The 57671-nt window shown below is 48.6% G+C and carries 44 protein-coding genes, 34 tRNA genes and 5 rRNA genes (2 of these 83 only partly in view); 14 read left to right on the top strand and 69 right to left on the bottom strand.

Annotated features, from left to right (window positions below; translation table 11 throughout):
• A protein-coding gene (locus MKY97_RS01950; RefSeq protein WP_342553855.1) for a sugar ABC transporter permease crosses the window boundary here: on the bottom strand, window positions 1-153 show its 5' end (the start). Its footprint begins 768 nt before the window's first position; only the first 153 of its 921 coding nucleotides appear in the window; its start codon is at window positions 151-153; its stop codon lies beyond the left edge, outside the window.
• 43 nt (window positions 154-196) lie between these two features.
• Window positions 197-1549, bottom strand: coding sequence for an extracellular solute-binding protein (locus tag MKY97_RS01945; protein ID WP_342553854.1), 1353 nt, complete (start codon window positions 1547-1549; stop codon window positions 197-199).
• A gap of 346 nt (window positions 1550-1895) precedes the next feature.
• On the opposite strand from MKY97_RS01945, the gene MKY97_RS01940 reads away from it, so the two are divergent.
• Entirely contained in the window at window positions 1896-2867 is a 972-nt protein-coding gene (locus MKY97_RS01940) for a BadF/BadG/BcrA/BcrD ATPase family protein (protein WP_342553853.1), read from the top strand.
• Window positions 2868-2890: 23 nt separating this feature from the next.
• Window positions 2891-3796, top strand: a complete 906-nt coding sequence (murQ, locus tag MKY97_RS01935; RefSeq protein ID WP_342553852.1) for an N-acetylmuramic acid 6-phosphate etherase — start codon at window positions 2891-2893, stop codon at window positions 3794-3796.
• A gap of 361 nt (window positions 3797-4157) precedes the next feature.
• Here the strand turns inward: murQ and MKY97_RS01930 are convergent, their stop codons facing one another.
• The 5 genes from MKY97_RS01930 to MKY97_RS01910 all read right to left on the bottom strand — a co-directional run bounded on the left by MKY97_RS01930 (window position 4158) and on the right by MKY97_RS01910 (window position 8142).
• A complete protein-coding gene (locus MKY97_RS01930; protein WP_342556199.1) occupies window positions 4158-4997 on the bottom strand; it encodes a MurR/RpiR family transcriptional regulator in 840 nt (279 codons plus the stop codon).
• A 111-nt stretch (window positions 4998-5108) separates the two neighbouring features.
• Window positions 5109-6353: an anhydro-N-acetylmuramic acid kinase gene (locus MKY97_RS01925; RefSeq protein ID WP_342553851.1), complete on the bottom strand. Its 1245-nt coding sequence runs from the start codon at window positions 6351-6353 to the stop codon at window positions 5109-5111.
• Window positions 6354-6528: 175 nt separating this feature from the next.
• Window positions 6529-7191, bottom strand: coding sequence for a GAP family protein (locus MKY97_RS01920; RefSeq protein WP_342553850.1), 663 nt, complete (start codon window positions 7189-7191; stop codon window positions 6529-6531).
• Window positions 7181-7957 (bottom strand): MerR family transcriptional regulator, encoded by a 777-nt coding sequence (locus MKY97_RS01915; RefSeq protein ID WP_342553849.1) that lies wholly within the window; start codon window positions 7955-7957, stop codon window positions 7181-7183. Before MKY97_RS01915 ends, MKY97_RS01920 begins: the two co-directional genes overlap by 11 nt.
• A gap of 26 nt (window positions 7958-7983) precedes the next feature.
• Entirely contained in the window at window positions 7984-8142 is a 159-nt protein-coding gene (locus MKY97_RS01910; protein WP_342553848.1) for a hypothetical protein, read from the bottom strand.
• A gap of 182 nt (window positions 8143-8324) precedes the next feature.
• Between MKY97_RS01910 and MKY97_RS01905 the strand changes: the two genes are divergently transcribed.
• Entirely contained in the window at window positions 8325-8990 is a 666-nt protein-coding gene (locus MKY97_RS01905; protein WP_342553847.1) for a DUF4097 family beta strand repeat-containing protein, read from the top strand.
• 78 nt (window positions 8991-9068) lie between these two features.
• Here the strand turns inward: MKY97_RS01905 and MKY97_RS01900 are convergent, their stop codons facing one another.
• The 4 genes from MKY97_RS01900 to MKY97_RS01885 all read right to left on the bottom strand — a co-directional run bounded on the left by MKY97_RS01900 (window position 9069) and on the right by MKY97_RS01885 (window position 14518).
• Window positions 9069-10502, bottom strand: coding sequence for an MBL fold metallo-hydrolase (locus MKY97_RS01900; protein WP_342553846.1), 1434 nt, complete (start codon window positions 10500-10502; stop codon window positions 9069-9071).
• Window positions 10499-12097 carry an iron ABC transporter permease gene (locus MKY97_RS01895; protein ID WP_342556198.1) on the bottom strand — a complete coding sequence of 533 codons (1599 nt, stop codon included), beginning with the start codon at window positions 12095-12097 and terminating at the stop codon, window positions 10499-10501. Before MKY97_RS01895 ends, MKY97_RS01900 begins: the two co-directional genes overlap by 4 nt.
• 164 nt (window positions 12098-12261) lie before the next feature.
• Window positions 12262-13338 carry an ABC transporter substrate-binding protein gene (locus MKY97_RS01890; protein WP_342553845.1) on the bottom strand — a complete coding sequence of 359 codons (1077 nt, stop codon included), beginning with the start codon at window positions 13336-13338 and terminating at the stop codon, window positions 12262-12264.
• A gap of 118 nt (window positions 13339-13456) precedes the next feature.
• Window positions 13457-14518, bottom strand: coding sequence for an ABC transporter ATP-binding protein (locus tag MKY97_RS01885; protein WP_342553844.1), 1062 nt, complete (start codon window positions 14516-14518; stop codon window positions 13457-13459).
• A 419-nt stretch (window positions 14519-14937) separates the two neighbouring features.
• On the opposite strand from MKY97_RS01885, the gene MKY97_RS01880 reads away from it, so the two are divergent.
• Window positions 14938-15861, top strand: coding sequence for a LysR family transcriptional regulator (locus MKY97_RS01880; RefSeq protein ID WP_342553843.1), 924 nt, complete (start codon window positions 14938-14940; stop codon window positions 15859-15861).
• A gap of 138 nt (window positions 15862-15999) precedes the next feature.
• Window positions 16000-16860: a hypothetical protein gene (locus MKY97_RS01875; protein WP_342553842.1), complete on the top strand. Its 861-nt coding sequence runs from the start codon at window positions 16000-16002 to the stop codon at window positions 16858-16860.
• Window positions 16861-17091: 231 nt separating this feature from the next.
• Here the strand turns inward: MKY97_RS01875 and MKY97_RS01870 are convergent.
• The 22 genes from MKY97_RS01870 to MKY97_RS01765 all read right to left on the bottom strand — a co-directional run bounded on the left by MKY97_RS01870 (window position 17092) and on the right by MKY97_RS01765 (window position 26835).
• Window positions 17092-17162: transfer RNA gene (locus MKY97_RS01870), tRNA-Gly, on the bottom strand.
• A gap of 11 nt (window positions 17163-17173) precedes the next feature.
• A tRNA-Pro gene (locus MKY97_RS01865) sits at window positions 17174-17247 on the bottom strand.
• A 16-nt stretch (window positions 17248-17263) separates the two neighbouring features.
• Window positions 17264-17340: transfer RNA gene (locus MKY97_RS01860), tRNA-Arg, on the bottom strand.
• Between the two features lie 6 nt (window positions 17341-17346).
• A tRNA-Gly gene (locus tag MKY97_RS01855) sits at window positions 17347-17421 on the bottom strand.
• Between the two features lie 8 nt (window positions 17422-17429).
• Window positions 17430-17517: transfer RNA gene (locus MKY97_RS01850), tRNA-Leu, on the bottom strand.
• Between the two features lie 12 nt (window positions 17518-17529).
• Window positions 17530-17602, bottom strand: a tRNA-Lys gene (locus MKY97_RS01845).
• 8 nt (window positions 17603-17610) lie between these two features.
• Window positions 17611-17685, bottom strand: a tRNA-Gln gene (locus MKY97_RS01840).
• 13 nt (window positions 17686-17698) lie between these two features.
• A tRNA-His gene (locus MKY97_RS01835) sits at window positions 17699-17774 on the bottom strand.
• Window positions 17775-17867: 93 nt separating this feature from the next.
• Window positions 17868-17943 (bottom strand) — tRNA-Thr (locus tag MKY97_RS01830).
• 20 nt (window positions 17944-17963) lie between these two features.
• Window positions 17964-18041: transfer RNA gene (locus MKY97_RS01825), tRNA-Asp, on the bottom strand.
• Window positions 18042-18069: 28 nt separating this feature from the next.
• Window positions 18070-18143: transfer RNA gene (locus MKY97_RS01820), tRNA-Met, on the bottom strand.
• 17 nt (window positions 18144-18160) lie between these two features.
• A tRNA-Val gene (locus tag MKY97_RS01815) sits at window positions 18161-18236 on the bottom strand.
• A gap of 7 nt (window positions 18237-18243) precedes the next feature.
• Window positions 18244-18315: transfer RNA gene (locus MKY97_RS01810), tRNA-Glu, on the bottom strand.
• A gap of 15 nt (window positions 18316-18330) precedes the next feature.
• Window positions 18331-18422, bottom strand: a tRNA-Ser gene (locus MKY97_RS01805).
• Window position 18423: 1 nt separating this feature from the next.
• Window positions 18424-18499, bottom strand: a tRNA-Asn gene (locus MKY97_RS01800).
• A 1-nt stretch (window position 18500) separates the two neighbouring features.
• Window positions 18501-18576: transfer RNA gene (locus tag MKY97_RS01795), tRNA-Ala, on the bottom strand.
• A 27-nt stretch (window positions 18577-18603) separates the two neighbouring features.
• Window positions 18604-18677 (bottom strand) — tRNA-Ile (locus tag MKY97_RS01790).
• A 57-nt stretch (window positions 18678-18734) separates the two neighbouring features.
• Window positions 18735-18851 (bottom strand): 5S ribosomal RNA (gene rrf, locus MKY97_RS01785).
• A 150-nt stretch (window positions 18852-19001) separates the two neighbouring features.
• Window positions 19002-21945: ribosomal RNA gene (locus tag MKY97_RS01780) — 23S ribosomal RNA — on the bottom strand.
• A 392-nt stretch (window positions 21946-22337) separates the two neighbouring features.
• Window positions 22338-23892 (bottom strand): 16S ribosomal RNA (locus MKY97_RS01775).
• Together the 16S, 23S and 5S rRNA genes with 17 tRNA genes alongside form the textbook arrangement of a ribosomal RNA operon.
• 687 nt (window positions 23893-24579) lie before the next feature.
• A complete protein-coding gene (gene rocF / locus MKY97_RS01770; RefSeq protein ID WP_342553841.1) occupies window positions 24580-25560 on the bottom strand; it encodes an arginase in 981 nt (326 codons plus the stop codon).
• A 72-nt stretch (window positions 25561-25632) separates the two neighbouring features.
• Window positions 25633-26835, bottom strand: a complete 1203-nt coding sequence (locus tag MKY97_RS01765; protein ID WP_342553840.1) for an ornithine--oxo-acid transaminase — start codon at window positions 26833-26835, stop codon at window positions 25633-25635.
• A 497-nt stretch (window positions 26836-27332) separates the two neighbouring features.
• On the opposite strand from MKY97_RS01765, the gene MKY97_RS01760 reads away from it, so the two are divergent.
• The gene (locus MKY97_RS01760; RefSeq protein ID WP_342553839.1) at window positions 27333-27977 is read left to right on the top strand and encodes a GntR family transcriptional regulator; all 645 of its coding nucleotides are present in this window, start codon (window positions 27333-27335) and stop codon (window positions 27975-27977) included.
• Window positions 27978-28085: 108 nt separating this feature from the next.
• On the opposite strand, the gene MKY97_RS01755 is transcribed toward MKY97_RS01760, so the two are convergent.
• Window positions 28086-28817, bottom strand: coding sequence for a class I SAM-dependent methyltransferase (locus MKY97_RS01755; protein WP_342553838.1), 732 nt, complete (start codon window positions 28815-28817; stop codon window positions 28086-28088).
• Between the two features lie 163 nt (window positions 28818-28980).
• On the opposite strand from MKY97_RS01755, the gene MKY97_RS01750 reads away from it, so the two are divergent.
• Window positions 28981-29328, top strand: coding sequence for a hypothetical protein (locus tag MKY97_RS01750; protein ID WP_342553837.1), 348 nt, complete (start codon window positions 28981-28983; stop codon window positions 29326-29328).
• Between the two features lie 216 nt (window positions 29329-29544).
• Here MKY97_RS01750 and MKY97_RS01745 read toward each other — a convergent pair whose 3' ends face one another.
• The 4 genes from MKY97_RS01745 to MKY97_RS01730 all read right to left on the bottom strand — a co-directional run bounded on the left by MKY97_RS01745 (window position 29545) and on the right by MKY97_RS01730 (window position 31747).
• Window positions 29545-29772 carry a cold-shock protein gene (locus MKY97_RS01745; protein ID WP_111269572.1) on the bottom strand — a complete coding sequence of 76 codons (228 nt, stop codon included), beginning with the start codon at window positions 29770-29772 and terminating at the stop codon, window positions 29545-29547.
• Window positions 29773-29961: 189 nt separating this feature from the next.
• Window positions 29962-30162: a cold-shock protein gene (locus MKY97_RS01740; protein ID WP_024633772.1), complete on the bottom strand. Its 201-nt coding sequence runs from the start codon at window positions 30160-30162 to the stop codon at window positions 29962-29964.
• Window positions 30163-30601: 439 nt separating this feature from the next.
• On the bottom strand, window positions 30602-30838 hold the full coding sequence (locus MKY97_RS01735; RefSeq protein WP_342553836.1) for a hypothetical protein: 237 nt from the start codon (window positions 30836-30838) through the stop codon (window positions 30602-30604).
• Between the two features lie 117 nt (window positions 30839-30955).
• On the bottom strand, window positions 30956-31747 hold the full coding sequence (locus MKY97_RS01730; protein ID WP_342553835.1) for a CPBP family intramembrane glutamic endopeptidase: 792 nt from the start codon (window positions 31745-31747) through the stop codon (window positions 30956-30958).
• A gap of 310 nt (window positions 31748-32057) precedes the next feature.
• On the opposite strand from MKY97_RS01730, the gene MKY97_RS01725 reads away from it, so the two are divergent.
• Window positions 32058-32729, top strand: coding sequence for a phosphatase PAP2 family protein (locus MKY97_RS01725; RefSeq protein WP_342553834.1), 672 nt, complete (start codon window positions 32058-32060; stop codon window positions 32727-32729).
• Between the two features lie 61 nt (window positions 32730-32790).
• Here MKY97_RS01725 and MKY97_RS01720 read toward each other — a convergent pair whose 3' ends face one another.
• A complete protein-coding gene (locus tag MKY97_RS01720; RefSeq protein ID WP_342553833.1) occupies window positions 32791-33195 on the bottom strand; it encodes a hypothetical protein in 405 nt (134 codons plus the stop codon).
• A gap of 270 nt (window positions 33196-33465) precedes the next feature.
• Window positions 33466-34245 (bottom strand): AraC family transcriptional regulator, encoded by a 780-nt coding sequence (locus MKY97_RS01715; RefSeq protein WP_342553832.1) that lies wholly within the window; start codon window positions 34243-34245, stop codon window positions 33466-33468.
• 113 nt (window positions 34246-34358) lie between these two features.
• Between MKY97_RS01715 and pyk the strand changes: the two genes are divergently transcribed.
• Window positions 34359-35774, top strand: a complete 1416-nt coding sequence (gene pyk, locus MKY97_RS01710; RefSeq protein ID WP_342553831.1) for a pyruvate kinase — start codon at window positions 34359-34361, stop codon at window positions 35772-35774.
• Window positions 35775-35888: 114 nt separating this feature from the next.
• Here the strand turns inward: pyk and MKY97_RS01705 are convergent, their stop codons facing one another.
• Window positions 35889-37412 (bottom strand): PAS domain-containing protein, encoded by a 1524-nt coding sequence (locus MKY97_RS01705; RefSeq protein WP_342553830.1) that lies wholly within the window; start codon window positions 37410-37412, stop codon window positions 35889-35891.
• A 187-nt stretch (window positions 37413-37599) separates the two neighbouring features.
• On the bottom strand, window positions 37600-38049 hold the full coding sequence (locus MKY97_RS01700) for an SRPBCC family protein (protein ID WP_342553829.1): 450 nt from the start codon (window positions 38047-38049) through the stop codon (window positions 37600-37602).
• A 174-nt stretch (window positions 38050-38223) separates the two neighbouring features.
• On the opposite strand from MKY97_RS01700, the gene MKY97_RS01695 reads away from it, so the two are divergent.
• Window positions 38224-39069, top strand: a complete 846-nt coding sequence (locus MKY97_RS01695) for a helix-turn-helix transcriptional regulator (protein WP_342553828.1) — start codon at window positions 38224-38226, stop codon at window positions 39067-39069.
• 27 nt (window positions 39070-39096) lie between these two features.
• On the opposite strand, the gene MKY97_RS01690 is transcribed toward MKY97_RS01695, so the two are convergent.
• Window positions 39097-39630, bottom strand: coding sequence for an MOSC domain-containing protein (locus MKY97_RS01690; protein ID WP_342553827.1), 534 nt, complete (start codon window positions 39628-39630; stop codon window positions 39097-39099).
• A gap of 265 nt (window positions 39631-39895) precedes the next feature.
• On the opposite strand from MKY97_RS01690, the gene MKY97_RS01685 reads away from it, so the two are divergent.
• The 4 genes from MKY97_RS01685 to MKY97_RS01670 all read left to right on the top strand — a co-directional run bounded on the left by MKY97_RS01685 (window position 39896) and on the right by MKY97_RS01670 (window position 44213).
• A complete protein-coding gene (locus MKY97_RS01685; RefSeq protein ID WP_342553826.1) occupies window positions 39896-40252 on the top strand; it encodes a DUF1304 domain-containing protein in 357 nt (118 codons plus the stop codon).
• 61 nt (window positions 40253-40313) lie between these two features.
• Window positions 40314-41165 (top strand): DUF4261 domain-containing protein, encoded by an 852-nt coding sequence (locus tag MKY97_RS01680; RefSeq protein WP_342553825.1) that lies wholly within the window; start codon window positions 40314-40316, stop codon window positions 41163-41165.
• Window positions 41166-41427: 262 nt separating this feature from the next.
• Window positions 41428-41787, top strand: coding sequence for a hypothetical protein (locus tag MKY97_RS01675; RefSeq protein ID WP_342553824.1), 360 nt, complete (start codon window positions 41428-41430; stop codon window positions 41785-41787).
• A gap of 446 nt (window positions 41788-42233) precedes the next feature.
• Window positions 42234-44213, top strand: a complete 1980-nt coding sequence (locus tag MKY97_RS01670; RefSeq protein ID WP_342553823.1) for a methyl-accepting chemotaxis protein — start codon at window positions 42234-42236, stop codon at window positions 44211-44213.
• Between the two features lie 159 nt (window positions 44214-44372).
• Here the strand turns inward: MKY97_RS01670 and MKY97_RS01665 are convergent, their stop codons facing one another.
• From MKY97_RS01665 to MKY97_RS01540, 26 genes are all read right to left on the bottom strand, one after another.
• The gene (locus MKY97_RS01665) at window positions 44373-45401 is read right to left on the bottom strand and encodes a LacI family DNA-binding transcriptional regulator (protein WP_342553822.1); all 1029 of its coding nucleotides are present in this window, start codon (window positions 45399-45401) and stop codon (window positions 44373-44375) included.
• 115 nt (window positions 45402-45516) lie between these two features.
• Window positions 45517-46323: a 5-deoxy-glucuronate isomerase gene (gene iolB / locus MKY97_RS01660; RefSeq protein WP_342553821.1), complete on the bottom strand. Its 807-nt coding sequence runs from the start codon at window positions 46321-46323 to the stop codon at window positions 45517-45519.
• A gap of 115 nt (window positions 46324-46438) precedes the next feature.
• On the bottom strand, window positions 46439-47491 hold the full coding sequence (gene iolG / locus MKY97_RS01655; protein WP_342553820.1) for an inositol 2-dehydrogenase: 1053 nt from the start codon (window positions 47489-47491) through the stop codon (window positions 46439-46441).
• A 92-nt stretch (window positions 47492-47583) separates the two neighbouring features.
• Complete coding sequence (locus MKY97_RS01650) at window positions 47584-49059, bottom strand: CoA-acylating methylmalonate-semialdehyde dehydrogenase (RefSeq protein WP_342553819.1); 1476 nt, start codon at window positions 49057-49059, stop codon at window positions 47584-47586.
• 75 nt (window positions 49060-49134) lie between these two features.
• Window positions 49135-50145 carry a 5-dehydro-2-deoxygluconokinase gene (gene iolC, locus MKY97_RS01645; protein WP_342553818.1) on the bottom strand — a complete coding sequence of 337 codons (1011 nt, stop codon included), beginning with the start codon at window positions 50143-50145 and terminating at the stop codon, window positions 49135-49137.
• A gap of 147 nt (window positions 50146-50292) precedes the next feature.
• Window positions 50293-51192 (bottom strand): myo-inosose-2 dehydratase, encoded by a 900-nt coding sequence (iolE, locus tag MKY97_RS01640; protein WP_342553817.1) that lies wholly within the window; start codon window positions 51190-51192, stop codon window positions 50293-50295.
• A gap of 94 nt (window positions 51193-51286) precedes the next feature.
• A complete protein-coding gene (gene iolD / locus MKY97_RS01635; RefSeq protein WP_342553816.1) occupies window positions 51287-53152 on the bottom strand; it encodes a 3D-(3,5/4)-trihydroxycyclohexane-1,2-dione acylhydrolase (decyclizing) in 1866 nt (621 codons plus the stop codon).
• A 510-nt stretch (window positions 53153-53662) separates the two neighbouring features.
• Window positions 53663-53733 (bottom strand) — tRNA-Gly (locus MKY97_RS01630).
• Window positions 53734-53746: 13 nt separating this feature from the next.
• Window positions 53747-53820: transfer RNA gene (locus MKY97_RS01625), tRNA-Pro, on the bottom strand.
• A gap of 7 nt (window positions 53821-53827) precedes the next feature.
• A tRNA-Leu gene (locus MKY97_RS01620) sits at window positions 53828-53906 on the bottom strand.
• A gap of 21 nt (window positions 53907-53927) precedes the next feature.
• A tRNA-Arg gene (locus MKY97_RS01615) sits at window positions 53928-54004 on the bottom strand.
• Window positions 54005-54010: 6 nt separating this feature from the next.
• A tRNA-Gly gene (locus MKY97_RS01610) sits at window positions 54011-54085 on the bottom strand.
• Window positions 54086-54096: 11 nt separating this feature from the next.
• A tRNA-Leu gene (locus tag MKY97_RS01605) sits at window positions 54097-54177 on the bottom strand.
• 12 nt (window positions 54178-54189) lie between these two features.
• A tRNA-Lys gene (locus MKY97_RS01600) sits at window positions 54190-54262 on the bottom strand.
• A gap of 12 nt (window positions 54263-54274) precedes the next feature.
• Window positions 54275-54360, bottom strand: a tRNA-Tyr gene (locus MKY97_RS01595).
• Between the two features lie 6 nt (window positions 54361-54366).
• Window positions 54367-54442 (bottom strand) — tRNA-Thr (locus tag MKY97_RS01590).
• Between the two features lie 20 nt (window positions 54443-54462).
• Window positions 54463-54538, bottom strand: a tRNA-Phe gene (locus MKY97_RS01585).
• A 49-nt stretch (window positions 54539-54587) separates the two neighbouring features.
• Window positions 54588-54665, bottom strand: a tRNA-Asp gene (locus tag MKY97_RS01580).
• Window positions 54666-54693: 28 nt separating this feature from the next.
• Window positions 54694-54767: transfer RNA gene (locus MKY97_RS01575), tRNA-Met, on the bottom strand.
• 17 nt (window positions 54768-54784) lie between these two features.
• Window positions 54785-54860, bottom strand: a tRNA-Val gene (locus tag MKY97_RS01570).
• A gap of 6 nt (window positions 54861-54866) precedes the next feature.
• Window positions 54867-54938: transfer RNA gene (locus tag MKY97_RS01565), tRNA-Glu, on the bottom strand.
• Window positions 54939-54942: 4 nt separating this feature from the next.
• Window positions 54943-55018: transfer RNA gene (locus tag MKY97_RS01560), tRNA-Asn, on the bottom strand.
• Window position 55019: 1 nt separating this feature from the next.
• Window positions 55020-55095: transfer RNA gene (locus MKY97_RS01555), tRNA-Ala, on the bottom strand.
• 16 nt (window positions 55096-55111) lie between these two features.
• A tRNA-Ile gene (locus MKY97_RS01550) sits at window positions 55112-55185 on the bottom strand.
• 35 nt (window positions 55186-55220) lie between these two features.
• A 5S ribosomal RNA gene (rrf, locus tag MKY97_RS01545) occupies window positions 55221-55337 on the bottom strand.
• 150 nt (window positions 55338-55487) lie between these two features.
• Window positions 55488-57671: ribosomal RNA gene (locus MKY97_RS01540) — 23S ribosomal RNA — on the bottom strand; it runs 741 nt beyond the window's last position.

Raw genomic sequence — 57671 nt, 5'->3', positions numbered from 1 at the left:
CATCACAAGAGCCGTCAATACGGGATACAGTGTGAAAATGAGAAACAGCAGGACAGGCGCCAAAATAAACAAATACGCCCACCCGTAATCTCGCCAGAACCGGACAACCCGGGAATGCCGGGGCGCAGGCTCCGGCGCAAGGGCGGTCTGCATGGCGAATCCTCCTCTCCGAATCAATGTGTCACTGCGTAGTTGGTTATTGTCCGAACATCTGCTGACCTTTGCCTTTAAAATCTTCCGCAATCTGCTCCGGTGTCTTCTCACCCGAGAACAGAGCCTGAATGTTAGGTTTCACGACCTGTTCCTTGAACTGTTTCTGCTGTGAAGCCTTGTCGATATCCAGCTTGAGCACGACTGGCATTGCAATGTGCTTGGCCATCTCTTTGGCTGCATCCAGATTGACCTGCTGTCCCAGTTCCTTGCCTTTGAACAGATCGGCTTGAGATTGTCTTACAAAAGGAAGCGCCAGCTCATTAGCCGAGTTACCCGCTTTGGCACCACTCAGTGCCTCCATCACGAGGAAGGTATTTTTGGCATGCTGCTCACCTTTGTCCTTCTTCTGTTTGAAAGCCACATAACCCTCGCCGCCCATAGTCGTGGCCGCAGGTTGATTGTCATTGTGCGGTACAGGCAGCAGTACAAAATCAATTTTCTCCCCCTGCACCTTACCGTCGTCAATATCTTTGTTGCGGTTTCGGATCATGACATCATAATAAGGAATCGCCTTCGAGATCATTGCCGTTTCACCTGCATAGAACATGTCTGTACGCTTGGCCGGAGCAAGTGCAGCCGTTTCCTTCGGCATATATCCCTGATCCATCAGATTTTTAATAAAAGAGAGCGTGTCCAGAATGCGCCCATCGTTCCACTGGAACTTTCCGGTTTCGTCCAGCACATCAATCATGCCGTTGTTACGGGACAGCATTTCGATAAAATCAAGTGAAGTACCGTCTGTCACCAAGGCATATTGTTTACTTCCGTTATCCAGCGTTTTCGTCAACTTGGCAGCGGCTTCGTTAAACTCGGACCAGGTCCAGCCATTCTTCTGGATGGTCTTCCAATCAATGCCCGCTTCATCGAGAATACGTTTGTTACCGCCCCATGCCCACTGGAATTGATAGAGAGGAAGTCCGTATTGTTTCCCTTGAATCTGCCCCAGTTCCAATGTGCCAGGCAGATAGTCATCTTTGATCTCAGGAGTCAGATAACTGTCCAGTTCCAGTGCCAGTCCGGTATTCACATACGTACCGTCCACGCTATGGAAGTACAGATCCGGCGGATTACCTGCGTTCAAAGCCACATCGAACTTTTTGGGGCCCTCGGCCCAGGAGAGCATTTCCGTTTTCACGGTAATATTCGGGTGTTCCTTATTGAAATCGGCAATCAAGTCCTTCAGTTCATCCTCATACGTGCCATGCACCGGATATGTCCACACCGTTACTGTGTCATTCGCATTGGGATCATTCGATGCCGCTCCGCCGCTATTGCCGCAGGCTGTGATCCAGACCATCATTAACACCACTGCCAAAACTAGACCCTTCCTCTTCATACCCTTCATCTCCTTTGCGTGTCGTCTTCTCTCATTCCATGACCCCTGCCTTAAAAGTGGAACCAAAGGTTATACAAAGTCCAATCTGATGACACGAATCCGAAATCCGCCCCCTTTAAAGATCGACCTGCTTGGCAAGGCCTAATCTTATTGAATGCAACGTTGACGTTAGCTTAAATAACATCAATCGTATCGAATCCTTCCAAAATTGTTGATTGAATTCATTATATGAGGTGTAAAATAAAAATTCAACAATAATTTTTGTTATAAAATTTAATTTTACTTTTTCATTTTCAGCCTCTATACTATGAAAAAAAGAAAATAAGTCCTAACGAGGTGAGCACGCTTGCGAGTATACGCAGGAATAGATGGAGGCGGTACCAAAACTGATGCAGCAATCATTTCTGAATTCGGGGACGTTCTCGGAACAGCCCGCGGCGGTGCAACGAACCCACATAGCGTGCCGCCTCAAGAAGCTGTAACGGAGTTAACACGCATCTTGGATCTTCTATTTTCATCCAACATGAATTTTTTGTCGTATTGTGAAGGTATATGTCTTGGTATGTCAGGTATTGCCGATGATCAAGAGCGGCAGTGGATTGCTTCTCACGTTCACGACTATATGAGAAATAAGAAAAATAAGTTGGACTCCAGCAGTAATGCTTGTGCAGTCTGGGTTGTTACGGAGGGCGAGATTGCGCTGATGGCTTCAATCGGGCAGCCGCACGGTCTGCTCGCCATTTCAGGAACCGGCTCCATCATATATGGCATCACACCGGAAGGTGAAGTGTACAGAGCAGGCGGGTGGGGACATCTGCTCGGAGACGAGGGGAGCGGCTATCGGATCGGTCAGCGAACACTGCAGGCAATCATGCAGAGTTATGATGGCGTACTGCCTCCGACGATGCTGACCTCGCTCGTGCAGCAGGAGCTTCATGTAAAGCATGCACCTGACTTGAAACAGCTTGTCTATAAGCCTGACTGGACCAAATCCAGCACCGCTGCAATTGCCCGCCTGACTATAGAAGCCGCTTCCGCAGGGGATGAAGCGGCCCGTGTACTTCTTATGGATGAAGCTCGGCTGCTGGCAGATGCAGCCAAAGCACTCATTCGGCGGCATGTTTCTTTTACCAATGCACCTATGGCACTCTCGGGGTCCATCTTCCGCTTCTCTTCCCTGTTTCGGGATACGTATGTGCGCCACCTTACCGAAATATACAAATCACAGCGAATCATTTTCCAGGAAAACACTCCTGCTCCGGCAGTGGGTGCGGCACAGCTGGCAGCACAAAAATGCCGTCTGGCGGAATCATGCTAAACAAGAAAAAGGAGGGATTACGGATGAATCATACGCTTAACTCATTAGTAACGGAACAGCCTAACCCCCAGACAGACCATATCGATCAGCTGCCTTCAGCAGAGATTATGGAACTCATTAACCGCGAGGACCGGCGGATTGGCGAACTTATTCAGCCGCTGATTCCAGTCATTGCCCAAGCGGCCGATCTCATTGTAGCCCGTTTTCAATCCGGTGGAAGATTGTTTTATGTAGGTGCAGGCACAAGCGGGCGTCTGGGCATTCTCGATGCTTCGGAGTGCCCGCCTACCTATGGCACCCCGCCTTCTATGGTGCAGGGTATTATCGCTGGAGGATTTCGGGCAGTCAAAGATCCGGTAGAAGGAGCGGAAGACAGTGAGCAGGCCGGAGGAACCGATCTGGAGAATCATGGACTGAATGCTAACGACGTTGTGGTTGGCATTGCAGCCAGCGGGCGTACCCCTTATGTCATCGGAGCCATGAAGTATGCTCGTCAGATTGGGGCTGTAGTGATTGGGCTGAGCAACAATTCAGATACGCCTATGAGCTCACTGTCGAATGTGAGCATTGAAGCGGTCATGGGACCGGAAGTGGTGATGGGGTCTACCCGCATGAAAGCGGGCACCGCACAGAAAATGATTCTGAACATGCTGACAACCACGGCAATGATTCGTCTGGGCAAAGTCTACCGTAATTTCATGGTAGACTTGAATCCATCCAATGAAAAGCTTGTGCACCGTGCAAAACGCATGATCCAACTGGCAACCGGAGCGAAGGAAAACGAGATTGAACAAGCCTTCACCGAAGCCGATGGCCATGTCAAAACAGCCATCGTCATGCTGATGGCTGATGTCGATGCAGCAGAAGCAGCGCGACGCCTGGAGCAGGCAGACGGTTTTGTCCGCCATGCAATCACCGGCTCAGGCTGATAAATCGCCAGCACGTGTATATGTAGGTTAGGTATGCATGTGGGTGTGGGTTAAGAATTGCACATAATAAGCCTGTAAGACGATCCTGCTGCAGACAGCGGTAAGCATGGATAACGAATGCGACTGTCCAGCAGGATGAATAGATAAAAATGGCTTGGACGGACGTAACGATTATCGAGCGCCGACAAGCTGCATTCAGTATAGAATGAGAGGGGCCACGCCAGAAGGCAGGGCTTCTCTTTGTTTTATTTTCCTATATTAATCCTGTGATTCTCATCAAAAAAATCCCTATGCTTGTAACCGCAAGGGATTCTCATCATTTTATGTTTATGCATAGCACAAGTAACAAGTAACCCGGTACTCATTTGTGCTCCAGAATAGCCTGTCTGCTCTTCTCCAGATACTGCACCGAATGTTTATAATCCCGGCTCGCAATCGCCAGATACAGAATATCAATAACATTGAGCTGCGCAATCCGTGAAGAGGTGGCTCCGCTGCGAATATCACTCTCGGTGGACGTAATCATCAAAGGAACATCCGCGAGACTGCTGAGCGTATTGCTGCCCCACTTGGTAATACTGATGGTCGCTGCGCCGCCTTCACGAGCATGCTTCAGGCAGGAAATCACATTCGAGGTCTCACCCGAATACGAGATGCAGACGACTGCATCATCCTCCCGAAGAGTCGTTGCAGAAGAGATCTGCATATGAGGATCGGCGAATGAAAAGCTGGTACGGTTAATCCGCATGAACTTGTAGTGTGCATCGAGTGCAATCAGATTAGACGCCCCCACGCCGTAAAAAAAGATCCGTTTGGCCTCATGCAGCAGGTTAACTGCCTGTTCCACAAGCCTCGTGTCCAAAATATAAACCGTGTCCTTAATCGATTGTATATTGTTAGTGGACACATGCTGGATAATACTCTCTACCGAGTCCTGAGGGCGAATCTCCGTATATTGATACTGGTCATTCGTCTGTAAATCTCCGGCAATCTTAAGCTTCAGCTCCTGAAACCCTGCTACGCCAAGTGATTTGCACAGACGAATGATAGCCGCCGGACTGCCTCCGCTTCGCTCGGACAGCTGGGCAACGGACGACTGCACCGTTTCTTGGGGATGTTCAAGAATGTAAGCTCCGATCTTTCGTTCCGACGGAGTCAGATCATCCAGTAATGCGCGTAAACGTACAAGTCCACCTTTCATGCCTTCCATCCGCTCCTCCTTTCCGTACTATTATCTTGTACAAGCATTTTATCACTATATTTCCTGCCGCGTCTAATCTGAAATACGGCTGAAATGGCAATTCAATAGCCACTACAGGGTCAGATTGCCCGAGATCACCGCGTGCTTCGCCCCGGTTACCCCAGAAAGTGTGTTCGTTCTTCCCATCAATGCCTCATGTCCAAGCAGGGCAAATCCCATCGCTTCTCTCGCATCATCCGGAACACCGTAGTCTGCTGTACGCTCCAGGCGAATGGATTCAGGCAGTCTCTGCCGGATCATCCTCATTAGCGTGTCATTAGACGTACCGCCACCACAGGTAAGCATTGCCGAAATTGACGTTCGGGGCAGTATAAAATCCTCCACAGCACGCACAATCGTCTCGGCTGTGAGCCAGGTTGCGGAAGCCAGCATATCTTCCAGCGGAAGAGAACGAGCTGCTGCAAATTCCATAAGCCGCTTGGCATAATCCGCACCATAGACTTCACGTCCGGTGCTCTTGGGAGGCTGCCGCCGGAAGTATTCATCATTCAGACCGTATTCTGCCAGCTCCGGGTGCACGGTTCCCTTGGCAGCCATGCTTCCCTCTGGATCATAGTGCTGTCTTCCTTCAGTGGCATGCCGAACCAGCGCATCGATCACCATGTTCCCCGGTCCTGTGTCAAAAGCCGACACCCCGGCCTCCGATGATCCTGCCGGGAGCACGGTTACATTGCCAATACCGCCGATATTCTGCACCAGACGTCCTTCTGTATCACTGCGGAACATCAATGCATCTGCGAAAGGAGTCAGCGGGGCGCCTTCCCCGCCTGCTGCCATATCCCGTGCACGCAGATTACCAATTACCGGAAGACCGGTGCGTTCTCTCACCACAGCGCTTTCGCCAATCTGCAGGGTAGAGCTTACATTCCAATTTCTGCTACCAGACGGGCTTGGAAAAGCAGAAGGTACAGGAGCATGCCAGATCGTCTGTCCGTGCATGCTGATCACATCCACCTGCTGAGGGGATATACCAGCCGAATCCAGCAGCTGCCTTACACTGTGTGCGTACCATTCCGATACACCGAAATGGGCTGTTGTCAGCTCATCTACACGTGCTGTTTCAGGGGAGCACAGACGAATCAGCACCTCTTTAAGCTCATTCGTATATGGAGTACAGATAAAATCAATCAGTTCCATCCGCTGCATCGCTCCGTGCGCATCTGTCTGTATATGTACCAGCGCAGCATCCGTTCCATCCAGCGATGTGCCGGACATTAATCCGACCACCAGATGCTCCCGTTTCGAACGGTACCTCTCCCACATCGGAAAACTGCCAATATCCCTGCGTATATCCATACGGTTACTCCCCCTAGAACGGATGCTTCTCCAGCCCATCCTGTCCATATTTCAATCAGTATATGACATAAAATTTCACAAGTCAATTATATTATAAAACTTAATTACACTCTCGCAAACAGTAACACCCCCCGTATCACCTGGGCAATGTATAACTTCCCACCCGTCCTTCCTCTTACAAGTAATCCAGCACGTTGAAAATGAGGATTAGTCCGGCAATACACATGACCCATGAAAGCACAGAACCGGAATGCTCAGTTAGCTTTCGATGCAACTTCTCCACGCTGGACTGAACCGATGCTCCGATCCAGATGAACAGCACATAGATCAGCACGGGCAGCATAATCATCACTACATTATATGCGATGAGCAAAGGGAGCCACTGTGTCCATGGAAGTCCTCTGCTTGTCATGAGACTCGCTGCAGCAAAATACGGCAGCGCTGTGCCTGCTTCCAGCAAAAACGTAGTTACCCCCATCATCACTAGACCAGCAGTACCCGCCGAGCGGGGAGAGCGGACGAGACTATTTTTCCGGGGACTCGGTTTAATCCAGAAGCTCACTGTAAACAGCAGCGCACCCGCAATGAAGATTGACCAGCTCACGAACTTGTTATGGAAGATAGAAACCACTATCTCCTGCATAAGCTCCAGTGCCAGCATCAAGGCACAGCCCAAGAAAAGGTACAGGATCAAGACGGTCAGCAGATATACAGATAGACGCAAACCAAACTGCTTCCCTCCCAATGCCATCAGATAGATAGTAACACCGAGCAGCGTCGGACTTATCATGTCCAGAAGTGCAAGTCCTCCAACATACAGCAGTAACTCAGCGTTCATCGTTGTGTCCACCTTGGTTCATGATGTAAACATCATAAGCCAGTTCCATATAGTCTATAAGCTCAGGCTCCAAGGGGTACAATCCCAGCTCTTCGGAAGTTTCAGCCGATTTCCTCGCATCCCACAGTTTGTTCAGAAAATCATCCTGTCCCCCAAAGTCCTCCTGCTGTTTTTCCATCATGCGCCGGATAATATTTTGAACTTTATCACATGCAGGGGGCTCATGCATATGGCTCTTGAGCTGCCCGAGCAGCGCAATCCACTCCAGCGAATGCGGGTCGCTGCCCTGCATCCGCGGCAGCTTTTCCCACAGTTCCTGTTCATCACGGCTGAATAGATCCTCTCTTAGAGACTTCAGCTTGGCTGCCTTAGGTCTTGAGAGCTGAATCAGCTTCTCAATTGCTTCATGCTGATTTCCCTGCTCCAGCACAAGACTATGCAGCATTTCCCTGACGGATACCTCCATCGACTTTAGCCGCTGCTGCTCCTCAACAATATAATCCAGCTGATTGCGAAGAGAGTGTTCCCAATTCCAGGATGCATCTGATAACATCTCCTGAATATCTTTGAGGGCATATCCCATATTTTTGAGAAACTGAATCTGCTGCAGCTTTTTCAGATCCTCCTCTACATATAAGCGATGGCCACCCTCCGTTTTGGAAGATGGCTTTAACAGATCAATCGAATCATAGTAGCGCAGTGTTCTGACAGTGATCTCCGTCTTGTGTGCCAGCTCATTGATATGAATGTACAGCGGATTATCCACCTCTCAATCACCTCCGTATGCTCGGCTCAGGTATCCTTGTTTTTCTGTTCGCCGGACCATGTATATTTCAGTAGATATCCTGCACCTAACCCAATTAATACACCTGGAAACACATGGTCCATCGTTAGTCCAATGCCTGCCCCGATGATAACACAACTGTATATAAGGATGTCTCCGGTTTTCACGCTTTCCCCTCCTTCTTCCTGCAATTCTATACCGATGATGCATGACCATTATATAAAATGACGCTGCGTCAGTTTCAACCCCATGAATGGCGAAAAACAATACTTGATCCTGACGCAGCGTCATCTTGTACGATTTACTTAAGCATAATACTTCAATCCATTTCTACAATCGAGGTGATCCGATGAAAAAGGTTCTGCCATTATGGCTGTGCATGCTTGTTATTCTAACGTCCTGTAATCAAACAAACGCTCTCGTTACAGACACCCGGAAGGTGCCGCTGGAGGCTGTTCAAGTGATCTCCATTGATAACGGCAGTACTCCCGTAACCGTAGAAGCTGTATCCGGCATTGAGTCAGTAGAAGTGTCCAGCACTGCACCCGATCGCAAGCCCGTTTTTACAATAGAACAAAGTCAAAAGGATATCCGAATCGCCAGCCGTAATCACTTGTTTCGTGTTTTCAATCTGGCGAACAAACCTGTCATTACTGTGAAAATCCCCCTCCATTACGAAGGCAGTCTGCAGATCAGCAGTTCTTCGGGAAAAGTGAAAATCAACCAGCCTCAGAGCGATCTGTCCATCAATACAACAAGCGGTCACATTGAGCTGACGGCAGATCGTATCAATTCAGATATTCACCTTGCTGCAGCCAGCGGTAATATAACGTTACGTGTCGCTGAAGATACACCAGATGCAGATTGGACATTGGAATCCCGCAGCGGCAGACGTTCTCATTTGCTCGACTGGGCGCAGATCAATGAAGATAAACACACGACTCAAGGGGTAACAGGCCGCGGGACACATCAAGTCAACGTGATGACGAGATCAGGTAATATCCGAATTGAATAAGCCGATGAAAAATAGAAAATATAGACGTATAACAAAAAAGGCGCATCAAGCGCCTTTTTTCTCTTTGAAATGGATTCTTCAAAATATCAACTCGTCTCCTGGGGACAGCAGATCAATACTTGTTCCGGATCGAAATTGTCCTCCAAGCAAACCCACTCTCAGCCGTTCTGTCTCTGCAAGATTCGTATGGACGAGCACATTGTGCCGGGCAGACACACGGTTGATCATATACTCAACATCTCTCCAGCCTTGATGTACCTTGTAACGAACCTTCTTCACCCCGCATACTCCGTACTGCTCCGGGGATTCAAGCAGTTGGTGTGCCAATGTGCCTGCAGCCGTATGCCCCGTAAGTAGAACTAAATTGTTGGCGTCAGATGCCCATACTTCGTAATACCAGCGTGCCAGCGAAGACTGCATCATGCCATCAGGGATGAACCAAAGTGACGCACCATGTTTCTCAAGCAGCTCCTTACGCTTTTCCGCAGAGCCGGCCCTCTCCCAGCTCTCTCCACTGAGAAACGCTGCGATCCTGCCGGCAGGTGAACAGCGGGTGAACTGTTCCCTACTTTCTCTGAGCCAGCTGTGTGAAAGGTGCAGCTGCTTCATTCCTTCTACAAGCTTCTGCTCCACGATCATCGGTACATTTGAAAAGCGCTGTTGGGCCCACAGAATCAGTTCCTGTCCGCGTCCGACCGCAGGCATTGGCAAAAGAATTTTGCCTCCCCGGCTGATGGTCTCACACACAGCACTCTCGAGCTGCTGCAGTTTGTCTGCCTGTGTGTCCCGGTCTGTTCCGTAAGCTGCATCAATTATGGCCAGATCCACTTTGACGAGTGGATTCTTACTTTTATCTTTACATTTGTCGGACAAAGACAATCTTGGCAATCCGCCAGTGACAGACGCAGCGAGCATGGGCTCAATTTGTCTACGACGCCTCAGATCTGCTTGCTGGAGTCCTTCAGCGATGTCGTCCGCCTGCAGCAGTATAGACTCTGATGTGTAATCACCAGAGTATAGAATTCGCTTCCCTTCCATCTCAATCCCGAGCCAGACAGATCCAGCCAGATGTCCGCTTCGGCCCCAGATCACTGACACACCTGGCAGCAGTTCAAACCAGCATTCACGCTCGGCTTCATCCTCCAAAAACCGATAGCGAATAAGCTGCTCATCCGCTTCACCATAGGGCAGGGGTTGACCTGCATGTTCCATGTTACGACGCCAAGCTTTAAAATACGTTGTTAACTGCTCTTTTGTCTCGCGTGTTGTCCACACTTCCCCTGTATACCCCAGCCTGTAGAGCAGCGGAATGGCGGCAGAGTGATCCTCATGCGCATGGGACAACAGCACAGCATCCAGCTGCGGCACGACCTCCGGTTCGATGAGCGGATACTCGCCGCTGCCCTCTTTTTTCACACCACAATCCAGCAGTAAACGCTGACGGCTCCCTCTAAGTAAATAGGCGGAACGTCCGTGCTCGCCCGCACCGCCCCATACATTCAGTTTGATCATGAAGCATTCCACTTTCTCTTTGAATTCAGCATCTCTATCCCCAGCAGCATCAGCACTGTCATCCCGACGGTTACCACAGCCATTGCCATTCCAAGCGATACCTGGCCCTGTTCGAATTGGGCAAAAATATACGTCGCCGACGTCTGCATCGACGGCGGAAGAATAAGCAGCGAGCCGACCAATTCCCTAGTCGCAATCGTAAATGTCATCATCCAGCTGGCCAGCATGCCGGGCAGGATCAGCGGCACAAGGATACGCCGCAAAATGTACAGCGGCCTGCCGCCAAACACCTGACCCGCCTGAAACAGCGTGCCGTCGATCTGGGTAAAGCTTGATTTAACATACTGCACGGTGTAGGGCAGGAACAGTACAACATAGGTGAGCACCACCATACCGTAGGTGTTGTACAGCGTCATAGGCATCCACGGGGAGTTCCAGAACAGAATCAGACCAACCACCATAACGATACCTGGCACGGTGTTTGGCAGTAGACTGAACAGGTCGATAACCCGCTGCATGAACGAAGATGATTTGCCAATTGCCAGCGCAAACCCGGTGCCTATGACGACTGCCACCGTAGAAGCCGCCAGCGACAATCCCAGACTGTTCCCGACCGCCTTCATACTCACAGAACCCCAGGATAACAATTCCCGGTAGTGCTCCAATGTCAGATTATCCAGAGCCAGTCCGGTTCCCCGCAGCTTCATTGTGGAAGCCGCGATGATCGAAAAGTATGGAATGCCGATCGATAGAATCAACAGGATGGCCAGATATGTACCGCACAACCATCCTGCCCAGCCTCGCAGGGAGTAACGCTTCGAGCGCTGTCCTCTGCCACCTACGAGACGATACGTGAACTTCCGGCTGATCGCGGACTGCATATACCACATCACCAGGCAGACGGACAGCAGCACAGATGCCAGCGAAGTCGCCTTCCCGAAATCAATGGGCCAGCTGGAGATGTATTTATGGATTTCAGAGGTCATGACATAATATCCGATCTTGCGTCCAAAGGTCGCGGGTGTGCCGAATTCTGCAATCGTCTTGACAAAAACAAGCATAATCCCCATCCCGTAAGACGACAGCAGCAGGGGTAAAATAATACGTCTGAACCGATATCCTGCACGTGCACCGTGCACGGCTCCCGCTTCTTCCAGATTGCCCCCGATGCGAATCAATGCATCCCGCAGCAACAAATACAGGAAAGGGAACAGGTGCAGACTCATGATCATCACCATGCCCCAGAAGCTGAAGAACAGCTCACTCCAGTTTGCAGATGAGGGCGCCCACTGCTGGAGGTATCCCCCTTTTTGCATAAATAGAATCCAGCCCATCGAGCCGATATACGGCGGGGTCATGAATGGAATCATCAGAATGACATCGACCCAGCGATGCTCACCCATTCCGGTTTTGGCCATCATCCAGGCGAGCGGCAGTGCGAGCAGCGTTGTTAACGCCACCACGCAGATGCCCAGCCATACTGAATTCAGCAGCACACCGGACAGATGATGACCGGTAATTGTTCGAATCGGAGCCATCCAGTCCCACTGCCCGTTCGGGTATACACTTTGCCAGAAGATCAGCAAGAGCGGCATCCCAATACTGATTGTCAGCAGAAAGAGGGCCAGCACCACGCCCACTCTCCGAAAAATACGGTTGTTATCCGTTACAACAGGTTTCACTACGCTCACCTCACATGAATTTCCACGTCAAGACAGCAGCATCTCCTGTTGTCCACCGTTTCTGTATTTGTGTTCACTTATTTAAAAGTTTCGGAGAAACGGGCTGCGGTCTCATCCCCATGCTCGCTCATCCATGTCCAATCCACTTTCAACTGCGGGATATCCTTTACGTTGGCGCGGTTCGCTGCTTCAATGTCTTCGCGGCCTGGAATCAGATATGCATCTGCAACCAGCTTTTGTGCCTCATCCGATAACAGGTAATCGATAAATGCTTTGGCATTCTCTACATTAGGACTGGATTTCAGAATGGCTGCCGGTCTTGGGCTAATCACTGTACCTTCTTCAGGGTAGACGATATCCAGTGGTTCGCCTTTGGCTTTGGCGGAATAGGCCATGTAGTCTACACCTGCTGCTACAATGCTTTTTGCGCCCGTAATCACTGGATCAAGGGCTTCCTGATTGGCTCCTGCCATAGCGACACCGTTTGCTTTATAGGCATTCAGCAGATCCCATCCTTTTTCACCATTGGCACTCAGGTAACCTGTGATGAAATCAAGTGCGGAGCCTGACAATGTCGGATCAGGAATATTCACCGCATCTTTCCATGCTGGTGCTGCCAGGTCAGCCCAGCTCTTTGGCGGTGCAGTCACCAGTTTGCTGTTATACACAATGCCCAGTGCAGACGCACTGCTGCTGAAATAGTTACCCTCTGCATCCGACCAATCTTTGTTCAGCATGTCCGCATGAGCCGCTTCAGGATACGGCAGGGTGAGTCCATCTGCTTTCAGTGCTTGTGCCGAAGGCAAGGATGCCAGAATAACAACGTCTGCGACTGGATTCGCTTTCTCTGCTTCCATACGAGCGAGAATTTTACCTGTCGTGCCTTGGAACATCTCCACTTCAATACCTGTCTTGGCTGTAAATCCATTCACGATATTGTCTGCCAGCTTCTGCGGCCCTGCACTGTACAAAACCAGTTTGCCACCTGCTGCCTTGCTCGCCGTGTCCGCTGCGGCTGCTGCATTTCCTTCTCCCGCGGGCTTCGCTGCATTTCCAGTTGTTGTGTTCCCGGTGCTGCATCCGAACAGACTCAGACTCATCACTGCTGTTAATAGAAGTGCTGCACTCTTTTTACGTGTTTTCATACCGAACATATCATGACATCTCCCTTAGATTAGTATAAGAACAACTGCTAATGTTGTTTCTATATAAGTTGAACTATAGTTTGTATACATTCCATTCCGATGACAAAGTTCGTTTCGACGATACCGTCTAGTTGGCGGCGGCGATCACTTCCCGCTGCTTTCTACCCGGCTTTTGATCCAAATGCTGCCCATTCAGTCCAGAATGGCTATCGCTCTCCTGCTGATCAAACATCCGGCAGATTCGGTCCGGCGATACATAGAGCTGTACCCTCTCGCCAACGCTTACTCTTTGGTTCGCATATGCCGTCCACACGTCCAGCCCTTCCATCTGCACACGCACCTCGTAGCGTTCTCCTACATAACTGACGCTGCGGATGATTCCGGGATAGCCCAAATCGTCATGCACTGTTTTGCTCCAGGTCACATGTTCCGGACGAATCATGGATTCATTCGGCGTAAGCCAGTTAGACTTTCCGATAAACGACGCGACATAAGGACCACTTGGTGCGGAGTAGATCGTTTCCGGGGTACCTTTTTGCAAAATCCGCCCCTTCTGCATCACCACAATCTCATCCGACATTGACATTGCCTCGATCTGATCATGCGTCACATACAGGGCAGTTAGCCCCATATCACGCACCAGTGACATCATCTCAATCCGCATCTCTTCCCGAAGCACCGCATCCAGTGCGCTCAGCGGCTCATCAAACAAGATAACACCCGGCTTCACGGCTACCGCTCTGGCAAAAGCAACCCGCTGCTGCTGTCCACCCGACAGCTGATGTGGGTACCGATCCTCCATGCCTTGCAGGCGAACCATGCCGAGGGCTTCATTCACCTTTTGCCGCAGATCTGACTTCTGTTTGCCGGCTTTCAGACCAAAAGCCACGTTCTCATATACCGTCATATGCGGCCATAGTGCAAAATCCTGAAACACCATCCCCAGATTGCGCTTGTGTGTCGGTGTATCGATCCGCTTGGCTGCAGAGTAGATATATTCACCATCTGCACGAATCTCCCCCGCATCCGGCTGTTCCAGCCCGGCAATCATGCGGAGCAGCGTCGTTTTACCGCAGCCCGAAGGGCCGAGCAGCGTTGTGAATTTTCCATGTTCAAGCGTCAGATCAGTGGGCAGTAGTGCAGGCGTTTGATGAAATGATTTTTGAACTCCCGTTAACTCCAGTTTCATGAACATCCCTGCCTGTCTTTTGTACTTATCTTCTGTGTTAAATCTTTGTACTTATTTCTTGGATTGATCTCTTGTGCTTATTTCAGATGGTTTCTTGATATATTGACCTCTCGCGTTCCTCTTTTGCACTGGTCTCGTTAGGCTGCCTGACCTATTTAGGCTTATTCCCTGTGTACTTCTCTGGTACTGAACAGCTTTCTTTCTGCTTCTTTCCTGCATTCTTTGCTGTACTGTTCTCAGTCTAACGCTCGCCTTCGAGAGTTGTTTGTTATGTTTGTAAAATGGAAATTAACTTTTTGGATGAATTCTGTTGATCTTCATAGATTAAATCTATAGATATGACATCATTTTTTCTCATCGAAAGCATCGTATTGTCTTGAACATCAAAGAGGTATGGAAACGAGAGGAGTGCGGAGAGGTTGAATCTGATTAAATTGCAAATTGTCGAGCTGATCGACAAGCATCATCATATGACAAGTGTGGCAGAATTACTGGGGATTAAACAGCCGACCGTCACCTTTCATATGAAGTCGCTGGAGGAAGAGATGGGAGTACGTTTATTCGAATCACGTAGTGGAAAGACATTTCTAACCGAGGCTGGACAAGCTTTGCTTCATTATTCTGTTAAAATCAATGCACTGACCCAGGAGGCACGCCGTGTAGTCAAAGAATACGGCAGTCTGTACCGGGGTACGCTCCATATTGGAGCAAGTTATGTACCCGCTACGTATCTGCTTCCTGCGATGCTGCATTCCTTCTCTCAGGAGTTTCCCGGCATTGGATTGGTGTTGTCGATTAAACCGGCCCCGGTCATCCGCGAGATGGTCATCCGACATCAGCTTGATCTCGGTATCATCTCGTCAGAGCCGTTTGTTGGACCCACATTACACTCAGAGACGCTGTGTGAGGATGATCTCGTGCTTATCTGCTCTCCCAAGCATGGGTTAGCGCATAAAGAATTGCTGCATCCTGAAGATATCGTACAAGTCCCCTTTGCGTTACATGGTGATGAGTCAAGTACACGAAAGCTGACCAACCAATGGCTTGAACAGCATGATATCCGGCTGCGGAGTACGGTTGAGATGGATTCTCTGGAGGCGATCAAACAGCTCGTATTAATCGGAGGTCATATCTCGTTCATGTCACGGATGGCAGTACAGTGGGAAGAACGACAAGGGATCATTCACGTGCTCCCTATTCCGGGAGAGCAGGCACCGCGTCATATCTATATGATACATAACAAGGACCGCCATCCTTCTGTTCAAGTCGATCGATTCCAAACCGTGCTGCGCGAGGTTATCGGTATGAGGACCGCTGCTATGCCGTCTGAGCCTGTCAGTTGAACCGTTATAAACTATGGCTGACCATTCATGAAATCTATGCAGGGTTAACGTAATGTGCGCTTCCCTTTAATCGCCCTCACATTCTCTGACGTTAAAGTGAGGACTGTACGTTAATTCCGATTAGGAGAGTGATTGGTCTTGAAAAAATGGAAAAAGGCAGCCGTCTCTTTGATGCTGAGCATTGTCACTATGGGAAGTGGACTGACATTTCTGGAAACGCCGCAGGCTTCCGCCGCTACCAACGCCGTTCCCGCATATGAAGTGAAGTTTCTGGCGAAGCCGGAGCTTGTATTAAATAACGACGGGACACCCCGAAGTGAAACCATTCAGACCCTTGGGCTGAATGCTGCACCACGACATATCAATGTGGAATACTTTGATACCCATGCTCTCGGATTGGATGCAGAAGGCTGGAATGTCCGTTTTCGCAAAAAGGATGATAAAAACAACTACGAGTTAACCTATAAAAAGCGTTATCCTGTCATTAACGGGGACATCGATGCAGCGTTGACACTTGCAAACCAGGAAGGTTTTGATTCATCAGATGATAACTATGAGGCAGAGATTGACTGGGGATATGGCAAACAGACCTTGAGCTTCTCCAATACAAAGAAAGTAGATAGCAGAACAACTGGCACACAGCTGCCTTCCGAGAAAGATGCCCTGAACCTGCTGCTGGACAAACTCCCCGGTAAATTGAAAAACTGGTCTGCCTCTAACTGGGGCAAACAACAGCTGACAAAGGCCCGTGCTTTTGGCCCCATCACCTTCCAGCGGTATGAAGGCACATGGAACGGTCAGGAGCTTACCCTGGAGGTATGGCCAATTCGCAGCGTCACAGGCACAGGTACGGAGAATATCGTCGAGGTTTCATTCAAAACAGACGACCCGGCAGCCGTCACTGGTCTACGCAGCCAGCTGCTGCAATTGCTTCAAAACAAGAATTGGTTAATGCCTGCCGATGGGCTGAAGACGCAGACCATTCTGGAAAGATATTAAAGTTGTAGGAAACAGGATTGAATCGTAAACAGATTTCAGGATCTAATCCATAATGAGAGCTCCTTTCCTGTGCGTACTGATGCAGGAAAAGGAGCTCTTTTTTTATAATCTCATTATGAATTTAATTTGAGACATTTGATGCCAAGCGGGAGGTAAGCTGTGACCATATGCATATCCAACTACAACAAAAAAAACACCTGCAATCTGCAGGTGTTCCTTATTAAAGAAGAAAGCGGGTGATGGGAATCGAACCCACGCTATTAGCTTGGAAGGCTAAAGTTCTACCATTGAACTACACCCGCATAAACAAAAATCGGGATGACACGATTTGAACATGCGACCCCCTGGTCCCAAACCAGGTGCTCTACCAAGCTGAGCTACATCCCGATATGAAAGGAAATAATGGCGCGCCCTGAGAGATTCGAACTCCCGGCCTTTTGATTCGTAGTCAAACGCTCTATCCAGCTGAGCTAAGGGCGCAAATATTGGAGCGGAAGACGGGAATCGAACCCGCGACCCTCGCCTTGGCAAGGCGATGCTCTACCGCTGAGCCACTTCCGCAAAACAATTGGTGCGGTCGAGAGGACTCGAACCTCCACGGGGGGTTAGCCCACACGGACCTGAACCGTGCGCGTCTGCCAATTCCGCCACGACCGCATAATATGAAAGTGAGTCATGAAGGATTCGAACCTTCGACACCCTGATTAAAAGTCAGGTGCTCTACCAGCTGAGCTAATGACTCATAGTAAATGGCTGGGGATATAGGATTTGAACCTATGCATGACGGAGTCAAAGTCCGTTGCCTTACCGCTTGGCTAATCCCCATTAAGAAAATTGATGGGGCGATCGAGGGGAATTGAACCCCCGAATGCCGGATCCACAAACCGGTGCGTTAACCACTTCGCCACGATCGCCATAACAGTTAAACATCATTGCATGAGTTTTTAGTATTACCCTCAGAATATATATTATACTCTTTATAACCTTCTGAATGCAAAATACTAAAATGGTGCCGGCGAGAGGACTTGAACCCCCAACCTACTGATTACAAGTCAGTTGCTCTACCAGTTGAGCTACACCGGCACGGTGTAAAAAATTAAAGATGGCGGAACCGACGGGATTCGAACCCGCGATCTCCTGCGTGACAGGCAGGCATGTTAGGCCAACTACACCACGGTTCCAGATCACTTTCGGTTAGGAAAGCTGCAATTGCGGGGGCAGGATTTGAACCTGCGGCCTTCGGGTTATGAGCCCGACGAGCTACCGGGCTGCTCCACCCCGCGTCATTAATAAAAATATATGGTGGAGGCTGAGGGGATCGAACCCCCGACCCTCTGCTTGTAAGGCAGATGCTCTCCCAGCTGAGCTAAGCCTCCATATATATGACCCGTAGGGGATTCGAACCCCTGTTACCTCCGTGAAAGGGAGGTGTCTTAACCCCTTGACCAACGGGCCCTGCTAAAATAATTGTGGCGGAGAGAGAGGGATTCGAACCCTCGAGACGCTTGTGACGCCTACACGATTTCCAATCGTGCTCCTTCGGCCAGCTCGGACACCTCTCCATGGCTCCCCGAACAGGACTCGAACCTGTGACAACTCGATTAACAGTCGAGTGCTCTACCAACTGAGCTATCAGGGAATGGTGGAGCCAAGCGGGATCGAACCGCTGACCTCCTGCTTGCAAGGCAGGCGCTCTCCCAGCTGAGCTATGGCCCCATTCATGTACTTCTTATTTAGTTACTATGGGCCTTGGTGGACTCGAACCACCGGCCTCACCCTTATCAGAGGTGCGCTCTAACCAACTGAGCTAAAGGCCCGCATGTTTATCCCATTTCCCTAACAAGGGAGGCAAAAAAAATATCCCAAAGGGAATCGCTTGGCGGCGTCCTACTCTCCCAGGACCCTGCGGTCCAAGTACCATCGGCGCTAGAGGGCTTAACGGTCGTGTTCGGGATGGGTACGTGTGGAACCCCTCCGCCATCGCCACCAAACGCGATTGGATCGAAGTTGTACTTCTTTCCATTCAGTTGAAACTGAAAACCAACCACACCTTAAGGGATGTACCGATTTTCATGTCATTCAGAGTGTTGTTCTCTGAAAACTAGATTCGAAACGAAACTCACGCGACTTAAAACCTGCTATTGGATAAGCCCTCGACCGATTAGTACTGGTCAGCTCCATGCATTGCTGCACTTCCACCCCCAGCCTATCTACCTCGTCGTCTTCAAGGGGTCTTACATACTGGGAAATCTCATCTTGAGGGGGGCTTCACGCTTAGATGCTTTCAGCGCTTATCCCGTCCGTACATAGCTACCCAGCGGTGCTCCTGGCGGAACAACTGGTACACCAGCGGTACGTCCATCCCGGTCCTCTCGTACTAAGGACAGCTCCTCTCAAATTTCCTACGCCCACGACAGATAGGGACCGAACTGTCTCACGACGTTCTGAACCCAGCTCGCGTACCGCTTTAATGGGCGAACAGCCCAACCCTTGGGACCTACTTCAGCCCCAGGATGCGATGAGCCGACATCGAGGTGCCAAACCTCCCCGTCGATGTGGACTCTTGGGGGAGATAAGCCTGTTATCCCCAGGGTAGCTTTTATCCGTTGAGCGATGGCCCTTCCATGCGGTACCACCGGATCACTAAGCCCGACTTTCGTCCCTGCTCGACTTGTAGGTCTCGCAGTCAAGCTCCCTTATGCCTTTGCACTCTTCGAATGATTTCCAACCATTCTGAGGGAACCTTTGGGCGCCTCCGTTACTCTTTAGGAGGCGACCGCCCCAGTCAAACTGCCCACCTGACACTGTCCCCGTACCCGCTAAGGGCACCAGGTTAGAACCTAGATACGATCAGGGTGGTATCCCAACGGTGCCTCCACACAAGCTGGCGCTCATGCTTCAAAGGCTCCCACCTATCCTGTACAGATCGTACCCAAATTCAATATCAAGCTGCAGTAAAGCTCCATGGGGTCTTTCCGTCTTGTCGCGGGTAACCTGCATCTTCACAGGTATTAAAATTTCACCGGATCTCTCGTTGAGACAGCGCCCAAGTCGTTACGCCATTCGTGCGGGTCAGAATTTACCTGACAAGGAATTTCGCTACCTTAGGACCGTTATAGTTACGGCCGCCGTTTACTGGGGCTTCGGTTCACAGCTTCGGATTGCTCCTAACCACTCCCCTTAACCTTCCAGCACCGGGCAGGCGTCAGCCCGTATACTTCGCCTTACGGCTTCGCACAGACCTGTGTTTTTGCTAAACAGTCGCTTGGGCCTTTTCACTGCGGCCCCCTCGTGCTATTCACACTACCGGGGCACCCCTTCTCCCGAAGTTACGGGGTCATTTTGCCGAGTTCCTTAACGAGAGTTCTTCCGCGCGCCTTAGAATTCTCTTCTCGCCTACCTGTGTCGGTTTGCGGTACGGGCACCTTCATCTGGCTAGAGGCTTTTCTTGGCAGTGTGAGATCATGACCTTCGCTACTGTAATTTTCACTCCCCATCACAGCTCAGCCTTATGATGTGCGGATTTGCCTACACATCAGCCTTACTGCTTGGACAGGCATCCATCAGCCTGCGTCACTACCCTACTGCGTCCCCCCATCGCTCGTAACGATTTACGGTGGTACAGGAATTTCGACCTGTTGTCCTTCGACTACGCCTTTCGGCCTCGCCTTAGGTCCCGACTTACCCTGAGCGGACGAGCCTTCCTCAGGAACCCTTAGGCTTTCGGCGGATCAGATTCTCACTGATCTTTTCGTTACTCATACCGGCATTCTCACTTGTATAATGTCCAGCGCTCCTTACGGTACACCTTCAACCCTTATACAACGCTCCCCTACCCCTGATGCAAAGCATCAAGCCATAGCTTCGGTGGTGTGTTTAGCCCCGTTACATTTTCGGCGCAGAGTCACTCGACCAGTGAGCTATTACGCACTCTTTCAATGATGGCTGCTTCTAAGCCAACATCCTGGTTGTCTGTGCAACTCCACATCCTTTCCCACTTAACACACACTTGGGGACCTTAGCTGATGGTCTGGGCTGTTTCCCTTTTGACAATGGATCTTAGCACTCACTGTCTGACTCCCGGAAGTAAGTCTATGGCATTCGGAGTTTGACTGAGCTTGGTAACCCTTGCGGGCCCCGCACCCAATCAGTGCTCTACCTCCACGACTCTGTTTTCCGAGGCTAGCCCTAAAGCTATTTCGGGGAGAACCAGCTATCTCCGAGTTCGATTGGAATTTCTCCGCTACCCCCACCTCATCCCCGCACTTTTCAACGTGCGTGGGTTCGGGCCTCCAGTGCGTGTTACCGCACCTTCACCCTGGACAGGGGTAGATCACCCGGTTTCGGGTCTACGTCCACGTACTCATTCGCCCTATTCAGACTCGCTTTCGCTGCGGCTCCGGCTCTTCACCTTAACCTTGCACGGGAACGTAACTCGCCGGTTCATTCTACAAAAGGCACGCCATCACCCTGTTGACGAACAAGTTCGCAACATAGGGCTCTGACTTTTTGTAAGCACACGGTTTCAGGTTCTATTTCACTCCCCTTCCGGGGTGCTTTTCACCTTTCCCTCACGGTACTGCTTCACTATCGGTCGCTAGGAAGTATTTAGCCTTGGCAGATGGTCCTGCCGGATTCATACGGGGTTTCACGTGCCCCGCACTACTCGGGATCCGTCTCGGAGGGAACAGACTTTCAATTACAGGGCTTTTACCTTCTTTGGCGGGCCTTTCCAGACCTCTTCGCTTAACCGGTTCCTTTGTAACTCCATGTGAGACGTCCCACAACCCCAAAGAGCAAGCTCTTTGGTTTGGGCTTCTCCGCGTTCGCTCGCCGCTACTGACGGAATCACTATTGTTTTCTCTTCCTCAGGGTACTTAGATGTTTCAGTTCCCCTGGTATGCCTCTGCACAACCTATGTATTCAGTTGTGAGTAACTGGATATTACCCCAGCTGGGTTTCCCCATTCGGACATCCCCGGATCAAAGCTTGCTTACAGCTCCCCGAGGCAGTATCGTTGTTCGCCACGTCCTTCATCGGCTCCTAGCGCCTAGGCATCCTCCGTGTGCTCTTAGCAGCTTAACCAGTTCGCTCGTGTTCGAGCTGTCGCTTCCCTTGTTTTGAACTTCGTTCAAAGCCAAAAGTCGCTCCATTTCGATCACTCGCTCCAGCAATCTACCTTATAAAACACTTTCACTTGTTGACACAAGTTCAGCTTGGATGATTGTTGTTCGGTTACTTGAACCGAGCCAGCATTCATCCTTAAAAGGAATGTTCTAATTCGCGTTTGTTTCGTTTCGATATCTAGTTTTCAAAGAACAAATCGGTTTCTTCGGTCCGTTCACCATAAGTGTCGGTCGAAAAAATGAGATGATTGAGAGTTTGAGCTCTCAAAACTGAGCAACGAGTGAGCAACTAGCCGACCTGGCTAGATTTTAGTTTTGAATGTCTTCATTGCAGAAGACGATTCTCCATAGAAAGGAGGTGATCCAGCCGCACCTTCCGATACGGCTACCTTGTTACGACTTCACCCCAATCATCTATCCCACCTTCGGCGGCTGGCTCCTTGCGGTTACCCCACCGACTTCGGGTGTTATAAACTCTCGTGGTGTGACGGGCGGTGTGTACAAGACCCGGGAACGTATTCACCGCGGCATGCTGATCCGCGATTACTAGCAATTCCGACTTCATGCAGGCGAGTTGCAGCCTGCAATCCGAACTGAGACCGGCTTTTTAGGATTGGTTCCACCTCGCGGCTTCACTGCCCGTTGTACCGGCCATTGTAGTACGTGTGTAGCCCAGGTCATAAGGGGCATGATGATTTGACGTCATCCCCACCTTCCTCCGGTTTGTCACCGGCAGTCACCTTAGAGTGCCCACCCGAAGTGCTGGCAACTAAGATCAAGGGTTGCGCTCGTTGCGGGACTTAACCCAACATCTCACGACACGAGCTGACGACAACCATGCACCACCTGTCTCAACTTTCCCCGAAGGGCACCTAACGCATCTCTGCCTCGTTAGTTGGATGTCAAGACCTGGTAAGGTTCTTCGCGTTGCTTCGAATTAAACCACATACTCCACTGCTTGTGCGGGTCCCCGTCAATTCCTTTGAGTTTCAGTCTTGCGACCGTACTCCCCAGGCGGAATGCTTAATGTGTTAACTTCGGCACCAAGGGTATCGAAACCCCTAACACCTAGCATTCATCGTTTACGGCGTGGACTACCAGGGTATCTAATCCTGTTTGCTCCCCACGCTTTCGCGCCTCAGCGTCAGTTACAGCCCAGAGAGTCGCCTTCGCCACTGGTGTTCCTCCACATCTCTACGCATTTCACCGCTACACGTGGAATTCCACTCTCCTCTTCTGCACTCAAGTCACGCAGTTTCCAGTGCGATCCGGGGTTGAGCCCCGGGATTAAACACCAGACTTACATGACCGCCTGCGCGCGCTTTACGCCCAATAATTCCGGACAACGCTTGCCCCCTACGTATTACCGCGGCTGCTGGCACGTAGTTAGCCGGGGCTTTCTTCTCAGGTACCGTCACCTTGAGAGCAGTTACTCTCCCAAGCGTTCTTCCCTGGCAACAGAGCTTTACGATCCGAAAACCTTCATCACTCACGCGGCATTGCTCCGTCAGGCTTTCGCCCATTGCGGAAGATTCCCTACTGCTGCCTCCCGTAGGAGTCTGGGCCGTGTCTCAGTCCCAGTGTGGCCGATCACCCTCTCAGGTCGGCTACGCATCGTCGCCTTGGTGAGCCGTTACCCCACCAACTAGCTAATGCGCCGCAGGCCCATCCCCAAGTGACAGATTGCTCCGTCTTTCCAGTTTCCTTCAGGCGAAGAAAACAAGTATTCGGTATTAGCTACCGTTTCCGGTAGTTGTCCCAAGCTTGAGGGCAGGTTGCCTACGTGTTACTCACCCGTCCGCCGCTAACCATCCGAGAAGCAAGCTTCTCTTCAAGTCCGCTCGACTTGCATGTATTAGGCATGCCGCCAGCGTTCGTCCTGAGCCAGGATCAAACTCTCCAATAAAGATGAATTTCGTCAGCATGGTTAAACGCTGTGAAACCCATCGGGGTATTGAAAAGAGCGAATAGCTCATTTTGAATCTGACGAGATTAAAAATCTCATTTTAGCTTCGAAATCATACAGTCCGAAGACATGTACCGATTCCTCAGCGTTGATCTTGCAAGCAAGATCGTTACTCACTCGTTGTTCAGTTTTCAAAGATCAAACTTGTTTCTCTGCTGAGTTTCTTTCGCTTCAGCAACTCTTATATCTTATCACGTCCGAACCAACTTTGCAAGCTCTTTTTTTCAAGTTTCTTTCGAAGCTTGTTTTTCATTTGCTTGCCGCACCGTATAAACTGTGTTTTCTTGGCCGGAATTAGAATATACCATGTACGAATTTATGATGCAAGCCTTTTTTTTTCAAAACATTAATATTTATTTGTATGGCGACTTTTTCTATAAAGTTAAGTATTTGAGAGTACATAAACAACGCATCTAATACTCATTAGGAAGGATAACCCACGCTTGTGCGCATCTCGAGGACCAGCAGGTAACATAATATCATCCACCCCCATATACAATGATTCTCCCTCCTACTCTCTTCTGTATAAAATAAAACAACAAGAGAGCTGCGTATACACTATCCGAAGTATTCGATAGTTAGCCGCGCTCCCCTGGACTTCATCTCGTCAAAAAATGTCTCTTTCTTCTATAGAATAGACTTACCTAACAAAGATGCAATCAATCCAACGCCCAGTCTTGCCGTATGGCGGTTTTGGTCAAGCAGCGGGTTGACCTCTACCAGCTCCATGGATACTACTTGATTGCTTGAAGCCAAACACTCCATCGCATAATGTGCCTCCCGATAACTCAAACCTCCAGGCACAGGTGTTCCAACCCCTGGTGCTTCACGCGGGTCAAGGCAATCCATATCGAAACTGACATGAATACCATCTGTCCCCCCTCCCGCAACAGCCATGGCCTGCTCCATGACCTGCTTCATTCCCATCCGATCAATATCATGCATCGTAAAAGCCCGAATACCTAAGGCTCTGATCTGCTCCTTCTCATACTCATCCAGATCCCGCAGTCCGATATATACCAGATTGGATGGATGAACAAACGAACCTGCACCCTTGATCTGCGACAAATTAAAAACCGAATGACCCAGAAAAGCAGCCACACTCATACCGTGCATGTTGCCTGTCAAACTGTGTTCTTCCGTATTCAAGTCTGCGTGAGCATCGAACCAGATAACACCCAGATTAGCGTAATGTGCAGTTAACCCAGCCAAAGTACCAATAGCTACACTGTGGTCTCCCCCAAGCACGAGTGGAAGGGCCCTCTCTTCCAAAGCAGCTGAAACTTCTTGACACACCTGTTCACTTACCTGCCGAACCTCATTCAGATACTTTACTGTTTTGCGCTGGGCTGGGACAGCGGACTGCGAAGGACAATCTACACGTACCTCCCTGGACAGAAGAAAACCCAAACTCGTAATTTCTCGCTTTAACCCGGCAGTCATAAGCTCATCCGGGCCTAATTCTGCTCCATTTCTTGCACCAGCTAACCCAAAAGGAACTTTAATAAGAGCTACTTCATTGTAACGAGTGGGTGCAGGCTGAGTGTGCTGCCTAGAGACATGCTGCATACCCTTCTGCCCCAAAGCCAAAACTTCCTCATTCTTCATGAGTATCCGCTCCTTCGTCATCTTTATCAAAAGATCGTTCAGTGAAGTCCTTGTGCCTTATCGTCAAAGGGCTTAAGAATCGCCATCACCCAATACCTCTGTGATCATCTTCACAGCCCAATCAATCTCGGATTCCTTAATCGTAAGCGGAGGCGCAAAGCGGATCGTTGTCTCATGGGTTTCCTTGCAAAGCAAACCTGCGGCCATCAGACGTTCACAATAGGGGCGTGCAGCAGTGTGCAGCTCAACACCAATAAACAGGCCTTTACCTCGAATATCTCGAATGGCAGAACTGCAGATCCCTCGAAGCTGTTTCATAAAATAATTCCCCAGCCGTTCTGAACGCTCCGCAAGCTTCTCATCTTCGAGAACATCGAGTGCGGCAACCGCCACCGCGCACGCGAGTGGATTGCCTCCAAACGTAGAACCGTGTGAACCCGGCTCGAATAAATCCAAGATGTCGGATTCAGCAGCAACTGCCGAGATTGGCATTACACCACCTCCAAGCGCTTTGCCCATGATCCAAATATCCGGTTCAGCTTGTTCCCAATCGGAAGCAAATCGGCGCCCTGTTCTTCCAAAGCCGGTCTGAATCTCATCTGCCATAGTCAAGACCCCCTGCTGCCTGCATATCGCAAATGCTTCTGCCAAGTATCCATCCGGTGGAATAATAATTCCCGCTTCACCTTGAATCGGTTCAACTAGAAAAGCAGCTGTATTTGGTGTAATGGCCTGTCTTAACGCCTTCAGGTCACCATAAGGAATGATTCGAAATCCAGGTGTGAACGGACCAAAATCTTTCTTATACTCCTCAGATGAAGAAAATGAAGTGACTGTCAGTGTTCTGCCATGAAAATTACCGGAACATACAATAATTTCAGCTTGATTATCGGGTACTCCCTTGCAGCGGTATGCCCATCTCCGAGCGGCTTTTACCGCTGTTTCAACCACTTCTGCTCCCGTATTCATCGCCAATACTTTTGACTTCCCTGTAAAATCAGCTAATCTGCGATAGAAAATCGCAGCGGATTGGCTGTGGAATGCCCGGGATGTCAATGTGACCTTGTCTGCTTGATCTTTCAACGCTTGCACAATAACAGGATGCCTGTGCCCGTGATTCAGTGCAGAATATGCACTTAACATATCCATATAACGGCGGCCTTCAGGGTCCTCTACCCATACCCCTTCTGCCTGTTCAATGACAATGGGAAGTGGATGATAATTAGGCGCAGCATACGTGTCCGACCATTGAATAAACATCTCGGAATCCGGCATTCCTTCACAACCTTCCGCATAATATTGTATACAAAATACATTAACAGTGTATGCAAGCTGATCTTCATTTAAGACTTTATTCCACTTTTTCCGCTAGCGCCCTGTTAACCGTCCGGATAACTACGAACCCTGCACAATTCATAATAAATTACATATTAAACTCTTTGTAAAAGAACCGACATACGCCATATGAAAAGCAAACCAGTTTGTATACAATATACATAATATTATATATGTCATTTATACCAATAATAGTAACAAACTTGTATATCTCTGACAACGATTTTCTAAACATTTATACACTTTAATTTCATAATTTCCTCCATCTATGGGTACATAACATCCACAGGTGAGGCAGCAGGCCGAGAACGAACTTCGCTTGCCCAACTTCCCCCTCAATGGTAAGATGATAAAAACTTGCGACACCTCGAACGGCGCGTCCTGTCTAGCTTTATAACCATTCATCAACACAATACATATAGAAGGGAGAACTTGGTATGGAAGTACCTAAATACCGTTCCTTGAAAGATCACGTCTATGATTACATTGCTCAGAAGATTCAGAACGGGACGCTTCTTCCCAACCAGAAGATTAACGAGGCTGAGATTTGCAAAAAGCTGGATATCAGCCGCACGCCAACACGCGAGGCTTTATTTCAGCTGACCTCTGATAATCTGCTGCAGTATATCCCACGCAGGGGATTTATTGTTGCTCCTTTTGATACAAGCAAGAAACTCGAATTCTCGCAAGCCATTGGTGCGCTGGAGGCACTGGCGGCCACGCTTGCAGTGGATCACCTCAAACCATCAGAACTGGCAGAAATGGAAACCCTCGTCACCCGCATGGATGAGGATATTAACCAGCTTGATCTTGCCGCTTACAGCAAAAATCAGTATTTGTTCCACCACCTCTACATCCAGCGCTGCGGCAATGCCACAGTTATCGAAATGTTGAACACGCTCAAAAACAGCTTCATTCGTCAGTCCTATGTCAGTGACAACAAAGCAAAATTATCCAAAGTTTTGCATGAAGTCAATGAAGAGCATAGACAGATACTAAGCGCTTTCCGTTCCAAGGACAAAGCGCAGCTGGAAGCACTGCTCAAACATCATTGGCGCATCATTGATAATGACATGCTGTAGCTCGTAATTCTCGTCGTATTTGATGTTATGCCCCTTTAATGAACTATTCGCCACCCTATTCAGTATAAAAGGCAGCTCACAAGATAAGTAATGTGTGCTGCCTTTTATTTATTTAGCTGCAGTTTCAGCCGGGACTCTCGCCGCAAATACAGCATAGCCCAACTTTTTGCCGTATTTCATAAGTAAACGATCATTTGTACGACTCATTCGCTGCACATTTTCATCCTCCAGCCAGTTCATATCCATCTCGCGCAGCGGATCATGATCGACACCCCACTTGCCCATCGTACGTGACTGCTCTTTTACTTCAACTTTAGAAAACCCGCTTCCCCTAAGTCTTTTCTTCCATGCTGTCGCAGTGACAAGTGTCCTTATCCCATAAAATTCCCTCAATCTTCGACTCATTAATTCAGTTTTCCTTCCCGACAAAACCATTTCCCGATCGACAAGCATTCCTCCGGGTTTCAGTACTCTTGCATACTCGGATAGCGCCTTACGCCATGGGGTAAAAATCGTAACCGATTCAACGAACACCACATCCACATAGTTATCTGGCAAAGGTATTGCAGCCGCATCAGCTTGAATAAAACGTACATCCACCCGTTCTTTTCTTGCACGTCTTACCGCTTTATCCAACATATGACGATGCAGATCGACTGCAGTTACACGGCAGCCCTGACGAGCCAGATGACATGCCGTTCTCCCCGTCCCACACCCAACCTCCAGAACATGCACTCCTGCAGGAAGTGATAACGAATCCAGCAGCTGCAGTGTCGCTGAGAATCCACCAGGATGAGCACTCCCTTCCCCTAAACGAGCCAGCAGATCATGATAATCCACGTTCCCCCTCCTTCCTCCTCTCCTCAGTCTATGAACAAACGGAAAAACGGCTCCTGACTATACGCATATCCGGGTACTCGTCCATACCAATTCACTCTATTCCTACTATGATATACAAACCGTTGATTTCAGGCGGCAAACCGCAATGACGAGGGGGATATGCATGCATAGAATTCATCCGGTATGTGAAGAAACAGTTTCACCGCATGTGGGACGCCCCGTCTGTCTCATTATGAAAGACGGCAGACATATGTATGGCACCCTGGGAGGCTGCCGGGATGGAAAGGTCTATTTGAATGGATGCTTCCAAGGCCCGCGCTTGTCTTCCGTACAATCCAATCAAAAGCTCCGCAGAGTAAGCAAAAAGAAGCACACATCAGCCAGAAAAGCTAAGTCTTCAGCCTATGGCGGTTACCCATATGGCGGTGGATACGGCGGTTACAATTATGGAGCAGGTTACGATGTGGCACTTATCGCTACGCTCTTCCTTCTACCGTTCCTCTTCATCTAAATCCTTTAGATCTGGCAGCTCTTCCAGCTGTATCAGAAATCACCAAAAGAACCTCTTCATGTTCAATCAAGGAACACGAAGAGGTTCTTTTGGTACAACAAAAAAGGCATTCGCTTAAACGAATGCCAGGAACTTCATATTTAATCCCGTACCTCTTGTGCCCAGGTGTCCACTTTATCTAAAAAAAAACACCTCGTGAGAGGCGGGTAAGCTGTATTAAATCCGATTTCCTTTAGACATCGTTTTCAGATTGCTATTCGAATTCTCAAGCAATGGCAGCATCCTAGTCGTACTAACCATCTCAGAAGCACATATTGGACAAGTAGGCACGCTATCAAACGCAAAATTGTCCCGCATCCATCCTTTGCACGTATCACTCGTACATTCCCAAATTGCTGCATCAGCTTGTGGGATTTCTTCCATCGGTTTTTTGCGATTATACATGACTTCTACCCCCTTTGTTATGGAAACACATCTTACTGACGTTATTTCACAAAAGCCACTGCTTAGCGGAAGTGAGACACCCGCCTAACTTCTGCCTCGACAACTGTTGGGCCAACTTCTTCATCTATTAAATCAAAAAAAAGAAGCTGCCTTTATCATTATAACATGTTAAAGGCAGCTATGCTTTAATTACAGTTTTACAACTTCTTCTGCTTGAGGACCACGGTTTCCTTGTACAATTTTAAATTGCACGCGTTGACCTTCGTCCAGCGTTTTGAAGCCTTCGCCTGTAATAGCGCTGAAGTGTACGAATACATCTTCTCCGCCTTCAACTTCGATGAAACCGAAGCCTTTATCAGCGTTGAACCATTTTACTGTTCCGTTTTGCATGTGAATTACACCTCCAAATAAAGATTAACATGTTCCTTTGTTCTTTGCAGCAAGCAAATAAAAATTCACACATTGAAAAAGGTACCAGTCATAAAATATAAGTGATCGCCCTTTACAATATGTGAATTAGGTTTTCCACTCTGCTCTGTACAACTTGATTCTTAGTATACCTCTAATCCATTCAAAAAGCAAATCTTTGTATTTTCTTTTCAAACAGCTTTGGAAATACATGTTTATTATACTTTCTCTGAAAAATGGCCTGCGATGTCTTTCCCCTTACTTCTAGAGGGCTATCGGCTCTGTTTCGGTCTTATGAAAGGATATGCAGGTTCATCCCAACTTATACATGATTTGCGAAAATGTTCAGTCCATGCATATCCACCCTATCAGACTAAAACAGCAAAACGTTTAAAAACACACGGCAAAAAGTACCTTTTACCTAAGTCCATGCCCACATAAAAGCATCACGATCCCAAGCGACTCGCCCGCCATGCAGCTTGCGAAACGCCTTTTTCACCTCTTTGGACAAAGAAGCATTACCGTTCTCATTTACAAAAACAAACTGCTCTCCAAAGTGTTCTCTTACATATTCTATGGCTGCCTCTTGGCGAAGCGTTCCCGTAAACTTGATCTCATTAACCATCCATTCGGCCACTTCCTGAGCTGTCTTATCCATTTTTTCACCTGCCGTTCTTCTGTTCCATAGCTGCCGGCCATCATTTGGCTGACTTTCCCGTCCGTCTGAGTATAACACGACCGCGTGACAGACGGAAAAAATCAGACTTACTCCATTCTACTCGGCTGCCCGATGCTGTTCCTCATTTCTTTTGACCAACGAAAGTGAAGATGGCCGTCGAAAGCTCTGTATCAGCCAGACACAGGAGGCTGCCAGAGTGATAAGGATAAACAAATCATAAGGAATCGTTCCCTTATCCTGAAGGTCATTGCTTAGAAATTGAATTAGATTATGTATAAAATGAAACAGGACCAGCGGAATAATATTTCCGTTTTTTAACATGAGTAATGCAAGTAATGCTCCCAGCAGCAGTGCATACACCAGCTGTACTATTGTATCCGTAACATTCTGGCCGGATAATGCGTTCAGAAGATGTGTGATCGAAAATAAAATGCTGGAAATAACGACTGCAGTCACCGCACTTTTCTGCAGCAGTGTTTTGAAAATAAGTCCACGATATATCGTTTCTTCAACAAATGCGACAAGCAGCGTAAAGAAAATGAAAAAAACAGCTTTGGACAAGTTAATCTCGCCAAAACCTTTCAGGGAAAGTGTACCCAGTACAAGGAGCAGCGGAATATAATATTTTGCATGAACAGCCGGAATATTCCGCAGCGAGCGAAATCCAATCATCTGCCACCTGCGGCGGATCGTCAAATAGATGATCAGTACTAAAGCAATAGGTATGAAGGAAATTAGCACTGGAGATGTATAATCCAGTTGTTTTATCGTTGCTATGGTTCCCCCAGCCAGCACAGCAAGTAAAAGAAGCAGTTCAATAATGACTACAGCCAGTACGGGTCTGCGCTCGGAAAAAGATGGTTCTGTACTCTGGTGCGAAAAAATCATATACCAAGCCTCCTCAATGTCTAACAAGATCTATTTAGACCGTTGTCATCAGAATCCATATAAATCTATGGTCATATGACATTATATCCTTTATGTAGACTCAATGGGTAAAATTATAAAAGTAACAAAAAAGAGACTTATCCAATCCTGTTATCCACTAAAATCAGGTATGGCTTATCCCTTGGTCTGTCCATTATAGTAATACTTAAGTTTTTTATCTGCAGGGGCACTATATCTTCTGAGCGTCAAATGACTATAAGCTTGATGACTATGATTGCTATATACAGTTTATTAGATCAAGGAGGATTTTATGAGAGCTTTTTTCCAACGCTGGGGACATCTCCTGGCCATCCTATGTATACCTCTTCAAGGTTCAATCTACATGTTTCTCGGCAGCAAAGCGGGAACCGATGTATTTTACAATTATGCCTGGATTGATACACAGATACCCTTTATCAAAGAATTTATTATTCCATATATAAGCTGGATGCCAATTCTATATTTAAGCTTTCTCTACCTTGGTTTAACGAATAAGCCGCTCTTTTGGCGTACACTGCTCATTTATAACGTGGGCGTGATGGCCGCCAATGTTTGTTTCGTCGTGTTCCCTTCATATGTACCTCGCCCGGAAGTGACTGGAACAGATATGAGCAGCATGCTTGTGCAGTTCATTTATTCCAACGATGCGCCTGTGAACTGTTTCCCAAGCGTACATTGTCTTACAAGCTACATGCTGTTCATCATTCTCAACCGACATACAAACCTGAAACCGAGCGTGCGAATCTTCGGCTCGATCTGGTTGTGGTTGATTATCGCTTCAACCGTGTTCGTCAAACAGCATTCCCTACTCGACGTTGTTGGCGGCATCGCGTTCGCTGAGGCAGCCTACTGGGCTGTTCATGTATTCGCCAATCGCTTGGAGCTGGCCCGAAAAAAGAACAAGCAGCCGCTTAGAGCCTCGCAGCCCAGCCGAAATGCTTAATCCATTTGATAAGGCTAATCGAACGCTCCACAGGGCGTCCGGTTAGCCTTATCATTGCTTTTCATTTGTTTTTGACGTACACACAGGAGTTATATTCCTTACCTTCCCATGTATAGGCGAGCTTCAGCTTGTTTTCCTGCGATTCAGCCATCATGTCAAAGGGCGGTACTTCCGGATTGGTCAGGGCTATGTTGATTCCGTTTGTTTGGATCGTATACGTTCCATAATACATCTGCACGAATTGACCATTCGTTGTTTCCAGAGATAAGCCCCCGTTTTTCCCAATCGGATTGGATACGAATCGCACCGTCGTAAAGCAGGCCTGTTCATTGGAAGCATCAAGCTCCCAGCGCCCATCCAGATCAGGCATCCCACGGCTTTGGTTATACCAGACATATCCGACCAGGAATGCGCCTGCTAATAGAACAACCGATAGGATGATCAACGTTTTGCGTGTCAATCTCATTGTCATCGACCTCCGTCTTTTATGTGTTTTCGGGTCTGTCCGCTTGGCGGGCAGCCCCATTATTCACAGCTTCTTAACGGGGAATCCATTGTATCTGAATATCAGGCTTACCTTGTATTCCTAAAATTCAAACGATTCCACATCAAAATGTGCAAAGAACTGCCTACTCCATCATGTCTATACAGTAATCCTCCCAGACAGCTTCTTAGATATAATGATGCAGTTCAGCGTATCTATTTTATTGAATAACTTCGTTAATAATGACGGCGGTTAGATAATAGGTGGACGCTCCTGAAGCAGATCGGATGGCGGACTGCCCATGAGCCGTTTAAATATGCGATAAAAATATGACAAATCCCGGTAGCCCAGAAATTCTGCAATTTCCTGAATGGTGAGCTGCGACTCCGTGAGCAGGTAAAGTGCTCTTTTCATCCGCTGATCATGAACGTACTCGCTGATCGTCTGATTTGTTACATTCTTGAATAATGCGGCCGCATAGTTAGGTGACTTGCCAATCTCGTCTCCAAGATCCTCCTTCGTCACTCTCTCCCGATAATGCTGCTCAATGTATCGTTTCATCCGCTCCACGTACCGGTGCCTCTCTGGCGGAATAATGCCGCGATCCAGTTCACGATTAATATAAATCAGCACTTCCATCAATAAGGCCTGGCTCATCATGACATAATAAGAGGGTTGTTCTTCCCACTGCTGCTGAATGGCCTTCATTCGCTGCAGGATTAATTCGTAACAGCCTGGTCTGTGTCGTAGTGGTTCACGCTGTTCGAGTGCAGGTAATGTATCAGTATCACCCTGCTTCAATATAATAACAATCTGTGTATGTGTAACGGTCGGAATACTCTTCCCGTAATACGGTATCCCGCCGGGAATAAGCAGCAGTTCACCCTTCTCCATGATCTGTTTATCTCCGTTCACCCAATATACACATTTTCCATAAGTAACCAAGCTAAGGCGCCAAGTCCCTTGCAGCTGCGCGGCTTCTTCGTACCAACCTACGCCATTCACGTGATGTACTTCAAGTGGAGTAACCATAAAACACCTCATTATTGGACTATACTCCAATCATTGTACTATAGTTCATATCTTGATTCGACAGAAAACGCTACAATATACACATAAGCACCAAATATGAGGAGGATATCAGCATGTTAAAAACCAAAATCATTTGTACAATGGGACCTGCTTGTGACTCAATCGAAACCCTGAAAATTATGATTCAGGAAGGTATGACGGTGGCCCGTTTGAATATGGCTCATGGAGAGCTGGAAGATCATGTGGGACGAATCAATAATATCCGTGCTGCAGCAGCTGAGCTGAACAAATATGTGCCGATCATGATGGACATCAAAGGACCGGAAGTGCGTATCGGCAAATTAAAAGAAGCTTCGGTTCACCTGCAGGCAGGTAAAGAACTCACACTGACCACTGAGGATATTCTTGGCGACGTGGATCGCATCTCCGTAAACTATCCTGAACTGAACCTGGTTGTTAAACCGGGAGATCGTATTTTGATTGACGACGGTTTGGTCGATCTGACTGTATTGTCTGTTGAAGGTTCAGAGATTCACTGCCAAATTATTAGCGGTGGTATCTTGAAACCACGTAAAGGTGTGAACCTTCCAGGAATCAAAACGACTTTGCCGGGCGTAACTGAGCGTGACATCATGCACATCGGATTCGGAATTGAGAACAACATCGAAATTATTGCAGCTTCCTTTGTCCGTAAAGGAGATGACATCCGCGAAATCCGCAGCATACTGAAAGAACGTGGTCAGGAGCATGTACAGATTATCTCCAAAATTGAGAACCAGGAAGGTATGACCAACCTTGACGATATCATCGAAGCATCGGACGGTATTATGGTAGCTCGTGGTGATCTCGGGGTCGAAGTTCCAATCGAAGACGTACCGATGATGCAAAAAGAAATGATCGACAAATGTAACAAAGCGGGTAAACCCGTTATTGTCGCGACACACATGCTTGAGTCCATGCAGGTAAATCCTCGCCCGACTCGTTCTGAAGTAAGTGACGTGGCAAATGCTGTACTGCAAGGTGCCGACGTTGTCATGCTGTCCGGTGAATCTGCAGCTGGTAAATACCCGATCCAATCCGTTCGTACGATGGCTGCTGTTGCACGCCGTGCGGAAACGATGATTGATTACAAAGAGCAGTTTGATCAAAAATCAGCACAGCAGGTGGCTGACATCACTGAAGTGATCAGTCAGGGAGCTGTAAGCTCTTCCCTCGTTCTGAATGCTAAAGCAATCATTACTTCAACAGAGAGCGGCTTTACAGCCCGCATGATCTCTAAATATCGGCCTAAAGCACCTATTATCGCCGTAACTCAGCATCAAGAAGTGCTTGCGAAAATCTGCCTGCTCTCCGGTGTAATCCCGGTTATGGGCGACAAGGTTACAACAACCGATGAAATGTTCGAATCGGCAACGCGCAATGCCATTAAAACAGGTTATATCGAAAAAGGCGATATCATTGTACTGTCCGCTGGTGTTCCAATCGGTCAATCCGGTAACACCAATCTGATTAAAGTACTGCAGGTATAATTAACGAATTGCGGCATAGCGTTCTATAAAAAGTATGAATCAAAAAATCCACCGGGATATGAAATCCGGTGGATTTTTGATGTTTCTCCTTTTACTTATTCAGTTAAAATCGTTCTACAGATTGCGTGAATAGTTAACCAGATCCTGAGACATATTGTTGATCTCATCCATTGAAGCATTCACCTGCTGTGTCAGGGCTGCCTGATTCTGAGTCAGTGTGGACATATTGCCAATGTGCTCCAAAATATGGTCAATCAGTGTTTTCATCTTCTGCATGCTGTCTTCAATATTGACGGTTGCCTCCGAGCTGTGATCGGCCAATTTCCGTACTTCGCCGGCGACAACTCCGAATCCCAATCCCAAATCCCCGGCACGCGCAGCTTCAATAGCCGCATTCAAACCGAGCAGATTCGTCTGACTGGCAATCTCACGAATGAACGCTGTAATACTCTTCGTATCTTCCACGCTATCCCGAACCTGTGTTGCTGCATCAGCGGATAACTCTTGTGCGTTAACCAGTTCCTGTGCCTGGTCCGTGATTGAGTTAATGCCGTTCACCATCTCTTCGATCGACTCGGACAGCTGTTTTGTTTTTAAATTCATCGCTTCCACGATCTCTTCTTTATTCTTCTGATGAGTCACATCCCGAATCGTTCCGGCAACACGCAGCGGTACGCCGTTCTCGTCACGGACGGTTTCACCTCCGGCATGATACCAGCGATACTCACCGTTCTTCCGCTGCAAACGGTAATCGAGATCATACGGCGTTCTGCCGCTGTAGTCATTCATATGTTCAGCAAATGCATTGATGGTACGGTCATGATCTTCGGGGTGGAGACGACTGCTCCAGCTGCTGAATATGTTCGGGAAATCCTCTTCATTTTTAAAGCCCAGCTCTCTGCGGAACTGCGGTGACCACCAGAATTCATTGTCCGGATTCACCACATCTCCAGCAACAACTGTCATATCCCATGGCGCCTCTACGAGTGCACGGTTGACCAGATCATAACGCGTCACAAGTGCTTCCAGTTCATCCGACTTGCTCTTCTCGTCATGAATATCGAACATGACACCGATTAATTTAATTGGAGTGCCTGCAGCATTTCTCACCAGTCGGCCTAGACACCTGAACCAGCGGGCATCCCCATTCTTTAAAACCATGCGGCTTGTAACATTGTACCCTGCTCGATCACTCGGGTCATTCACATGTCTCATGATCTCCTCGACTAAATGCGGTCTGTCCTCTGGATGTACAGATTTAGCCCAGCTTGCAAACTCGTTGGGGAACTCCTTCGGATTTTTATAGCCCAGCATCTCGCGGAACTCATTAGAGAATGAAACGACGTTATTGTTATCCAGCGGATCACCTGCAGCAATCTCCGACTCCCATAATCCCACGTGCAGTGCCTGATTTAGCATAGTAAGGCGCATTTGTACAGAATCATGCTGTAATTGCATCAGCTGAACAGCTTCCCGGATATTTTTCAGGATTTCATTATTACCCTGCGCATCTGTGTCCTGTTCATTCCAGAACCGGCCATGCTGAGCATTTTCGAGCAGACGACGGCTGTAATCCAGCAGCTGCTCCTGTGATTCTGCACGATTTGATTTCGTTACTTCACTACGTTTCAGAAACATCTCAATATCCCCTCTTAGTCAGGTATGTTTATATATGTATTTCGACATAAACAGACAATAAATGTAGGGCTAAAGTCACAATTGCAAAAAAAAACGAAAAACCCCGCCCTGCAGGCAGATTTTTTCGTTGTTAGATGATTTTCTAGCATGTTTATGCATTTCCATTTACGTTAAACGTTAAAGATTGTTACCACCCATAATTGATCGTTCTGCCCGTCTCTGCCCACGTCTTAATGCTGCTTAGAATCATCCACCAGCTGTTCTGTGCATTGGCGAGAGAGGGATGGTTGTCTGTAAATTGATCGTTGATCAGTACCAGCTTCGTACACTCCCCCACCGTCTCCAACTGAAACAACACTCTGGATTGAAGCTCGGCATGATTGGAATGATACGAGGGTCCCGGGTGCTCCCGATAACTAAGTCTGGAGAGTGGTTCGAACTCCAAAATTTCGCCGTACACGTGCACTGTTTCCGGACCATCGTTACCTGGTCCGACATAAGCAAAGGGCTGTCCGGGCTGGAAATTTGACCGAAGCTCGCTACCAAAGAAACTGCTTCGTGTACCGTCCGGGGAAATAAGGGCATTCCATACATCTTCGCGGTTTGCATTGATATAGAACTCATATTTCAACTCCATACAATCACTCCCTTTATGTATTCGTTATGCGATTATTCTCGCATTTCTATCCTATCGTTATATCCATCTCTCGTATTGTAAAAACACGACAACAAATAAATATAAGGTATACTGAAACAGAACGAAGTAACCAGCGTCACCCACTGACATTTGGCGTAAGGGAGGAGAAACAGGATGAACCACACTGGCAGTAATGAGACTCCTCCCATGGGAGTACTCCATCTGGAAGAAGGCACACAGCAATTTCAATTAACAAGATTGGCTCCCGCGACTGGGCTAAAACCTTTCGTCAAACACTATTGGATGGTATCCTGGGATCTTACAGGACATGAACCGTATCCTCAGCATGTTGTGCCTAATCCGTGTGTCAATCTGGTAGTCGAGCGAAACAAAACGTTTTTCTACGGACCCTCCGATCAAAAATTCACCTATTCCATTCACGGCAAAGGCTGTGTGTTCGGGGTCAAATTTAAACCAGGAGGATTCTATCCCTTTTTTCAATCTCCTGTCTCTACGCTTTATGGGAAACCGCTTGAGGTCTCGGGCCTGCTTGGCATTAACGCCGGGACGCTAGAAGCTGTATTGCTGCACGATAATTCCATGGAAGAGAAGGCAAAGTATCTTGACCAGCTGCTGTCCGCCTGCCTACCGGCAGAAGATATCGAAGCAAGTTTGGTCTGTGACATTGTGAATCTAATCGAGAAGGATCGAAATATGCTGCGAGTAGACCAGCTCTCCGCCTACTGGAAGCTGCATACACGCAAGCTTCAGCGCTTATTCCATCAGTATGTGGGTATCAGCCCCAAAACGGTAATCCAATTATATCGTCTGCAAAATGCGGCAGAATGCATAGAACGCGGCTTGACCAGCGACTTGACCGAATTATCTCAAGATCTGGGATACCATGATCAATCTCATTTTATTAGAGACTTTAAATCCATTATGGGAAGTACACCCGAAGAATATCTGCAGCTGTCCTTATCTGTTCTATCGGACCCGGACGAAAGCGGTGCAGAATGACGATTCAGTTATACGCCTGACAGGATGCTATGACAGGCGTATAACTTCGATGGTGTCTCCTGTGTTGATCACACCTTCACGCTCAACGGAACAGACGATACCGCGCTTTTTGCGAGCAGCTGGTACAAATTTTTTGCGCAGACCATCCTGCCCGTAAACCTGTTCAATTACTTTTCCGGGATGCACGCAGGGAAGGTTCTCCCCTTCACAGATCAAGCCTGTTCCATCAGGAAAAAGGAGCCTAGTTCCCACAGGCAGTTGAGTTAATTGTTCGATGCCCTTAACCAGTATATTGGCACCAAGCCACTCAGGACGTACTTCAGGAATGTTCATTTTCTCGGCAATCAAAATACACTCTTCCTCGGATACAATACTGATCTGCCGGCGATTTGCAATCGGTGTACCGCGTTTGTAGATTTTCTGACGGGAGTCTGCGGGTTTTAACAGACCATAGTGCCGATCCCCCGGAATTCCGGCAAGCTCAATATCAATGAAGGGCACTACCCTTGTCACAAATGTGGATGGATCATCCGCCAGCAGCACGAATTGAACTGTTCCCATCCTTTACACCTCCCTTTTCGAATCCAGTGTGCTTTTCCTTTTTACTTAAGCATTATTACCCTGTGTATGAATCTTTGACCATCCGCAGATGCTGATAGATATATCCTATCCATCCTTCGAAGCCGGCAGCATATCCAAAATCAAATTTATTGTATATTACACAATTTAATTGCTAAAAATTAATTTGATCTTTCCTGCAATTGTGCTAATCTGTATATGACGTACGTTATGATTGAATTACATAATAGAAAGCAGGGTGTTTCTCATGATTGGAACAATCTTTGTCGCTCTTGTAGCTTTTGAACACTTCTATATTATGATGATGGAAATGTTCATGTGGACTCGTCCACGCACGATGAAAACGTTTGGGACCACTCCGGAATTTGCCAGCTCCACCAAGGCCCTTGCAGCCAACCAAGGTCTGTACAATGGCTTTCTTGCTGCCGGTCTGATCTGGGGGCTTGTGTATCCTAATGCCAGTGTTGGGCAGCATATTCAGATTTTCTTCCTGGCCTGCGTAATTATTGCGGCTCTCTATGGCGGTGCAACTTCTTCGAAATCAATTATTATCAAGCAGGGCTTGCCTGCGATCATTGCACTGCTTCTTGTACTGTTCCTGTAACGCCTGCAAAACCGATGGCTCCTAGTCTCCTGCGACTCTGATATGGTAAGGTATGGAGTATATGACATGCGTATTACCAGAATTAATCTGGAAGCAGGAAGGAGAACAACTGATGGGACTCTTTGACAAGCTGCGTCGGCGCAAGAAAGAGAAAGTACAATCCGCAGATACCTCCCAGCATGCAGATTACAGCCAAACGATTGTCGGATTTGTGCTGCTTGAGCGGGAAGATTGTGACTTTGACCTTTTTATCCGGAATATGAAAAGGGAATGGAATATTGAGATTGATGAACAAGCCGAGGAAGGTAATCTCTTCTTTGAAGTAGACGGTATGCAGGTCGTGTGCGCCCATATCGCAGCTCCGGTACCTGATCGGGAGGTAGAGGGAAATGCCAAGTTAAACATCCTCTGGCCTGAAGCTGAACAAGTGACCTCACGGCATCAGTCTCAGATTATTGTATCTGTCCTGAATGCAGTAAGTGCAGTAGAAGGACATGTGCTCTTTACCCGAACAGCATCAGCGTTACTGCAGCTGGATCATGCCCTGGCAATCTACATGGCCCCGCTCGTCGTTGAAGCAGGTCAGTATGTGGAAATAAGCCGAGGGTTGAAAGATGATGAATTACCCGTATCATTGTGGGTGTTTATTGGCCTGTATCAGAATGCCGAAGGTGCTTCAGCTTATACATACGGACTGCGTAACTTCGGAAAGGATGAGATGGAGATCATCGGTTCTTCCAAGCCATTAAGTGATGTCTTCGAAATGATGTTTATGACGACCACCTATGTTGTGGAGAATGATGTCACCCTGCACGATGGAGAGACGCTTGGATTTACGGCGGAACAGAAATTGAGCATTACCCGTTCGAAGGGTGTCGCAGCTGAAGGAGACAGCCTGAAGATTGGACTATAACAGCTTCTTGATCCGTACCATAGTTACTGAATAAGCGAATAAGTAAAGCCGTCCAGGAATGACATTCCGGGCGGCTTTTGTAATTCAAACATGATTTAAATTCATAAATAAAACTCCATGTAAGTGAGAGATATCACCAACAAATAGTTCATAAGAACTATAATTGTATGGAGATAGATTTTCATTCTATGTACAAAACGGTATAATTAATAGGCTAATAGACTTATAAACTACATAAAATGATGAATGAGGAGCTGACTATATGTCTGTCAGACGGTTAGATTCAACAAAACCAATTATTGAAATTACCTGGGAAGGGATTGTATCACCCGAGCAGGTCGAGCAGACCAATGCAGAGATTGAGATCATTGCCCCGCAGCTGGGAGACTCATTTGATGTGCTGGTAGATATGGTACATATGAAAGCTTTCCCACAGGATACCAAGGACAAAATTGTTGAGCATCAAAAACTTCTTAAAGATTTGGGTATGAAGCGCGCCAGCGTTGCTGTCGGCGGAGCTATTGCTAAAATGCAGCTGAATCGGATCTCCAAAGAATCGGAGCATCAGACTGAATATCAGTGGGAAACGTATGATGAGGCATTGGCATTTCTACTGAAATAACTACCAAGCTTGTTTCCTGTGTTATATCTACAAATCATTAAGGGTGTTTCCTTGAGGGAAGCATCCTTTTTTTATTCCCCTGATCTTTACTCTACCTATGAAAAAGGTACTCTCCATTACATAACACTTTAATTCATCTTTCAATTCTCTGACTTTTTTCGACTCTCAAACCTTATGAGAATATCGCGTTCAGGAAAAAGCGCTAAATTCAAAACGATGTGCAGAACACTATACATTTTGAATGAATAATGACGATATATTTCATATGCCAGAGCTGTTTCTTACACTATGATGATAGTTTGTAATCTGGTGGGGGATTGAGTTGTAACAGCAGTAAGCAAATTTTAACATATTTAAGGGCACGGAAAATGCAGAGGGCGAAAGGGGATCTGCGTCAAGATACGAGTTTCATACACCAGAGAACTACACACTAGGAGGAAATTTAGATGAAGCTCAAACCCAAATTAATGGCAATGTTTCTGGCCGCTGTGCTAATTACTGCACTGCCTCTTGCCCTTCTCGGACTATACCAGATCGAAAATCAAGCCTCCCGTAATGTTGACTCTCTTCTTCATGGATTAATGAATTCAGCAACTAACCAATTGGAAGGCTGGATTACCACCAATGCCAAGGTCGTGGAAACCTTAGGCTTTATTATTGAGCAAGCCGTTCCTGAAGGCACGCTTACAGAAGATTATTTTAAAATAATGAACATGGGCACTAACAAAGAGAATCTATCTGATCTTTATTTTGGCTCCGAAAAAGACGGCACCTTCTTGAATGGATCGGATTGGTCCCCGGACTCTGGCTATGATCCCCGTAAACGCCCATGGTATGAAGAAGCCAAATCGTCGTCTGATCTAATATTCTCTGATCCTTATCAGGATTTGATGACTAAAAAGGTTGCTGTTTCCATGGCTATGCCCGTGCATAACAAACAGGGTAACCTGGAAGGTGTGGTTTCAGGCGTTCTACTGCTCTCCACCCTGACAGACACGGTCAAAAAGATAAATTTGGACGGACTCGGGTACTCCTTCCTAATCGATAAAAATGGGATGCTTCTAGCCCATCCGGACGCTAATATGGTGAACACTTCTGTCAAAGATAATCCAGAACTTCGCCCTTTTCTGACAGATATGCAGAGCAGTGCTTCCGGAGAGCGTCCATTCCATTATAACGGTGAAAACTACCTGTTATTCTATAACCAGATTCCGAGTACAGGCTGGGTAATTGGTTCAGTAATTTCAGAGAAACTGGCCTACGCTGAATTTTACCAGCTGCGCAATAACTATATTTTAATCATTGGCGTGACAATATTGGCTGTACTGGCCGGGGCTTACTGGATTGCTTCGGTCTTCATCAAACCTTTGAGACAGCTTCATCATACCTCCATACAAATGTCGGAAGGTGACTTCACAGGAAGGGTTACGGTGAAGGGAAAGGATGAGTTTGCCGAACTCGGCAGAGCATTTAATCAGATGTCCGATCAACTTGGCATGCTGCTGCGGCAAGTCTCCCGCTCCGCGGATCGGGTACATTCCATCTCAGGTGAGGTGCAGGAGCACACGGAAAATACGAAACGAATCTCAGAGCAGATCTCGATTGCAGCGGATGAGCTGGCTCAAGGATCCAGTACACAGGCTGAATCGGTGTATGATGGATCTGGGCGCCTAGCGGTTATAAGTGACGGTGTTGGCGAAATTAACCACAGTGTAGAACAATCCGTCGAGATGATGCAGGATGCCGCTGAAGCCATGCTGGCAGGTCTACATGCCGTTGATCACCAGGTTGAACTGGCAGACGGCAACCGTCAATCCATCGACCGTGTAGGTGAATCCATTATGCTGCTGACAGACAAGTCTCAGAAGATTGAGGGGATCGTCGCTATGATACAGGGCATTGCTTCTCAAACAAATCTCCTTGCACTGAACGCTTCTATTGAAGCAGCCAGGGCGGGAGAACATGGACGCGGCTTCGCCGTCGTAGCGGAGGAAGTCCGTAAGCTCGCTGAGCAATCTGCTCACTCCGCTAAAGATATCTTTATGCTTCTGAATGAAATTCAGACAGCCAGCAGCATGAGCGTTAATGAAGTGCGCACGGCTGAACAAGGTATGGAGCAGCAGGTCGCGGCTGTTCATGAGATGCGTGAATCGTTCATCCGTATTCAGCAATCGATTGAGGGGATCGAAACTCAGTTGATACAGGTATCCTCCGCAACCACGGAACTGGATGATAATGCAGGCAAAGTGGCCGAGGTCATCTCCAGCGTTGCCGCTATGTCGGAGCAAAGCGCAGCTTCAACGGAGGAAGTCGCTTCCTCCACACAGGAACAATTCAATTACATTACCAGCATCTCTGAACGCTCGAATGAGCTGGCTGAACAGTCCAAAGCACTGGCAGCTGAAGTGAGAAAGTTCAAAGTGTAGTATGAATTGTCCTGCAGCTGAGCAGACTTGACCGAGCTAGGATAGCGTTAATCAAATTGGAGTTAAAACGGAAACGGACCAGAAATCAGAATGAAGGTACAGCAAATAGACCTCAACGTCCACCACAAGGTGTGAGCTGAGGTCTATTTGCTGTAATTACTAACTCTGAACTGCGGGCGCCCGACCTGCCGAATCCCGAACTACAAGTTCAGGCTTGAGCACAATTTTCAGCGCCGCTTTCTGTTCGTCCTTCAGTCCAGCCTTGAGTTCATCAATAAGCAGATCAACCGCGTAACGTCCAAGCTCCTCAATAGGCTGAGCAATCGTGGTCAGCGGCGGGCTGGTCACAGAAGCCAGGATCGTGTTGTCAAAACCGATAATGGATACATCCTCTGGAACACGCAATCCGCGCTCTTTAGCCGCTTGAATTGCTCCAATCGCTTGTATGTCATTACAGCAGAACAATCCTGTAGGACGATGCCGCTCGCCAAGCAGTCGCAGTGCCTCTAGTTTGGCAGATCCCAGATCAGCAGCCGATTCCCGAATCTGATCAGACTCAAGTACATATCCTGCCTTGTTAAGAGCTTCGCGGAACCCACGTACCCGCTCCTGGCTGCTGCTGACTTTGGACGGCTCGGACAAAACAGCCAGACGCGTATGCCCAAGCTCAAGCAGATGCTGTGCGGCAAGTTCACCACCAAGCTTATCATCGATTGTGACCGTATGTACGGACAGGGCAGGCATATGGCGGGCAATCAGCGCAACAGGCATGGACTGCTGCAGCAGCGGTGATAGAATCTCGGCATTCTCGATCCCGGTTCCGATCATCATGCCGTCGACTCTTTTTTGCTGCAGCAGATTGAGATACCGCTCTACCCGCTCGTCCTTATTATCCGTACTGCAAATTACCACACTGTACCCCAACTGTCGGCTTCGATCTTCCACGGCTCGAGCCAGCTCAGCAAAATACGGATTGGATATATCAGGTACGAGCAGACCCAGCGTGTACGTCTGTTTGCCCGTCAAGGCAGCAGCAATCGCACTCGGTTGATAATGAAGACGATCCATAATCTCCATGATCTCGGCACGCCGTTTCTCGCTGATTTTACCTTTGCCGTTAATGACCTGCGAGACGGTAGCAATCGATACCCCCGCCTCGCGTGCTATATCGTAAATGGTTGCTTTCATTGTTTTTCCCCATTTGTGCTATATATAAGTTCATTATACATAGATGATTATTCTCTTCTTATTATGAAGGGGGAATACTGCTTGCGCAATGTGAAGACAGAATTACTTTTACTTTTTACTTTTTGAATAACCACTCATGGTCAGGATCATTATGGAACTTCCAAGTCCGCGTTGGACCTGCCATCACATTCAGATAATAGACTTCATACCCCGGAGGGGCACCTACCGGGTGATACCCATTCGGCACAAGCACGACCTCACCGTTCTTCACGGCCAGCGTCTCATCCACGGAACGGTCATCGGTATAGACACGCTGAATGGCAAATCCCTGCTCCGGCTGCACGCGGAAATAATACGTTTCCTCCAGCAATGATTCATCCGGCAGCGCATCCCGATCATGTTTATGCGGCGGGTAGCTCGACCAGTGACCATCCGGTGTGAACACCTCAACAACCAGCAGGCTGTCTGCTTCTTTTTGCTCCGGTAAAATGTTATGGATATGACGCTCCAGATTACCATAACCGCGGCCTTCCACACCTACATCCTCAGGGGCAATCAAACGCGACGGATACGTGCCTTTACCTGGGGCAGCACAGATCGCAATCTCAAGCTCGGTAAGTGCTGTAATCTCTACCTGATCTGCTGTGGACACATAGACCGAATACGGCGGAATTTTTTCGAAAACGCTCATACGTTTTCCTATGTTTTCCCATACTTGATCGCGGGTGCTTACATTCGCAAGACCGCTCAGAAGCACCACACATAGCTCCTGTTCTCCGCTCTCCCGGCTCAGCTTCTCCCCTGCTGCCAGCTTCGCTACCTGAAATCCGACGTATTCCCAGCCCGCAGACTCCGGAGTCACGGTTAACAGCGTTCCATCTGCCTCCGGGTTCACAGCAGGTTTTACGATAAGTTCTGACATGCTGTCATTCACTCCTTCCGTATTCATCTAATCTAATCTGAATTGATCCTGTATGACGTGATCGCTTATTTTTAACTGATCATAATCATAGAATCTGTCATGCTGCTTCTGTTTTTTATTGGGCTGCTGACTGTGTCTCGCGTGATGCACCCGGAACCTCTACCATCTTCACAGGTCTTCCCTGCTCCATAGACATCTTGGCTGCCAAAGCGATCCGCTCCGCCTGTACTGCATCATTACCGTCTACAATGACAGGTTTATCATGAATGATGGCATCGATGAAAAGAGCAGTCTCCTGCACATACGCTTCATTGTAACGTTCCAGGAAGAAGTGAAGTGGTTTGTCGCGCATCAGTCCAGCTGCTGTGCTGATCTCCGCTGTATTCGGATGATCATTATCCGCCGAAGCGCTGCCCAGCGAACCGAATACTTCCACACGTTGATCATATCCGTACACGGCCTGACGGCTGTTGTCGATCACACCAATTGCGCCATTCGCAAACGTTAACGTAACGATGGCTGTATCCACATCACCATGTTCTGCGAATACCGGGTTAATGAGTACTTTGCCTTTGGCGTAAACTTCCTCTACTTCACTGCCGGACAAATAACGGGCCATATCGAAATCATGAATCATCATATCCATGAAAATTCCGCCGGACACCCGGATGTACTCCGCAGGCGGCGGGCTCGGGTCACGTGAAGTAATCTTGAGAATATGGGGATCGCCAATTGTGCCTTCCAGCACATGTGAGCGCACTCTTCTAAAATTGTGGTCGAAGCGGCGGTTAAATCCGATCTGAAGCTTCACGCCAGCCTTTGCTGCAGCCGCTACAGCCGCTTCCGTCTGGGACAAGTCCATACTTACCGGCTTCTCACAGAAAATGTGTTTACCCGCTTGGGCTGCCTGTTCAATCAAAGGTACATGTGTATCTGTTGAAGAACAGATTAATATGGCATCAATATCTGGCATGGCAATCAATTCACTGCTGTCTTTGGTAACAACAGAGATACCACGTTCGGAAGCCCAAGCCTCCAGTTCGGGTCCTGCAAATAAATCACTGATCGCTGCAATCTCGGCATGCGGGTTGCGCAGCAGGTTGTCTGCGTGGATTTTGCCGATACGTCCAGCACCGATGATGCCAATTCTTACTTTGTCCTTGCCCATTCCGTTATCCTCCCTATTTGCATCCCTAAGGTGTCTGGGAGCTGAGCATTCACTCAGCCCCCTTTTGTGCATATGCGCTGTGCTTTAGACGATTACCAGCGAGTGGTTACCATTTTCTTGCGAGTGTAAAACTCAACACCATCGGTGCCATTAGCATGCAGATCCCCATAGAAAGATTTCTTCCAACCGGAGAATGGGAAGAAGGCCATCGGTGCAGGGACGCCCAGGTTCACTCCGAGCATGCCTGCATCAATCGTTTCACGGAACTGACGCATATTCGCACCGCTGCGCGTGAACAGACATGCTCCGTTTGCAAAGTCCGAGCGATTCGCGAGTTCTACTGCTTCTTCCAACGTTTCAACTCTTGCTACGGATAGTACTGGAGCAAAGATTTCATCTTTCCAGATTTTCATCGTGCTGTCTACATGGTCAAATACGGTTGGCCCTACAAAATAACCGGAGCCGTCTGCCGCCTGATCCTTGCGCCCATCACGAATCAATGCTGCGCCTTCCTGTTCACCCGATTCAATGTATCCCAGCGTACGCTCTTTGTGAGGACCACGGATAACCGGACCCAGGAATACGCCTTCGTCCATGCCGTTACCGATGTTGATCCGGTCAGCTGCTTCCACCAGCTTTTGCACCAGAGCATCGGCCACATCGCCAACAGCAACAACTACAGAACAAGCCATGCAGCGTTCGCCAGCTGATCCAAAGGCCGCACTTGTGATCTCTTTCACGGTCAGATCAAGGTCAGCATCCGGCATAACGATGGAGTGATTTTTCGCGCCAGCCAGTGCCTGAACACGTTTACCGTGTGCGGAAGCTGTTTTGTAGATATATTCTGCAACAGGCTGTGAGCCAACAAAGGAAATGGCAGCTACTTCTTTGTGTTCCAGCAGTCCGTTTACAACGTCATGTGCACCATGAACGATGTTAAGCACGCCGTCAGGCAGCCCTGCTTCTTTGAAAAGTTCTGCCAAACGTCCGGCCAGGAGCGGAGTACGCTCGGACGGCTTCAGAACAAATGTGTTACCGCAAGCAATCGCCAGCGGGAACATCCAGCAAGGCACCATCATCGGGAAGTTGAACGGCGTGATTCCTCCGATGACCCCGATTGGGTAACGGTACATGCCTGATTCCAGTCCTGTAGCGATGTCAGGCAGCTGTTTGCCCATCATGAGGTTCGGGGCACCTGCCGCGAACTCAACGCACTCAATACCGCGTAATACTTCGCCATAAGCTTCCGCATAACTTTTGCCATTTTCCAATGTAACCAGTTTGGCCAGCTCTTCCCAGTGCTCTACCAGCAGCTGCTGATAACGGAATAGAATGCGGGCACGGCGAGGAACCGGTGTGGTGCTCCATGATTTGAATGCTGCCCGTGCAGCCTGCACTGCCTGATCGACATCGGCTTGTTCAGACAGCGGCACGTAGGCAATAATCTCTTCTGTTGCCGGATTAACGACTGCTTCAGTTCGTGTTGTCGTCGGGGTTACCCAAGTACCCCCGATCCAGTTCTGTACATTCGTCACTGCTGCAGATGCTTCTGAAGTTCCTTTTCCCATGTGTGCTGTCTCCCCTCGTTTATGTGCATCACTTGCTTGTAGAATGCTGTATTTTATAATTGACTGTGCAGTTCATTAAGATGGAATAATTTCGCCCCGGTCACAGCGTTCGATATAATCATTTACCTGCTCTACGGTTGGCATCGCGTCAGAACAGCTGTGGCTGGAGATAACAATACTTGCTGCCGCACTTCCGTAGCTCATACTGCGCTCAATCGTCCAGCCCTGCATTAAGCCGTAGAGGAATCCTGCAGCGTATGAATCGCCTGCACCGAACGTTTTCACAACACGAGCAGGGTAACTGTTAGCCCGATGTGAGAGCCCTTCACGTGTATATGCGATGGAGCCTTCTTTTCCGTGCTTGATGACAACAATGTTGGCTGAAAAATCAAACCATTTTTGTGCTGTCACCTGATCGCTATGATCCGGATTATTTTCAAATGTCTCCATCATGTCGAACTCTTCCCGTGTGCCCAGGATGATATCGCATTTCTCGGCAGCGAGGTTATAATAAACGGCTGTCTCTTCATCCGAAGTCCACGTGTATGGACGGTAGTCCAGATCAAACACGATGACCGTGCCATGTTTTTTCGCGTAGGTCAGGGCTTGAATGACGGCTTCCCGTGATGGACTCTGCGCAAGAGCCGTACCGGAGATCAGCAGCACTTTGGAATCCGCAATCAGCTGCTCCTGTACCTCGCTGGCCTGTAATAACAGGTCTGCTGCATTATCCCGGTACATCAGGATACTGCAATCTGTGGGACTCTTAATTTCGGTAAAAGCAAGTCCGGTTACTGCCCCGGTGTTGTCGGTCACTACATTGGAGGTTTCGATCCCGTTCTTCTCCAGATAGCTTTGGATGAATCTGCCCATCTGGTCACCTGCAATTTTGCCGATGAAAGCCGTTTCCATTCCAAGTCTGGACATGCCGATCGTAATATTGGCCGGAGAACCACCAACGTATTTGGTGAACGTCATTGTCTCTTCCATCGGACGGTTGATCTCATTGGCATTCAAGTCAATGCACAAGCGGCCAATGGCAGTAAAATCCTTTTTCCTCGATGCTGGAAAGGATACATAAGTCATTGTGTTTGAGCCCCTTTCTATGGTGGAATCTCGTTTGATTAGGAGATGATATCTACTCCAATGACATGAATTGATGTTGGATCATTCTTCTTTGCTGCATATAAAATCTATTTTCGCAATTATAGATGCTCGATTGGTTAACTGTCTTCAGCGCTGGTAGAGAGACTCCATGTAGCTCAGGGAACGTTTTGCATACTCATACGGATTATGAATCGCAGGGTCCTGCTCTCCTTCCAGCATCGCCCAGCCGTTATATCCACGAGTGATCAGTTCCTGCAGAATGGGTGCAAAATCAATGCATCCATCTCCTGGTACAGTGAATACCCCCCTGCGAATACAGCCAACAAAGTCTGATTGCTCCGCTCGTGCCTGATCCAGCACATCCGGGCGAATATCCTTCAGATGGATATAGGCAATCCGGTCGTAATGTTTACGCAGTACCTCAAGCGGATCAGCGCCGCCATAGTAGGCGTGGCCTGTATCAAAAAGCAGGTATACTAGAGAAGGATCTGTCAGCTCCATTAAACGATCAATTTCCTCTGGTTGTTCGACAACTGTGCCCCCGTGATGGTGATAAGTGAGCTTAAGTCCGTACTCCTGAGCAATGGCTCCGGCCTGGTTCAGGCCTTCAGCAAGAATATGCCATTCGGCATCGCTGAGTCTAAGCACTTCTTTTTCATGCGGTGTCCGTCTTGGATCAAAGTGAAGTGACCCTCCTACCTCAGCTGTGCTGATCACCTTGCTGCCCATGGACTGAAGGAATTCCGCGTGTCTGCGATAGTCGTCCAGCTCTGCTTGGCGATATTCTGGATCGGAGAAGAGCACTGATTTCCACTGCGAGATCAGATTAATATTTCGCTTGCTCAGCTCCTCACGCAGTGCAGCGGGGTCGGTCGGATATTTGCGTCCCATCTCAGTACCCGTCAATCCCAAACGCTGAATATCGTCCAAAATTTGGGCGCATGTTGTATCATCACCATGTTCTTTTACATCTTCGCCGACCCAATTGATCGGATGAATCCCAAGCTGGAATGGCAGCTTGCTCATGATTCCACGGCTCCTTTTGTTGTTCAGCTTTGTTAGACCTTGTGGATCTTGTTACATAAATATGGAATAAATGCAGGATTATCTGAATAGCAGACTAAACAAGTTTTGCTTTGCCGCGATTTGTTCTCATCGCCTCATGGGCACGAACTACCTTTTCCTCAACAGATACTTCAGGTACGCCGACATTCCACCATGACTCATATCCGCCTGTATTGGTTCCAGGGACGACAGGGATCTCAATCAACGTAGTCACCGTTTCATTTTTGGCATCACGAAGTGCCTGCTCCAGCTGTTCAGCGGTTTCCGCTCGATAAGCTTTCGCTCCCATACTGCGAGCATGAGCCGCAAAATCCATCGGCATATAATCGCCAGTCAAACGTCCGCTCTCTGCATCTCTGTAGCGGAACTCGTTACCAAATCCATCACTGCCGTGTTCACGCTGCAGATTATGAATGCACTGGAAGCCGTTATTGTTAAATAAGAGGACTGTCATCTTCTTCTGTTCCTGCAAACTGGTAACCAGTTCGGAATGCAGCATCAGGTAACTGCCGTCTCCTACCATGGCGTATACTTCGCGATCGGGCTCTGCAAGCGCTGCGCCGAAGGCACCACTAACCTCGTAACCCATACAAGAGAAACCGTACTCCATGTGGTATGTTTTCGGTTCAGCCGAACGCCACAGGCGGTGTAGGTCTCCCGGCAGGCTTCCTGCCGCACATACAATCACCGATGATGGATCAATTGTCTGATTTACTATACCAATGGCTTTCGTCTGTGCCAGCCCGGCTTCATGCTCGGCAGCGTAGAGACGATCCACTTCGGTATTCCATTGATTACGAAGATCAGCAACCTCAGATGAACCATATGCACTGCGGTACTGCTGTGCTTGCAATTCCTTCTGCAATGTTTGTAACCCCTCACGTGCATCTGCCAAGATGGCTTCTCCGCCTAACTTGGCGGCATCCATGCTGTTCAGGTTAATATTAATAAATTTTACTTCAGGGTGTTGAAAAGCGGCATGTGACGCCGTAGTAAAATCAGAGAATCTTGTTCCTACACCAATCACCACATCTGCTTCTTTCGCCAAGCGATTGGCTGCCAGAGATCCGGTAACCCCGATAGCCCCCACATTAAGCCGATGGTCCCAAGATACTGCACTCTTGCCTGCCTGCGTCTCAGCAATCGGAATACCAAAGCTCTCCGCGAACTCGATCAGTTGTGCGGATGCTTCAGAGTACAGTACTCCACCGCCTGCAACGAGCAGCGGCTTTTTGCTGCTGGCAATCTGCTGCACTGCACGTTCAACAGCCGCCGGAACAGGAGGCCGGCGATCCAGGTAATGTACCTTCCGGGCGAAGAATGCCTCCGGATAATCATATGCTTCTGCCTGTACATCCTGAGGCAGTGCCAATGTGACAGCTCCTGTCTCGGCCGGGTCAGTCAGTACACGCATAGCATGTGTGACAGCAACCATGAGCTGTTCCGGACGCACGATGCGATCCCAGTATTTGCTGACCGCTTTGAACGGGTCCGTAGCGGATATCGTATAGTCGCTGCTTACTTCAAGCTGCTGCAGTACCGGGTCCGGCTCACGTGTAGCAAAGTTATCTCCAGGTAAAAGCAGTACCGGAATCCGGTTCACCGTTGCTGTCGCTGCCGCAGTGATCATATTTAATGCACCAGGGCCGATCGACGTTGTGCAGGCATAAATCTGCTTACGATTCTTTTGCTTGGCATAAGCAGCAGCTGTATGCACCATGCCCTGTTCATTTTTTCCCTGTATATAAGTCAGACTTCCAGGACTCCGCTCCAAGGCTTCACCAATCCCGGTTACGTTCCCATGTCCAAATATTCCGATAATGCCTTTAACAAACTTGGTTTCTACCCCATCTACCGAAATATACTGCTGATCCAGGTATCGAAGTAGGGCCTGAGCCATCGTTAATCGAATTGTTGTCATGAATTAATCGTCATCCTTTCCTTTACGGGTTAAGCGCTTAATCTAAGTTAAGTTTAAGCGCCTTACCCCTAAAGGTTAAGCGCTTAATTTATATGGTATTACAGGCTGGGTATTTTCGCAAGCTATTTTTGTAAGCGTTTTATTAAAATTAGTGATTATTAGCGTAAACAAGTTGGAGAATATGGAGTTTTAAACGCTGTTCTCTCTTTGATTGCGAAGACAAGATATAGAGTAATATGAGGAGGATGAGTCAACGGTTCTATTATCTTCTGATATGCTTTCTTCCGTAGAGGTAAAAACACGCTGTTGAACAGGTGACATTCACTCATGGGTATTCATGGACTTAACACGAGGGAGTAGAAGGTATGGCTGAAGGAAAGTACCTGAAGAGTTATAATGAAGACTCCCCTATGCATAGCGGGTACACAATATAGGAATAGGGAATTAGACTTTTTCACGCAAAAAAAGAAAGAGACAGCAGATCCTGTCTCTTTCTTCTTCATTATATTAAGCGGGTGATGGGAATCGAACCCACGCTATTAGCTTGGAAGGCTAAAGTTCTACCATTGAACTACACCCGCATAAACAAAAAAATCGGGATGACACGATTTGAACATGCGACCCCCTGGTCCCAAACCAGGTGCTCTACCAAGCTGAGCTACATCCCGTTAGACATACCGGCGAGAGGACTCGAACCTCCACGGTTTCCCACTCGATTTTGAGTCGAGCGCGTCTGCCATTCCGCCACGCCGGCGTAGATTAGATTAAGTTATAATGGCGCGCCCTGAGAGATTCGAACTCCCGGCCTTTTGATTCGTAGTCAAACGCTCTATCCAGCTGAGCTAAGGGCGCAAATATTGGAGCGGAAGACGGGAATCGAACCCGCGACCCTCGCCTTGGCAAGGCGATGCTCTACCGCTGAGCCACTTCCGCAAAATAAGGGATGCGCGTGGAGGGACTTGAACCCCCACGTCAAAGACGCTAGATCCTAAGTCTAGTGCGTCTGCCAATTCCGCCACACGCGCATATAGTAAAAGTGAGTCATGAAGGATTCGAACCTTCGACACCCTGATTAAAAGTCAGGTGCTCTACCAGCTGAGCTAATGACTCATATAAGAAAACTGGTGGAGGATGATGGATTCGAACCACCGAACCCGTAAGGGAGCAGATTTACAGTCTGATGCGTTTGGCCACTTCGCTAATCCTCCATAAAGTGGTGCCGGCGAGAGGACTTGAACCCCCAACCTACTGATTACAAGTCAGTTGCTCTACCAGTTGAGCTACACCGGCGTATCAAATTGTTGTTTACATGGTGGCTCGGGACGGAATCGAACCGCCGACACGAGGATTTTCAGTCCTCTGCTCTACCGACTGAGCTACCGAGCCATATTAAAACTTACTCCAAGATACATTTCATCCCTGAAGCTTGTAAAGATGGCGGAACCGACGGGATTCGAACCCGCGATCTCCTGCGTGACAGGCAGGCATGTTAGGCCAACTACACCACGGTTCCAGATCACTTTCGGTTAGGAAAGCTGCAATTGCGGGGGCAGGATTTGAACCTGCGGCCTTCGGGTTATGAGCCCGACGAGCTACCGGGCTGCTCCACCCCGCGTCATTAATAAAAATATATGGTGGAGGCTGAGGGGATCGAACCCCCGACCCTCTGCTTGTAAGGCAGATGCTCTCCCAGCTGAGCTAAGCCTCCGTAATATGACCCGTAGGGGATTCGAACCCCTGTTACCTCCGTGAAAGGGAGGTGTCTTAACCCCTTGACCAACGGGCCTTAATGGCTCCCCGAACAGGACTCGAACCTGTGACAACTCGATTAACAGTCGAGTGCTCTACCAACTGAGCTATCAGGGAATGGTGGAGCCAAGCGGGATCGAACCGCTGACCTCCTGCTTGCAAGGCAGGCGCTCTCCCAGCTGAGCTATGGCCCCTCTTATTTAGTTACTATGGGCCTTGGTGGACTCGAACCACCGGCCTCACCCTTATCAGAGGTGCGCTCTAACCAACTGAGCTAAAGGCCCCTATCATTCGAAAAAAAATACCCCAACGGGGTTCCGCTTGGCGGCGTCCTACTCTCCCAGGACCCTGCGGTCCAAGTACCATCGGCGCTAGAGGGCTTAACGGTCGTGTTCGGGATGGGTACGTGTGGAACCCCTCCGCCATCGCCACCAAACGCGATTGGATCGAAGTTGTACTTCTTTCCATTCAGATGAAACTGAAAACCAACCACACCTTAAGGGATGTACCGATTTTCATGTCATTCAGAGTGTTGTTCTCTGAAAACTAGATTCGAAACGAAACTCACGCGACTCAAAACCTGCTATTGGATAAGCCCTCGACCGATTAGTACTGGTCAGCTCCATGCATTGCTGCACTTCCACCCCCAGCCTATCTACCTCGTCGTCTTCAAGGGGTCTTACATACTGGGAAATCTCATCTTGAGGGGGGCTTCACGCTTAGATGCTTTCAGCGCTTATCCCGTCCGTACATAGCTACCCAGCGGTGCTCCTGGCGGAACAACTGGTACACCAGCGGTACGTCCATCCCGGTCCTCTCGTACTAAGGACAGCTCCTCTCAAATTTCCTACGCCCACGACAGATAGGGACCGAACTGTCTCACGACGTTCTGAACCCAGCTCGCGTACCGCTTTAATGGGCGAACAGCCCAACCCTTGGGACCTACTTCAGCCCCAGGATGCGATGAGCCGACATCGAGGTGCCAAACCTCCCCGTCGATGTGGACTCTTGGGGGAGATAAGCCTGTTATCCCCAGGGTAGCTTTTATCCGTTGAGCGATGGCCCTTCCATGCGGTACCACCGGATCACTAAGCCCGACTTTCGTCCCTGCTCGACTTGTAGGTCTCGCAGTCAAGCTCCCTTATGCCTTTGCACTCTTCGAATGATTTCCAACCATTCTGAGGGAACCTTTGGGCGCCTCCGTTACTCTTTAGGAGGCGACCGCCCCAGTCAAACTGCCCACCTGACACTGTCCCCGTACCCGCTAAGGGCACCAGGTTAGAACCTAGATACGATCAGGGTGGTATCCCAACGGTGCCTCCACACAAGCTGGCGCTCATGCTTCAAAGGCTCCCACCTATCCTGTACAGATCGTACCCAAATTCAATATCAAGCTGCAGTAAAGCTCCATGGGGTCTTTCCGTCTTGTCGCGGGTAACCTGCATCTTCACAGGTATTAAAATTTCACCGGATCTCTCGTTGAGACAGCGCCCAAGTCGTTACGCCATTCGTGCGGGTCAGAATTTACCTGACAAGGAATTTCGCTACCTTAGGACCGTTATAGTTACGGCCGCCGTTTACTGGGGCTTCGGTTCACAGCTTCGGATTGCTCCTAACCACTCCCCTTAACCTTCCAGCACCGGGCAGGCGTCAGCCCGTATACTTCGCCTTACGGCTTCGCACAGACCTGTGTTTTTGCTAAACAGTCGCTTGGGCCTTTTCACTGCGGCCCCCTCGTGCTATTCACACTACCGGGGCACCCCTTCTCCCGAAGTTACGGGGTCATTTTGCCGAGTTCCTTAACGAGAGTTCTTCCGCGCGCCTTAGAATTCTCTTCTCGCCTACCTGTGTCGGTTTGCGGTACGGGCACCTTCATCTGGCTAGAGGCTTTTCTTGGCAGTGTGAGATCATGACCTTCGCTACTGTAATTTTCACTCCCCATCACAGCTCAGCCTTATGATGTGCGGATTTGCCTACACATCAGCCTTACTGCTTGGACAGGCATCCATCAGCCTGCGTCACTACCCTACTGCGTCCCCCCATCGCTCGTAACGATTTACGGTGGTACAGGAATTTCGACCTGTTGTCCTTCGACTACGCCTTTCGGCCTCGCCTTAGGTCCCGACTTACCCTGAGCGGACGAGCCTTCCTCAGGAACCCTTAGGCTTTCGGCGGATCAGATTCTCACTGATCTTTTCGTTACTCATACCGGCATTCTCACTTGTATGCTCTCCAGCGCTCCTTACGGTACACCTTCAACGTACATACAACGCTCCCCTACCCCTGATGCAAGCATCAAGCCATAGCTTCGGTGGTGTGTTTAGCCCCGTTACATTTTCGGCGCAGAGTCACTCGACCAGTGAGCTATTACGCACTCTTTCAATGATGGCTGCTTCTAAGCCAACATCCTGGTTGTCTGTGCAACTCCACATCCTTTCCCACTTAACACACACTTGGGGACCTTAGCTGATGGTCTGGGCTGTTTCCCTTTTGACAATGGATCTTAGCACTCACTGTCTGACTCCCGGAAGTAAGTCTATGGCATTCGGAGTTTGACTGAGCTTGGTAACCCTTGCGGGCCCCGCACCCAATCAGTGCTCTACCTCCACGACTCTGTTTTCCGAGGCTAGCCCTAAAGCTATTTCGGGGAGAACCAGCTATCTCCGAGTTCGATTGGAATTTCTCCGCTACCCCCACCTCATCCCCGCACTTTTCAACGTGCGTGGGTTCGGGCCTCCAGTGCGTGTTACCGCACCTTCACCCTGGACAG

The sequence above is a fragment of the Paenibacillus sp. FSL R7-0652 genome (assembly GCF_038595045.1).
Lineage (GTDB): Bacteria > Bacillota > Bacilli > Paenibacillales > Paenibacillaceae > Paenibacillus.
Note: the sequence above shows the minus strand (reverse complement) of the source record. Positions and strands in the feature narration are given on the sequence as shown.

Excerpts from the sequence above, each read along its gene's own strand:
- MKY97_RS01945 (WP_342553854.1), bottom strand. The coding sequence starts at position 1,549 with ATGAAGAGGAAGGGTCTAGTTTTGGCAGTGGTGTTAATGATGGTCTGG.
- murQ (WP_342553852.1), top strand. The coding sequence starts at position 2,891 with ATGAATCATACGCTTAACTCATTAGTAACGGAACAGCCTAACCCCCAG.
- MKY97_RS01930 (WP_342556199.1), bottom strand. The coding sequence starts at position 4,997 with ATGAAAGGTGGACTTGTACGTTTACGCGCATTACTGGATGATCTGACT.
- MKY97_RS01925 (WP_342553851.1), bottom strand. The coding sequence starts at position 6,353 with ATGGATATACGCAGGGATATTGGCAGTTTTCCGATGTGGGAGAGGTAC.
- MKY97_RS01920 (WP_342553850.1), bottom strand. The coding sequence starts at position 7,191 with ATGAACGCTGAGTTACTGCTGTATGTTGGAGGACTTGCACTTCTGGAC.
- MKY97_RS01905 (WP_342553847.1), top strand. The coding sequence starts at position 8,325 with ATGAAAAAGGTTCTGCCATTATGGCTGTGCATGCTTGTTATTCTAACG.
- MKY97_RS01900 (WP_342553846.1), bottom strand. The coding sequence starts at position 10,502 with ATGATCAAACTGAATGTATGGGGCGGTGCGGGCGAGCACGGACGTTCC.
- MKY97_RS01895 (WP_342556198.1), bottom strand. The coding sequence starts at position 12,097 with ATGCCGCTCTTGCTGATCTTCTGGCAAAGTGTATACCCGAACGGGCAG.
- MKY97_RS01890 (WP_342553845.1), bottom strand. The coding sequence starts at position 13,338 with ATGTTCGGTATGAAAACACGTAAAAAGAGTGCAGCACTTCTATTAACA.
- MKY97_RS01885 (WP_342553844.1), bottom strand. The coding sequence starts at position 14,518 with ATGAAACTGGAGTTAACGGGAGTTCAAAAATCATTTCATCAAACGCCT.
- rocF (WP_342553841.1), bottom strand. The coding sequence starts at position 25,560 with ATGAAGAATGAGGAAGTTTTGGCTTTGGGGCAGAAGGGTATGCAGCAT.
- MKY97_RS01765 (WP_342553840.1), bottom strand. The coding sequence starts at position 26,835 with ATGCCGGATTCCGAGATGTTTATTCAATGGTCGGACACGTATGCTGCG.
- MKY97_RS01760 (WP_342553839.1), top strand. The coding sequence starts at position 27,333 with ATGGAAGTACCTAAATACCGTTCCTTGAAAGATCACGTCTATGATTAC.
- MKY97_RS01750 (WP_342553837.1), top strand. The coding sequence starts at position 28,981 with ATGCATAGAATTCATCCGGTATGTGAAGAAACAGTTTCACCGCATGTG.
- MKY97_RS01745 (WP_111269572.1), bottom strand. The coding sequence starts at position 29,772 with ATGTATAATCGCAAAAAACCGATGGAAGAAATCCCACAAGCTGATGCA.
- MKY97_RS01740 (WP_024633772.1), bottom strand. The coding sequence starts at position 30,162 with ATGCAAAACGGAACAGTAAAATGGTTCAACGCTGATAAAGGCTTCGGT.
- MKY97_RS01735 (WP_342553836.1), bottom strand. The coding sequence starts at position 30,838 with ATGGATAAGACAGCTCAGGAAGTGGCCGAATGGATGGTTAATGAGATC.
- MKY97_RS01730 (WP_342553835.1), bottom strand. The coding sequence starts at position 31,747 with ATGATTTTTTCGCACCAGAGTACAGAACCATCTTTTTCCGAGCGCAGA.
- MKY97_RS01725 (WP_342553834.1), top strand. The coding sequence starts at position 32,058 with ATGAGAGCTTTTTTCCAACGCTGGGGACATCTCCTGGCCATCCTATGT.
- MKY97_RS01720 (WP_342553833.1), bottom strand. The coding sequence starts at position 33,195 with ATGAGATTGACACGCAAAACGTTGATCATCCTATCGGTTGTTCTATTA.
- MKY97_RS01715 (WP_342553832.1), bottom strand. The coding sequence starts at position 34,245 with ATGGTTACTCCACTTGAAGTACATCACGTGAATGGCGTAGGTTGGTAC.
- pyk (WP_342553831.1), top strand. The coding sequence starts at position 34,359 with ATGTTAAAAACCAAAATCATTTGTACAATGGGACCTGCTTGTGACTCA.
- MKY97_RS01705 (WP_342553830.1), bottom strand. The coding sequence starts at position 37,412 with ATGTTTCTGAAACGTAGTGAAGTAACGAAATCAAATCGTGCAGAATCA.
- MKY97_RS01700 (WP_342553829.1), bottom strand. The coding sequence starts at position 38,049 with ATGGAGTTGAAATATGAGTTCTATATCAATGCAAACCGCGAAGATGTA.
- MKY97_RS01695 (WP_342553828.1), top strand. The coding sequence starts at position 38,224 with ATGAACCACACTGGCAGTAATGAGACTCCTCCCATGGGAGTACTCCAT.
- MKY97_RS01690 (WP_342553827.1), bottom strand. The coding sequence starts at position 39,630 with ATGGGAACAGTTCAATTCGTGCTGCTGGCGGATGATCCATCCACATTT.
- MKY97_RS01685 (WP_342553826.1), top strand. The coding sequence starts at position 39,896 with ATGATTGGAACAATCTTTGTCGCTCTTGTAGCTTTTGAACACTTCTAT.
- MKY97_RS01680 (WP_342553825.1), top strand. The coding sequence starts at position 40,314 with ATGACATGCGTATTACCAGAATTAATCTGGAAGCAGGAAGGAGAACAA.
- MKY97_RS01675 (WP_342553824.1), top strand. The coding sequence starts at position 41,428 with ATGTCTGTCAGACGGTTAGATTCAACAAAACCAATTATTGAAATTACC.
- MKY97_RS01670 (WP_342553823.1), top strand. The coding sequence starts at position 42,234 with ATGAAGCTCAAACCCAAATTAATGGCAATGTTTCTGGCCGCTGTGCTA.
- MKY97_RS01665 (WP_342553822.1), bottom strand. The coding sequence starts at position 45,401 with ATGAAAGCAACCATTTACGATATAGCACGCGAGGCGGGGGTATCGATT.
- iolB (WP_342553821.1), bottom strand. The coding sequence starts at position 46,323 with ATGTCAGAACTTATCGTAAAACCTGCTGTGAACCCGGAGGCAGATGGA.
- iolG (WP_342553820.1), bottom strand. The coding sequence starts at position 47,491 with ATGGGCAAGGACAAAGTAAGAATTGGCATCATCGGTGCTGGACGTATC.
- MKY97_RS01650 (WP_342553819.1), bottom strand. The coding sequence starts at position 49,059 with ATGGGAAAAGGAACTTCAGAAGCATCTGCAGCAGTGACGAATGTACAG.
- iolC (WP_342553818.1), bottom strand. The coding sequence starts at position 50,145 with ATGACTTATGTATCCTTTCCAGCATCGAGGAAAAAGGATTTTACTGCC.
- iolE (WP_342553817.1), bottom strand. The coding sequence starts at position 51,192 with ATGAGCAAGCTGCCATTCCAGCTTGGGATTCATCCGATCAATTGGGTC.
- iolD (WP_342553816.1), bottom strand. The coding sequence starts at position 53,152 with ATGACAACAATTCGATTAACGATGGCTCAGGCCCTACTTCGATACCTG.